At 65.6% G+C, this 55,535-nt stretch carries 54 protein-coding genes (2 of these 54 only partly in view); 20 read left to right on the top strand and 34 right to left on the bottom strand.

The window, feature by feature from the left end:
- Both FLL57_RS07030 and FLL57_RS07025 read left to right on the top strand, forming a co-directional pair.
- Positions 1 to 9 carry the 3' end of a hypothetical protein gene (locus FLL57_RS07030; protein ID WP_142882504.1) on the top strand. Its footprint begins 1,149 nt before the window's first position, so the window shows 9 of its 1,158 coding nt (coding positions 1,150–1,158); the start codon falls outside the window, past its left edge; its stop codon occupies positions 7 to 9.
- A 196-nt stretch (positions 10 to 205) separates the two neighbouring features.
- Positions 206 to 664, top strand: coding sequence for an SRPBCC family protein (locus FLL57_RS07025; RefSeq protein ID WP_142882503.1), 459 nt, complete (start codon positions 206 to 208; stop codon positions 662 to 664).
- 13 nt (positions 665 to 677) lie between these two features.
- Here FLL57_RS07025 and FLL57_RS07020 read toward each other — a convergent pair whose 3' ends face one another.
- The 3 genes from FLL57_RS07020 to FLL57_RS07010 all read right to left on the bottom strand — a co-directional run bounded on the left by FLL57_RS07020 (position 678) and on the right by FLL57_RS07010 (position 3,720).
- A complete protein-coding gene (locus tag FLL57_RS07020; RefSeq protein ID WP_047310144.1) occupies positions 678 to 1,010 on the bottom strand; it encodes a helix-turn-helix domain-containing protein in 333 nt (110 codons plus the stop codon).
- Positions 997 to 1,371, bottom strand: a complete 375-nt coding sequence (locus tag FLL57_RS07015; protein ID WP_433962611.1) for a type II toxin-antitoxin system RelE/ParE family toxin — start codon at positions 1,369 to 1,371, stop codon at positions 997 to 999. Before FLL57_RS07015 ends, FLL57_RS07020 begins: the two co-directional genes overlap by 14 nt.
- Positions 1,372 to 2,094: 723 nt before the next feature.
- Positions 2,095 to 3,720 carry a peptide chain release factor 3 gene (locus FLL57_RS07010; protein ID WP_013502924.1) on the bottom strand — a complete coding sequence of 542 codons (1,626 nt, stop codon included), beginning with the start codon at positions 3,718 to 3,720 and terminating at the stop codon, positions 2,095 to 2,097.
- Between the two features lie 230 nt (positions 3,721 to 3,950).
- Here FLL57_RS07010 and sugE point away from each other — a divergent pair, with 230 nt between their 5' ends.
- Positions 3,951 to 4,265, top strand: a complete 315-nt coding sequence (gene sugE / locus FLL57_RS07005) for a quaternary ammonium compound efflux SMR transporter SugE (protein ID WP_013502925.1) — start codon at positions 3,951 to 3,953, stop codon at positions 4,263 to 4,265.
- A 15-nt stretch (positions 4,266 to 4,280) separates the two neighbouring features.
- Here the strand turns inward: sugE and FLL57_RS07000 are convergent, their stop codons facing one another.
- Complete coding sequence (locus tag FLL57_RS07000; RefSeq protein ID WP_013502926.1) at positions 4,281 to 5,291, bottom strand: inorganic phosphate transporter; 1,011 nt, start codon at positions 5,289 to 5,291, stop codon at positions 4,281 to 4,283.
- A gap of 14 nt (positions 5,292 to 5,305) precedes the next feature.
- Positions 5,306 to 5,950 carry a DUF47 domain-containing protein gene (locus tag FLL57_RS06995; RefSeq protein ID WP_013502927.1) on the bottom strand — a complete coding sequence of 215 codons (645 nt, stop codon included), beginning with the start codon at positions 5,948 to 5,950 and terminating at the stop codon, positions 5,306 to 5,308.
- 565 nt (positions 5,951 to 6,515) lie between these two features.
- Here FLL57_RS06995 and FLL57_RS06990 point away from each other — a divergent pair.
- Positions 6,516 to 9,152: a DUF4407 domain-containing protein gene (locus FLL57_RS06990; RefSeq protein ID WP_142882501.1), complete on the top strand. Its 2,637-nt coding sequence runs from the start codon at positions 6,516 to 6,518 to the stop codon at positions 9,150 to 9,152.
- Positions 9,153 to 9,308: 156 nt separating this feature from the next.
- Here the strand turns inward: FLL57_RS06990 and FLL57_RS06985 are convergent, their stop codons facing one another.
- The 5 genes from FLL57_RS06985 to FLL57_RS06965 form a co-directional block, all read right to left on the bottom strand.
- Positions 9,309 to 10,280, bottom strand: coding sequence for a branched-chain amino acid ABC transporter permease (locus FLL57_RS06985; RefSeq protein WP_013502929.1), 972 nt, complete (start codon positions 10,278 to 10,280; stop codon positions 9,309 to 9,311).
- A gap of 1 nt (position 10,281) precedes the next feature.
- A complete protein-coding gene (locus FLL57_RS06980) occupies positions 10,282 to 11,157 on the bottom strand; it encodes a branched-chain amino acid ABC transporter permease (protein WP_013502930.1) in 876 nt (291 codons plus the stop codon).
- 39 nt (positions 11,158 to 11,196) lie between these two features.
- Entirely contained in the window at positions 11,197 to 11,943 is a 747-nt protein-coding gene (locus FLL57_RS06975) for an ABC transporter ATP-binding protein (protein WP_142882500.1), read from the bottom strand.
- Entirely contained in the window at positions 11,936 to 12,691 is a 756-nt protein-coding gene (locus FLL57_RS06970) for an ABC transporter ATP-binding protein (protein WP_041807369.1), read from the bottom strand. The genes FLL57_RS06975 and FLL57_RS06970 overlap by 8 nt, the downstream gene beginning before the upstream one ends.
- 220 nt (positions 12,692 to 12,911) lie before the next feature.
- Positions 12,912 to 13,259, bottom strand: a complete 348-nt coding sequence (locus tag FLL57_RS06965; RefSeq protein ID WP_142882499.1) for an ArsC family reductase — start codon at positions 13,257 to 13,259, stop codon at positions 12,912 to 12,914.
- Between the two features lie 217 nt (positions 13,260 to 13,476).
- Here FLL57_RS06965 and FLL57_RS06960 point away from each other — a divergent pair, with 217 nt between their 5' ends.
- The 3 genes from FLL57_RS06960 (at position 13,477) to FLL57_RS06950 (ending at position 17,353) form a co-directional block, all read left to right on the top strand.
- Entirely contained in the window at positions 13,477 to 14,955 is a 1,479-nt protein-coding gene (locus FLL57_RS06960) for a pyruvate kinase (protein ID WP_142882498.1), read from the top strand.
- A gap of 209 nt (positions 14,956 to 15,164) precedes the next feature.
- Positions 15,165 to 16,967 (top strand): NAD(P)/FAD-dependent oxidoreductase, encoded by a 1,803-nt coding sequence (locus FLL57_RS06955; RefSeq protein ID WP_142882497.1) that lies wholly within the window; start codon positions 15,165 to 15,167, stop codon positions 16,965 to 16,967.
- A 107-nt stretch (positions 16,968 to 17,074) separates the two neighbouring features.
- On the top strand, positions 17,075 to 17,353 hold the full coding sequence (locus FLL57_RS06950) for an AbrB/MazE/SpoVT family DNA-binding domain-containing protein (protein WP_142882496.1): 279 nt from the start codon (positions 17,075 to 17,077) through the stop codon (positions 17,351 to 17,353).
- 42 nt (positions 17,354 to 17,395) lie between these two features.
- Here the strand turns inward: FLL57_RS06950 and FLL57_RS06945 are convergent, their stop codons facing one another.
- Positions 17,396 to 17,956, bottom strand: a complete 561-nt coding sequence (locus tag FLL57_RS06945) for a flavin reductase family protein (RefSeq protein ID WP_013502938.1) — start codon at positions 17,954 to 17,956, stop codon at positions 17,396 to 17,398.
- Positions 17,957 to 18,019: 63 nt separating this feature from the next.
- A complete protein-coding gene (locus FLL57_RS23505) occupies positions 18,020 to 18,307 on the bottom strand; it encodes a hypothetical protein (RefSeq protein WP_235677229.1) in 288 nt (95 codons plus the stop codon).
- 4 nt (positions 18,308 to 18,311) lie between these two features.
- Here FLL57_RS23505 and FLL57_RS23500 point away from each other — a divergent pair, with 4 nt between their 5' ends.
- The 3 genes from FLL57_RS23500 (at position 18,312) to FLL57_RS06930 (ending at position 20,427) form a co-directional block, all read left to right on the top strand.
- The gene (locus FLL57_RS23500) at positions 18,312 to 18,761 is read left to right on the top strand and encodes a hypothetical protein (RefSeq protein WP_235677228.1); all 450 of its coding nucleotides are present in this window, start codon (positions 18,312 to 18,314) and stop codon (positions 18,759 to 18,761) included.
- 147 nt (positions 18,762 to 18,908) lie between these two features.
- Positions 18,909 to 19,700: a phytanoyl-CoA dioxygenase family protein gene (locus FLL57_RS06935; RefSeq protein WP_142882494.1), complete on the top strand. Its 792-nt coding sequence runs from the start codon at positions 18,909 to 18,911 to the stop codon at positions 19,698 to 19,700.
- Between the two features lie 175 nt (positions 19,701 to 19,875).
- Positions 19,876 to 20,427 (top strand): AAA family ATPase, encoded by a 552-nt coding sequence (locus FLL57_RS06930; protein WP_142882493.1) that lies wholly within the window; start codon positions 19,876 to 19,878, stop codon positions 20,425 to 20,427.
- A gap of 82 nt (positions 20,428 to 20,509) precedes the next feature.
- On the opposite strand, the gene FLL57_RS06925 is transcribed toward FLL57_RS06930, so the two are convergent.
- Positions 20,510 to 20,914: a hypothetical protein gene (locus FLL57_RS06925; protein WP_013502942.1), complete on the bottom strand. Its 405-nt coding sequence runs from the start codon at positions 20,912 to 20,914 to the stop codon at positions 20,510 to 20,512.
- Between the two features lie 31 nt (positions 20,915 to 20,945).
- Positions 20,946 to 21,284 (bottom strand): hypothetical protein, encoded by a 339-nt coding sequence (locus FLL57_RS06920; RefSeq protein ID WP_235677227.1) that lies wholly within the window; start codon positions 21,282 to 21,284, stop codon positions 20,946 to 20,948.
- Between the two features lie 39 nt (positions 21,285 to 21,323).
- Between FLL57_RS06920 and FLL57_RS06915 the strand changes: the two genes are divergently transcribed.
- Positions 21,324 to 22,379 carry an AraC family transcriptional regulator gene (locus FLL57_RS06915; protein ID WP_235677226.1) on the top strand — a complete coding sequence of 352 codons (1,056 nt, stop codon included), beginning with the start codon at positions 21,324 to 21,326 and terminating at the stop codon, positions 22,377 to 22,379.
- Between the two features lie 103 nt (positions 22,380 to 22,482).
- Positions 22,483 to 23,679 carry a sodium/glutamate symporter gene (gltS, locus tag FLL57_RS06910; RefSeq protein ID WP_142882491.1) on the top strand — a complete coding sequence of 399 codons (1,197 nt, stop codon included), beginning with the start codon at positions 22,483 to 22,485 and terminating at the stop codon, positions 23,677 to 23,679.
- A 302-nt stretch (positions 23,680 to 23,981) separates the two neighbouring features.
- Here gltS and FLL57_RS06900 read toward each other — a convergent pair whose 3' ends face one another.
- A complete protein-coding gene (locus FLL57_RS06900; RefSeq protein ID WP_013502946.1) occupies positions 23,982 to 24,593 on the bottom strand; it encodes a TetR family transcriptional regulator in 612 nt (203 codons plus the stop codon).
- A gap of 125 nt (positions 24,594 to 24,718) precedes the next feature.
- On the opposite strand from FLL57_RS06900, the gene FLL57_RS06895 reads away from it, so the two are divergent.
- On the top strand, positions 24,719 to 25,621 hold the full coding sequence (locus FLL57_RS06895; RefSeq protein WP_013502947.1) for a DUF3313 domain-containing protein: 903 nt from the start codon (positions 24,719 to 24,721) through the stop codon (positions 25,619 to 25,621).
- 92 nt (positions 25,622 to 25,713) lie between these two features.
- Here FLL57_RS06895 and guaA read toward each other — a convergent pair whose 3' ends face one another.
- The 5 genes from guaA to FLL57_RS06870 all read right to left on the bottom strand — a co-directional run bounded on the left by guaA (position 25,714) and on the right by FLL57_RS06870 (position 32,452).
- Positions 25,714 to 27,336 (bottom strand): glutamine-hydrolyzing GMP synthase, encoded by a 1,623-nt coding sequence (gene guaA / locus FLL57_RS06890; protein WP_142882490.1) that lies wholly within the window; start codon positions 27,334 to 27,336, stop codon positions 25,714 to 25,716.
- Between the two features lie 246 nt (positions 27,337 to 27,582).
- Complete coding sequence (locus FLL57_RS06885; RefSeq protein WP_142882489.1) at positions 27,583 to 28,881, bottom strand: RsmB/NOP family class I SAM-dependent RNA methyltransferase; 1,299 nt, start codon at positions 28,879 to 28,881, stop codon at positions 27,583 to 27,585.
- Positions 28,882 to 29,070: 189 nt separating this feature from the next.
- Positions 29,071 to 30,096 (bottom strand): NADP-dependent oxidoreductase, encoded by a 1,026-nt coding sequence (locus FLL57_RS06880; RefSeq protein WP_142882488.1) that lies wholly within the window; start codon positions 30,094 to 30,096, stop codon positions 29,071 to 29,073.
- Between the two features lie 247 nt (positions 30,097 to 30,343).
- Complete coding sequence (gene guaB / locus FLL57_RS06875) at positions 30,344 to 31,840, bottom strand: IMP dehydrogenase (RefSeq protein WP_142882487.1); 1,497 nt, start codon at positions 31,838 to 31,840, stop codon at positions 30,344 to 30,346.
- A gap of 363 nt (positions 31,841 to 32,203) precedes the next feature.
- On the bottom strand, positions 32,204 to 32,452 hold the full coding sequence (locus FLL57_RS06870) for a hypothetical protein (protein WP_013503008.1): 249 nt from the start codon (positions 32,450 to 32,452) through the stop codon (positions 32,204 to 32,206).
- Between the two features lie 190 nt (positions 32,453 to 32,642).
- Here FLL57_RS06870 and FLL57_RS06865 point away from each other — a divergent pair, with 190 nt between their 5' ends.
- Positions 32,643 to 34,115, top strand: coding sequence for an MFS transporter (locus FLL57_RS06865; RefSeq protein WP_142882486.1), 1,473 nt, complete (start codon positions 32,643 to 32,645; stop codon positions 34,113 to 34,115).
- 36 nt (positions 34,116 to 34,151) lie between these two features.
- On the opposite strand, the gene FLL57_RS23290 is transcribed toward FLL57_RS06865, so the two are convergent.
- Both FLL57_RS23290 and FLL57_RS06860 read right to left on the bottom strand, forming a co-directional pair.
- Positions 34,152 to 34,328 carry a hypothetical protein gene (locus FLL57_RS23290; RefSeq protein ID WP_185966195.1) on the bottom strand — a complete coding sequence of 59 codons (177 nt, stop codon included), beginning with the start codon at positions 34,326 to 34,328 and terminating at the stop codon, positions 34,152 to 34,154.
- Positions 34,329 to 34,488: 160 nt separating this feature from the next.
- A complete protein-coding gene (locus FLL57_RS06860; RefSeq protein WP_142882485.1) occupies positions 34,489 to 35,202 on the bottom strand; it encodes an RlmE family RNA methyltransferase in 714 nt (237 codons plus the stop codon).
- Positions 35,203 to 35,397: 195 nt separating this feature from the next.
- Here FLL57_RS06860 and FLL57_RS06855 point away from each other — a divergent pair, with 195 nt between their 5' ends.
- On the top strand, positions 35,398 to 35,973 hold the full coding sequence (locus tag FLL57_RS06855) for a hypothetical protein (RefSeq protein WP_142882484.1): 576 nt from the start codon (positions 35,398 to 35,400) through the stop codon (positions 35,971 to 35,973).
- Positions 35,974 to 36,002: 29 nt separating this feature from the next.
- On the opposite strand, the gene FLL57_RS06850 is transcribed toward FLL57_RS06855, so the two are convergent.
- Complete coding sequence (locus FLL57_RS06850; RefSeq protein WP_142882483.1) at positions 36,003 to 37,070, bottom strand: Ppx/GppA phosphatase family protein; 1,068 nt, start codon at positions 37,068 to 37,070, stop codon at positions 36,003 to 36,005.
- A 240-nt stretch (positions 37,071 to 37,310) separates the two neighbouring features.
- Here FLL57_RS06850 and FLL57_RS06845 point away from each other — a divergent pair, with 240 nt between their 5' ends.
- The gene (locus FLL57_RS06845) at positions 37,311 to 39,686 is read left to right on the top strand and encodes a xanthine dehydrogenase family protein molybdopterin-binding subunit (protein WP_142882482.1); all 2,376 of its coding nucleotides are present in this window, start codon (positions 37,311 to 37,313) and stop codon (positions 39,684 to 39,686) included.
- 172 nt (positions 39,687 to 39,858) lie between these two features.
- On the opposite strand, the gene FLL57_RS06840 is transcribed toward FLL57_RS06845, so the two are convergent.
- Together FLL57_RS06840 and FLL57_RS06835 are read right to left on the bottom strand one after the other, a co-directional pair.
- On the bottom strand, positions 39,859 to 41,073 hold the full coding sequence (locus tag FLL57_RS06840; RefSeq protein WP_142882481.1) for an ABC transporter substrate-binding protein: 1,215 nt from the start codon (positions 41,071 to 41,073) through the stop codon (positions 39,859 to 39,861).
- 195 nt (positions 41,074 to 41,268) lie between these two features.
- Entirely contained in the window at positions 41,269 to 42,069 is an 801-nt protein-coding gene (locus FLL57_RS06835; protein WP_142882480.1) for a hypothetical protein, read from the bottom strand.
- Between the two features lie 102 nt (positions 42,070 to 42,171).
- On the opposite strand from FLL57_RS06835, the gene FLL57_RS06830 reads away from it, so the two are divergent.
- On the top strand, positions 42,172 to 42,648 hold the full coding sequence (locus tag FLL57_RS06830; protein WP_142882479.1) for a YaiI/YqxD family protein: 477 nt from the start codon (positions 42,172 to 42,174) through the stop codon (positions 42,646 to 42,648).
- Between the two features lie 10 nt (positions 42,649 to 42,658).
- Positions 42,659 to 44,476 (top strand): ABC-F family ATP-binding cassette domain-containing protein, encoded by a 1,818-nt coding sequence (locus FLL57_RS06825; RefSeq protein WP_142882478.1) that lies wholly within the window; start codon positions 42,659 to 42,661, stop codon positions 44,474 to 44,476.
- A 236-nt stretch (positions 44,477 to 44,712) separates the two neighbouring features.
- Here the strand turns inward: FLL57_RS06825 and FLL57_RS06820 are convergent, their stop codons facing one another.
- From FLL57_RS06820 to FLL57_RS06795, 6 genes are all read right to left on the bottom strand, one after another.
- Complete coding sequence (locus tag FLL57_RS06820) at positions 44,713 to 45,942, bottom strand: NAD(P)/FAD-dependent oxidoreductase (RefSeq protein WP_142882477.1); 1,230 nt, start codon at positions 45,940 to 45,942, stop codon at positions 44,713 to 44,715.
- 350 nt (positions 45,943 to 46,292) lie between these two features.
- The gene (locus FLL57_RS06815) at positions 46,293 to 47,210 is read right to left on the bottom strand and encodes an SDR family NAD(P)-dependent oxidoreductase (protein ID WP_013503021.1); all 918 of its coding nucleotides are present in this window, start codon (positions 47,208 to 47,210) and stop codon (positions 46,293 to 46,295) included.
- Between the two features lie 18 nt (positions 47,211 to 47,228).
- Entirely contained in the window at positions 47,229 to 47,696 is a 468-nt protein-coding gene (locus FLL57_RS06810; protein WP_114358114.1) for a MaoC family dehydratase, read from the bottom strand.
- Positions 47,697 to 47,787: 91 nt separating this feature from the next.
- The gene (locus FLL57_RS06805; protein ID WP_142882476.1) at positions 47,788 to 48,762 is read right to left on the bottom strand and encodes an NADPH:quinone oxidoreductase family protein; all 975 of its coding nucleotides are present in this window, start codon (positions 48,760 to 48,762) and stop codon (positions 47,788 to 47,790) included.
- On the bottom strand, positions 48,762 to 49,382 hold the full coding sequence (locus FLL57_RS06800; RefSeq protein WP_142882475.1) for a 2-hydroxychromene-2-carboxylate isomerase: 621 nt from the start codon (positions 49,380 to 49,382) through the stop codon (positions 48,762 to 48,764). The genes FLL57_RS06805 and FLL57_RS06800 overlap by 1 nt, the downstream gene beginning before the upstream one ends.
- Positions 49,383 to 49,564: 182 nt before the next feature.
- The gene (locus FLL57_RS06795; RefSeq protein ID WP_142882474.1) at positions 49,565 to 50,284 is read right to left on the bottom strand and encodes a glutathione S-transferase N-terminal domain-containing protein; all 720 of its coding nucleotides are present in this window, start codon (positions 50,282 to 50,284) and stop codon (positions 49,565 to 49,567) included.
- A 134-nt stretch (positions 50,285 to 50,418) separates the two neighbouring features.
- Between FLL57_RS06795 and FLL57_RS06790 the strand changes: the two genes are divergently transcribed.
- On the top strand, positions 50,419 to 51,441 hold the full coding sequence (locus FLL57_RS06790) for a methionine synthase (protein ID WP_013503026.1): 1,023 nt from the start codon (positions 50,419 to 50,421) through the stop codon (positions 51,439 to 51,441).
- A 207-nt stretch (positions 51,442 to 51,648) separates the two neighbouring features.
- Here FLL57_RS06790 and FLL57_RS06785 read toward each other — a convergent pair whose 3' ends face one another.
- The 3 genes from FLL57_RS06785 to FLL57_RS06775 form a co-directional block, all read right to left on the bottom strand.
- The gene (locus FLL57_RS06785; RefSeq protein ID WP_142882473.1) at positions 51,649 to 52,323 is read right to left on the bottom strand and encodes a hypothetical protein; all 675 of its coding nucleotides are present in this window, start codon (positions 52,321 to 52,323) and stop codon (positions 51,649 to 51,651) included.
- 295 nt (positions 52,324 to 52,618) lie between these two features.
- Positions 52,619 to 53,140, bottom strand: a complete 522-nt coding sequence (gene gpt, locus FLL57_RS06780) for a xanthine phosphoribosyltransferase (protein WP_047309691.1) — start codon at positions 53,138 to 53,140, stop codon at positions 52,619 to 52,621.
- Between the two features lie 154 nt (positions 53,141 to 53,294).
- A complete protein-coding gene (locus FLL57_RS06775; protein WP_142882472.1) occupies positions 53,295 to 54,032 on the bottom strand; it encodes a competence/damage-inducible protein A in 738 nt (245 codons plus the stop codon).
- 218 nt (positions 54,033 to 54,250) lie between these two features.
- Here FLL57_RS06775 and FLL57_RS06770 point away from each other — a divergent pair, with 218 nt between their 5' ends.
- Positions 54,251 to 55,535, top strand: the 5' portion of a protein-coding gene (locus FLL57_RS06770; protein WP_013503030.1) for a circularly permuted type 2 ATP-grasp protein. Its footprint extends 134 nt past the window's final position; only the first 1,285 of its 1,419 coding nucleotides appear in the window; it begins with the start codon at positions 54,251 to 54,253; the stop codon falls past the right edge of the window.

The following is a 55,535-nucleotide window of genomic DNA, read 5'->3' as shown; positions in this document are numbered from 1 at the left end:
TTCAGGTGAAAAGATCAGCCAAATCGCTTTCCGGCTTCGGGTCACTACCTGAAATCGACTTAAGTACACTCTCCGGACCTGAAAGTCGCGCTTCGCTGCTCGTATCGGCCTGTGATCGGCTGCGCGGCTTCGCCAATCGCCGATGCACGTGCCGATCGCGCAGCCCGAACCGCAGCCGCCGCGCAACCCTCGATGAGGAATCCGGATGTCCACCACCGCCGCGACCGCCACCTCGCCGTTCGAAATCCGCCATGCAGTGGTGATCGCCGCGCCGCCCGAAACCGTGTTCGACTACGTCACCAACCCCAAGTCGTGGCCGGAATGGCTGCCCTCATCCCACGCGCTGGAATGCGACGACCGCCCGATGCGGTTCGGCGACACCTTCCACGAACACTGGTCGACACGCACCGGCCCGGTCGATCTCGCCTGGCTGGTGATCGCCTGCGACCGCCCGACGCTGTGGATCGGCATGACCACCACCAGCTTCATGGGACCGATCGTGGTGCACTACACGTTCGAAGTCGTGGCCGGAGGCACCCGCTTCACCCGCATCCTGCGCAATCCGGCGCGGCCGAAGCCGCCGACGCCGAAGATGGTGGAGCGGATGAGCGCGGAGGCGGAGTTGGGGTTGGGGAATATCAAGAGGAATGTGGAGAGTAGATAGTTGGGCCGCGCCTCTAAGCCTGCACCACGACCGACAAACGCCCCGCCCCGCCCGCCGCTTTCCGGCGCGGAGCGGGCTTCACAGTGACCTGCACGTCCTGCCCAAGCAGAGTCAGAAATTCCATCAGTCGTCCGACCGAGATCGACGTCGGCCGACAGCGCATCAGCGCCGAGACTTGCGGCTGCGTGGTGCCGAGAAGCTTCGCCGCCGCCCCCTGCGTCATGCAGCGTTCGGAGAGAAGTTTGTAGATCTGCACCGTCAGCTTGGCCTTAACCAATTCCTGTTCGGAGTCGGCAAAGCCGAGATCGGCGAATACGTTGCCGCTGCTGATTTCATGAGTTTTCATGGTCGGCCTTCCTGTGCAATTCTTCAGCGACCTTCAATCGCGATCGGACCAGCTCGATATCTTGATGCGGTGTCGCGATGCCCTGTTTCGACTTCTTCTGGAAAACGTGTAGTACGTAGACCGCCGTCGCGAAGCGCACCGTATAGACCGCGCGGTACGTCCCGCTGCGATCGTCTTCAATCAACTCCAACACGCCGGCGCCGCCGAACCCCTTCAGCACCTTGGCGATGGGCGGCGCTACGCCCATCTGCGCCGCGAACAGCGCCGTGCCGAAGCTCCGGCGAATGCTCTTCGGAAGAGTCTGCATGTCGCGGCGGCTGGATGCGATCCAGACCAAGCGCTTCGGAAGATCGTCGGACACAGCCGGCCTATATAAATAACTATATAAATGGATTTCAAGCCTGACAGCGCAGGAAACGCGCATTCAGATCGGTTGACAAGCCCGCCACCTCGGCTTATATTCCTATCCATCTCGTTCGCGAGGGGCGCTTCTCGAGGGCGCTTGCGAGGCGGAGCGGGATACGGCGTCCTGCGCGTCGTGGCTCGCACCCACGCGTCCGGGAGGCTGAGGGTCACCGTCCGCCGCTACTACGAGCGGCCGCCGCTTCAGAGGCTGGACGGGTGCGGTAGAGGCCGGGGAAAGCCCGCAAGCTCGCCGTATCCCGGAAGAGCGGTCCTTCAGCCAAAAACCGCCGGGGTGGCGCGCCGCAAGGCGACGCGCGGTTCGCGATCTTCGCCGCTCGCGCGGGCGAAGGCCGGATCGCGACACTACCAACGCCGCGTCTTGCGGCGCGCCACCGCCCCTCACTTCGGGGCGGCTCTTCGGGCAAAGCTCGGGCGCATTGCGCCGCGAGGACGTGGATTTGTGGCTGTTTGACATGTGAAGCGGACGTCGCAGCTCAAGCGGAATATTGCTGTGACGCACAGCGCTCGCCCCGCATTCCGCTGTCATCGTCCGGCTTGTCCGGACGATCCAGTAGCCCAGGGCGCTCGATGCAGAGTCCGATGCTCATCTCGGTCGCGCTGCGATACTGGATCCCCGCCTGCGCGGGGATGACGATCGGGGGGAGGAACGCGATCCGCCTCACCCCGTCTTCTTCACGTCCTTGATTTCCGAGAACACGATGCCCTCGGCGCGGTCGCGGGTGTAGCCGAGATAGAATTCGTTCTTGGCGAGGTACACCGGATCGCCGTCGACGTCGTCGGCGATCGACGAGCCGTTGTTGGCGATGAAGGTCTCGAGCTTCTTGCGGTCGTCGGAGGAGATCCAGCGTGCGAGCTGGAATTCGGAGACTTCGAAATCGACCGGGAGCTGATACTCGGCGGCGAGCCGGGCTTTCAGCACGTCGAGCTGCAGCGGGCCGACGACGCCGACCAGCGCCGGGGCGCCGTCGCGCGGGCGGAACACCTGCACCACGCCCTCTTCCGACATCTGCTGCAGCGCCTCTTTCAGCTTCTTGGCCTTCATCGCATCGGTCAGCCGGACGCGGCGGACGATTTCCGGCGCGAAGGAAGGCACGCCGACGAAGGTGACGTCCTCGCCCTCGGTCAGGGTGTCGCCGATCCGCAAGCTACCGTGGTTGGGAATGCCGACGACGTCGCCGGCGAAGGCTTCGTCCGCCACGGAGCGATCCTGGGCGAAGAAGAATTGCGGGCTCGACAGCGGCATCGCCTTGCCGGTGCGCACCAGCTTGGCCTTCATGCCGCGGGTCAGCTTGCCGGAGCACAGCCGGGCGAACGCGATGCGGTCGCGGTGGTTCGGATCCATGTTGGCCTGGATCTTGAACACGAAGGCGCTCATCTTCGGCTCGTCGGCGGCGATCTTGCGGGCATTGCTCTCCTGCGCGCGCGGCGGCGGCGCGTAGCGGCCGAGCCCCTGCAGCAAATCGCCGACGCCGAAATTGCGCAGCGCCGAGCCGAAATACACCGGCGTCAGATGGCCTTCGCGAAACGCCTCGAGATCGAACGGCTTGCAGGCTTCGGTGGCGAGCTCCAGCTCTTCCTTGACCGCGGCGACGTCGAGATTGGGATGGCGCTTGCCGAGTTCTTCGATCGTGATCTGCTCGGCCGCGCCGGTCTTGGCGCCGCCGCCTTCGAGCAGGCGCACGCCGCCGTCGAGCACGTCGTAGGTGCCGAGGAAGTCGCGGCCGCGCCCGACCGGCCAGGTCATCGGGGTGGTGTCGAGCGCCAGCGTCTTCTCGATTTCGTCGAGCAGATCGAAGATGTCGCGGGTCTCGCGGTCCATCTTGTTGATGAAGGTGATGATCGGAATGTCGCGCAGCCGGCAGACCTCGAACAGCTTCCGGGTGCGCGCCTCGATGCCCTTGGCGGCGTCGATCACCATCACGGCGGAATCGACCGCGGTCAGCGTCCGGTAGGTGTCTTCCGAGAAGTCCTCGTGGCCCGGAGTGTCGAGCAGGTTGAACACCAACCCGTCGAACTCGAAGGTCATCACCGAGGTGACCACCGAGATGCCGCGGTCGCGCTCGATCTTCATCCAGTCCGAGCGGGTGTTGCGGCGCTCGCCCTTGGCCTTGACCTGGCCGGCAAGATTGATCGCGCCGCCGAACAGCAGCAGCTTTTCGGTCAGCGTGGTCTTGCCGGCGTCGGGATGCGAAATGATCGCAAAGGTGCGCCGCCGCGCCACTTCATGGGCGAGCGAAGACGGGGTCGAGGACGGCGCTTCGGCCGGAACAGCGGTGTCGGACATTCATCAGCCTGTGGCAGGGAAAGCCGGCGCGATCAAGGGCTTCCGGCGGGTCGTGGCGCCCGCAGTTGCGCGGCGCAGCGGCGTCCCTCATATAGGGGTTCGAGGACGACCTCAAAATCACCTTTTCGGCCGGGACGACCCGGCCTCCTCGAAGACCGCGCATCGGGCCGGCGCGCCATCCCGCTGGATGGCCTCCTCAAAATTGACCGGACGTGCGCAAGGAGGCCGCCATGGCCTGGTTCTATCTGTTCGTCGCCGGCCTGATGGAGATCGGCTGGGCGCTCGGCCTGAAATACACCGAAGGCTTCACCCGGCTGGTGCCGACGGCGCTCACCGTGTCGGCGATGGTCGCCAGCGTCGCGCTGCTCGGGCTTGCTCTCAAGACGCTGCCGATCGGCACCGCTTACGCGATCTGGAGCGGCATCGGCGCGGTCGGCACCGCCGCGCTCGGCATCATGCTGTTCGGCGATCCGGCCACCGTTGCCCGCCTGTCCTGCATCGGCCTGATCGTCGCCGGCATCGTCGGGCTCAAGCTGGTCGGCTGACGGAGGGCCGGCCCGTCAGAACGTCGGCAGCAGTTTGGTCGCCCAATATGCCGCCGCCGCCACGATCGCCGAGGCCGGGATGGTGATGACCCAGGCATAGACGATCGAACTCGCCACGTTCCAGCGCACCGCCGACATCCGCCGAGCCGCGCCGACGCCGACGATCGCGCCGGTGATGGTGTGGGTGGTCGACACCGGCACGCCGAGGAAGGTCGCGGTGAACAGCGTCGCGGCGCCGCCGGTTTCAGCGCAGAAGCCCTGCATCGGCGTCAGCTTGGTGATGCGCAGGCCCATGGTGCGGACGATCCGCCAGCCGCCCATCAGGGTGCCGAGCGCCATCGCCGCCTGGCACGACAGCACCACCCAGAACGGCACCGAGAACTCGCTGCCGAGATAGCCTTGCGAGTAGAGCAGCACAGCGATGATGCCCATGGTCTTCTGGGCGTCGTTACCGCCGTGGCCGAGCGAGTACAGCGACGCGGAGGCGAATTGCAGGATACGGAAGGCACGGTCGACGGCAAATGGCGTCGAGCGCACCGACGCCCACGACACGATCGCGACCAGCACCAAGGCCAGCAGGAATCCGACCAGCGGCGACAGCACGATCGCCAGCAGCGCCTTGGTCAGCCCGCTCCACACCGCGGCCGACAGTCCGGCCTTGGCGAGGCCGGCGCCGAGCAGGCCGCCGATCAGCGCGTGCGACGAGCTGGACGGGATGCCGAGCCCCCAGGTCACCAGGTTCCAGACGATCGCCCCGGTCAGCGCCGCGAAGATCACCGCGGCGTCGATCACATCGGGTTCGATGATACCGGTTCCGATGGTGTTGGCGACGTGCAGGCCGAACACCATGAAGGCGATGAAATTGAAGAACGCCGCCCAGAACACCGCGTAATGCGGCCGCAGCACCCGGGTCGAGACGATGGTGGCGATCGAGTTGGCGGCGTCGTGCAGGCCGTTCAAGAAATCGAACAGCAGCGCGACGGCGATCAACCCGACCAGGATGGGCAGCCCGAGCGATGCGTCCACGTGCGGCCCCTGCCCTAGACCTGCTCGATGACGATGGAATTGATCTCGTTGGCGACGTCGTCGAAACGGTCGGCGACCTTCTCCAGATGGTCGTAGATCTCGGCGCCGACGATGTAATCCATGGTGTTGGCGTTGCGGTGCTTGAGGAACAGCTCCTTCAGCCCGATGTCGTGGAGATCGTCGACCCGGCCTTCCAGCTTGGTGATCTCCTCGGTCATCGCCGTCAGCATCTGCAGGTTCGGCCCGATCGATTGCATCAGCGGCACCGCGCGACCGACCAGATTGGCGCTTTCGACCAATAGCGCCCCGATCTCGCGCATCGGCGGCTCGAATTCCCGAACCTCGAACAGCATCACCGCCTTGGCGGTCTGCTGCATCTGGTCGATGGCGTCGTCCATCGAGGTGATCAGGTTCTTGATGTCGACCCGGTCGAACGGGGTGATGAAGGTCCGGCGCACCGCGGTCAGCACCTCGCGGGTGATGCTGTCGGCCTCCGATTCGAAATGGCTGACGCGCTGGCAGTGCACCAGGGTTTCGTCGCCGCCGCGCAGCATGTCCTGCAGCGCCTGAGCCCCCTGCACCACGGTATTGGTATGCTGGGCGAACAGGTCGAAGAACCTCTCTTCCTTGGGCAGAAAGGCTCGAAAGTATCGTAGCATCGGGAGCTATCCGGTTGACGTGACACGAATTCCAAAGGCCCACCCGTCCGAAACGGGGCGCCCCGACGCGTCACACGGCCGTCATAAATCACTTCAGGGGCGGACAGGCAACCGTCCATTCCGCACGGTCCCGGCAACCGCCGCGCCGCAATGCCCCGAACAACGGGCCGGCCGGGAGGCGACGCCGTCCCGGCCTCGTCTCGTCCACAGAATTCGCAACGCCTTCGGCCTGCCGGACCATGCCGGCGTCGCCTCCACACCCCGGCCGCTCGCGAATCACTTCAACCCGATGAAGCGAAATCGAGCCGTGCGTCGTCGATACAGAGTGGTAATCGAGGAATGGACACCCCCATTGGAACCCGCGGTCACGACAAAATAATGAGGACTGCACCGGCCCTCCATCGGGCCCAGGAGATCAGCAACTTCGCAATCGATCACCTGCACTTAGCAGCGATTTCTGAGACCGCATCGGAGCCTGCTGACGCGGTGCCCGAAGCTCGACTCGTATTGAATTTGTTTACGCTCTGTTAGACTCGGCCGACCTGTCACCACCAAACCGCGGCGCATGTCACCGCAGAACTGGGCGGCCATGATTCAACGCGTTCTTGGCATCATCGCTGGCGTCGATCGCAAGACCCTTCAGAGCTGTCCGGCCTCCGACAAATTGTGGGCCGCCCATCTCGGCGCGTCGCTCTGCCTGTCCTTCATCGTCGTGCTCGGTGTGTCGTTTCACGCCACCGGCTACATGATCGACAATATCTGGACCCGGCTGCTGGTCTCGACGGTGATCGCGCTGACGGTGCTGATGTTCGACCGCGCGCTGTGCCAGTCGGACTGGTTCTATCAGGGCACGCTGTGGAACAACGCGCCGATCCAGTCGCGCGCCGAAGCCAAGCAGACCGCCTGGCGCTTCGTCCGAGTCGGCATCCGGCTGGCGCTGTCGTTCGGTCTGGCCTGGGTGATCGCGATGTTTCTGGAGCTGGCGATCTTCTCCTCCACCATCAACGAGAAGATCGAGGCTGACCGGGTCGCCGCAAACCAGCCGATCTACGACAAGATCGCCAATTTTGAAGCCGGTCTGAACGCCGAGGCGAAACGCCGGCTCGCCGACATCGAGCAGCTCGAGGCACTCCACCGCGACGCCCTCACCGAGCAGCCGAAGCCGGAGCCGAGTACCCAGGCCCGCACCGAGGATATCGAGAAGCAGATCAAGTCGGTCACCGACCGCGAGGCCGGGATCCGCGCCGACATCGCCGAGATCGACAAGACGATCCAGCGCTACACCGCCGACATGAATGCCGAAGAGTTCGGATTGAAAGCCGCTCCGAACAATTCCGGGCGGCCCGGCGTGGGCCCCCGCTACGAATTCGCCAAGAAACAGCGTCAGGCGTTCCTCGCCCAGCGCGCCGAGCGCGAGGCCGAAATTCCTCAGCTCCACGCCCGCCGCGATGACCTGCGCGCAGTGCAGGCCAAGATCACTGCCGACGCGCTCGCCGCGCGCGAGCAGGAGCGCGCCGCGATCAAGGCGCGGGCCGATGCGCTGCAACAACGGATCGATGTCGCCCGTGCCGACCTCAAGCAGTTCGAGACCGACAAGGCGGCGAGCGTCGCCGACTTCCGCAAGAAGGTGATGGCGGACTCCTACTTCCAGGATAAGAAAGACAAATTCGATCCGCTGACCCGCATCGCCGCGTATCAGGAGCTGAAGAACGATCCGCGTGACGGCGCCACCATGACGCTGTTCTCGTGGATGACACGGTTCTTCATCATCTTCTTGGAAATCGTGCCGGTGGTTGCCAAGATCTTCTTCTCGCCGCCCAGCGTCTACGCCGCCAAGATTCAGGCGGAGGTCGAACGTGCCCGGCAGCGGATCGAGAACAACGAAGATCTCGAGGACGAAGCACCGAAGCCAGATCCGGCGCCCGCGATGGCCGCCATCACCCTGCCCGCCATGACGCTGGAGCCGGTTTCGATCGCGCAACCCCAGCCTCGGCCCGCTGCGGCCGAACCACCGGCGCCGCAACCAGCCGCCCCCGAGCCGGTCCGCGCGGCGGAACCGCAGCGGCCGGCGGAGCGACCACGGGATTTCGAGGCCCACGGCCCGGCGCCGCGCGAATACGCATCCCGTCAAGACTATGCCGAGCACGACGACCTGCGGCACCGTGACGGTCGCCGGTCCTATGAATGGCGCCACTATGCTGGCCGCGACGACTACGATCACGGCTACGACGATTTCGAGCATCGCGACGTCGATCGCCGCGAGTTCGCCCGGCGCCACGACTACGATCGCTACGACGAACGGCCACGGCGCGCAGCCGCCCGGCGCGCGCCGCCTCAATTCGTCGCCCGCGATTACGCGGTGCGCGACTATGGCGGCCGTGACTTCGGCGAGCCGGAGTACGAGACCAGCGAGATCGACGTCCGCAACCTGATCATGCCGCGGCGCGGCGCGGCGAGACGCGAGGCTTTCGCGGCCGAGACTGCGCCGCGCGTTCGAGTCCCGACTGACAGCCCGGCTCAGGAGCGGGCATCGCGTCTGGAGCCCGCCGCAGAACGCAGCCTACGCTGGCCCGACAGCATTCCGGTCGATGACCTCAACACCCGCGAGCTGGTCCGTCAGGTTCTGGCCGACGCCGGATCCGCCGCGCGCGTCGAACCGCTGCGCGTCGAACCGGCGCCGGCAGAGACGCCGGGCGTCGAAGCGCTGCGCCCGGTCGAGGCCCCCCGCCCCGACCCGATTCACAGTGAACCGGCCGCCCTCGAGCCCGCGACGCCCAAGCCCGCAACGACCGAGCCTGCAGCAGCAGAGCCTATCGTCGTCGCAATGGCTGAACCCACGACTCCGATGCCAGACCCAGAGCCGGCCAACACGGTCGCCGAAGCGGCACCCGTGCCGCAGGCGCTGGAGCCGGACGTCCTGCCGAACGTGCTGGTGCACGCGCGCCCCGCTCCGGTGGAGCAGCCGCCCCCCTCGCCCCAGGCATCAGCCCCCAGCGATGCCGGGACGGCCAGCGCCGACCCTACCGAGGCCAGCGGCCCGCTGCCGAAATACAGCGCGGACGTCGAGAAGCTGATGACCGACGCGGTCGAACATTCCCGGCCTCGGAAGAAGGCGGCCCATCCGCGGCGAGATCACCACGCGGAGAGCGAAGCCGAATTGCCGCTGGAGCACACGGCGCGGCCCGAGCCGCCGCCGAAATAAGGAGCGCCGGCGGGATCAGACCGTCAAAGCAGAAAACCGCCGAGTGGCCCAGCCACCCGGCGGTTTTTCATTTGGACAGGTCGCCGTTCGGGGAAGCGAAGTGCAGCTCGCCGCGGCCCTCGCCTTTTCTGGACGCCGCGGCCCGCGCCCTCGCCGCTACAGCGACCGTTTGAACAGATGCCCGATCTCGCCGACGATGCCGCGGCGGAACGTCAGCACGCAGGCGACGAAGATCACGCCCTGGATCACCGTGACCCACTGGCCGAAGCCGGCGAGATATTGCTGCATCGCGATGATCACGAAGGCGCCGACAACCGGGCCGAAGATGGTGCCGAGCCCGCCGACCAGAGTCATCAACACGATCTCGCCGGACATCGTCCAGTGCACGTCGGTCAACGATGCGTTCTGCGCCACGAACACCTTCAGCGAACCGGCGAAGCCCGCCAGCGTGCCCGAGAGGATGAAGGCCAGCAGTTTGTACTGGTCGGTCTTGTAGCCGAGCGAGATCGCGCGCGGTTCGTTCTCGCGGATCGCTTTCAGCACCTCGCCGAACGGCGAGTTGATCGCCCGGTAGATGATCAGGAAGCCGAGCAGGAAACCGGCCAGCACCACGAAATACAGCGTGGTGGCGTTCGACAGATCGATGAAGCCGAACAGCTTGCCTTGCGGGATGCCCTGAATGCCGTCCTCGCCGTGGGTGAACGGCGCTTGCAGATAGATGAAATAGAGGAGCTGCGACAGTGCCAGGGTGATCATCGCAAAATAGATGCCCTGGCGACGGATCGCGATCAGGCCGGTGACAACCGCGAGACAGAATGACGCCCCGGTCCCAACCACGATCGCCAGTTCCGGCGGCAGCCCCCACACCTTGAGTGCGTGGCCGCTGACATAGCCAGCGGTGCCGAGGAACATCGCGTGGCCGAACGACAGCAGCCCGCCATAGCCGATCAGCAGATTGAAGGCACATGCGAGCAGCGCGAAGCACAACCCCTGCATCACGAAGAACGGATACACCCCGGTGAACGGCACCACGGCGAGCACCACCGTCATGATGCCGAATGCGATCATCTCGTCGCGCACCGGGCGGCGGGTCGTCGTCGGGACGGAATTCTGCGTAATCGAGGTCATGTCAGGTTGCCCGTCCCGTGAGGCCCGAGGGTTTCACCAGCAGCACCAGCACCATCAGCACGAACACAACGGTGTTGGAGGCCTCGGGGTAGAAATATTTGGTCAGGCCCTCGATCACGCCGAGGGCAAAGCCGGTGATGATCGAGCCCATGATCGAGCCCATGCCGCCGATCACCACCACGGCGAACACCACGATGATCAGGTCGGCGCCCATCAGCGGCCGGACCTGGTTGATCGGTGCCGACAGCACGCCGGCGAGTGCCGCCAGCCCGACGCCGAGGCCGTAGGTCAGCGTGATCATCCGCGGCACATTGATGCCGAACGCTCGCACCAGGGTCGGGTTCTCGGTGGCGGCGCGCAAGTACGCGCCGAGCCGGGTGCGCTCGATCATGAACCAGGTGAGCAGGCACACCACAAGCGAGAACACCACCACCCAGCCGCGATACACCGGCAGATACATGAAGCCGAGATTGATCGCGCCGCGAAGCTGTTCGGGGATCGCATAAGGCAGCCCGGAAGAACCGAAATAGTTCTGGAACACGCCCTGGATGATCAGCGCGACGCCGAAGGTGAGCAACAGGCCGTAGAGGTGATCGAGGCCCGACAGCCATTGCAGCAGCGTGCGTTCCATCACCATGCCGAACAGACCGACGATGATCGGCGACAGAATCAGCGCCCACCAATAGTTCAGGCCGAGCAGATTCAGCAGGAAATAGGCGCAGAACGCACCCATCATATACAACGCGCCGTGCGCGAAGTTGATGATGTTGAGCATGCCGAAGATCACGGCGAGGCCGAGGCTGAGCAGCGCATAGAACGAGCCGTTGATCAGGCCGACCAGAAGCTGCGCCAACAGAGCGGGGACGTTGATATCCATCTTGCTCTCAGTCTTTCGTGGATTCCAATGGCCCCGGCGTCAGACGCCGAGATAGGTGTGAAGCTTGTCCATGTTGGCTTCGAGCTCGGAATTGGCGAAGCCGTCGATGATCTTGCCGTGCTCGACCACGTAGTAGCGATCCGCCACCGTGGCTGCGAAGCGGAAGTTCTGCTCCACCAACAGTATGGTGAAGCCCTGCTTCTTCAGCCGCGCGATGGTGGCGCCGATCTGCTGGATGATCACCGGCGCCAGACCTTCGGTCGGCTCGTCCAGCATCAGGAACCGCGCCCCGGTGCGCAGGATGCGAGCGATCGCCAGCATCTGCTGCTCGCCGCCCGACAGCTTGGTGCCCTGACTCTTCAGCCGCTCGCGCAGGTTCGGGAACAGTTCGAAAATCTGATCGAGCGACAGCCCTCCGGGGCGGACCTGCGGCGGCAGCATCAGGTTCTCGCGGACGTCGAGGCTGGCGAAGATTCCGCGCTCCTCGGGGCAGAACGCGATGCCGCGGCGGGCGATCTTGTCGGACGAGGCCCGGCTGATGTCGGTGCCGTCGAAGGTAATGGTTCCACTACGCTTGCCGACGATCCCCATCACCGCCTTCAGCGTGGTGGTCTTGCCGGCGCCGTTGCGCCCGAGCAGCGTCACCACCTCGCCTTCGCGGACGTCGAAATTCATGCCGTGCAGGATGTGGGATTCGCCGTACCACGCCTGCAGATCGCGCACGCTCAAAAGCGCCGCTCCCGCAGCCGACGAAGCCGGCCGCTGCAATGTCGTCGCCTCAACCATGGCCCGCTCCGAGATAGGCTTCCTTGACCCGCTGGTCCTGCGTCAGCTCGGTATAGTGCCCTTCCGCCAGCACCTGGCCGCGGGTCAGCACGGTGATGACGTCCGAAAGGTTGGCGACCACGCTCAAATTGTGCTCGACCATCAGGATCGTGTACTTGGCCGAGATCCGCTTGATCAGTGCCGCGATCTTGTCGATGTCCTCGTGGCCCATGCCGGCCATCGGCTCGTCAAGCAGCATCATCTCCGGATCGAGCGCCAGCGTGGTGGCGATCTCCAGCGCCCGCTTGCGGCCGTAGGGCATTTCGACCGCCGGGGTCGCAGCGAACTCGGACAGTCCGACGTCGTCGAGCAGCTCGCGCGCGCGCTCGTTGTACTTGTCGAGCACGCTCTTGGAGCGCCAGAAATCGAACGACGAGCCGTGCTGGCGTTGCAGCGCGACACGGACGTTCTCCAGCGCGGTCAGATGCGGGAACACCGCCGAGATCTGGAACGAGCGGACCAGCCCCAGCCGCGCCACGTCGGCCGGCGCCAGCGCGGTAATGTCCTGCCCGTTGTACAGAATCTGTCCCGCGGACGGCCGCAGGAACTTGGTAAGCAGATTGAAACACGTCGTCTTGCCGGCCCCGTTGGGGCCGATCAACGCATGGATGTGCCCACGGCGGACCCGCAGATTGACGTCCCGCACGGCAAAGAAGCCGGCGAATTCCTTGGTCAACCCGTTGGTTTCGAGAATGATGTCATCGGCCAAGCAGCTTCCCCCCATCGAACGCATGCGGTGCCGGCGCAGACGTCCGATGTCTTCTTTTTTGGAGCCGGTGCTCGGAGCGCCGTTGGCGCCCGGCCCGTCTTTCTGGCCCGACTATGCCGCTATTCGCGAGCCTTGTGCAAGATGCAAAGCTGGGCAGCGTTTGCGGGCGGTCGGACCTGGGGGAAACTCCGGCCGGCACTCGGCCGACCGGTGATCAGTATCATTCGAATTCCTCCGCGTAAGCCTCCGGGCGGAAGCCTACCAGCAGCTTGCGGCCGTGCTCCAGCACCGGACGCTTGATCATCGAGGGCTGCGCCAGCATCAGCGCGATCGCCTTGGCTTCGGTCAGCCCCTCTTTGTCCGCCTCGGGCAGCTTGCGGAAGGTGGTGCCGGCACGATTGAGCAGCGTCTCCCAGCCGGCCTGCTGCGCCCAGCGCGCCAGATGCTCCTGGTCGATGCCCGCCGTCTTGTAATCGTGGAACGCGTAACTGACGCCGTGGCCATCCAGCCAGGCCCGCGCCTTCTTCATCGTGTCGCAGTTCTTGATGCCATAGAGGGTGGTGGGCACGCGCAGGCTCCGCAAGATTGAAAGCAATCGACTCGCATTCAGGCTACGCACCCCCCAGCCGTCAAGCGCGATGGCCGCGCTGTGCGTGAACCCGCGAAAGAAGCTGAGAAGAAAGTCTGAGACTGCGGAACGGTGCCTGTCACATCGGCTTCATCCAGCGATCCTAGAGCGGGTGGAATGCGGTTCTCTATGCCGCCCAAACGTGTGAGTGCCTGCGATGTCGACTGAAATCCTCCGCCTCAAGCACAAGCTCGACACGCTGATCACGGAGATCGACGAGGGCAGCCGCGAGCGGCTGGCCGGCTGGGCGGATCAGATCCATCGCCCCGGCTTCGGCCCCAGCGCCGCCAACCTCGCCCATTATCTGGCGCTGCGTCACCACGATCTGCGCCCGCTGCAGCACGCCCTGATGTCGCTGGGATTGTCCTCGCTCGGCCGGCTGGAAAGTCGGGTGATGCCGACGCTGCTCGCTGTTCGCGCCACCCTGGCGACGCTGGCGGGCGAGCCGGAGATGCTGCGGCCGTCGACAAAGCAGTTCTTCGCCGGCGAGCACGATCTCGCCAGCCGCAGCGCCGAGATGTTCGGGCCGCTGTCCGGCGCCCGCCGTTCCGCCCTGCTGGTCACCTGCCCGAGCGAGGCGGCCGACGATCCCACTTTCATGCTGCGGCTCGCCGAGCGCGGGGTCGAGGCGGTGCGGATCAACTGCGCCCATGACGACGCGGCAGCCTGGCAGCGGATGATCAATCACCTCCACGTCGCCGAGGAAGCCTCCGGCCGCCGGATGAAGGTGCTGATGGACATTGCCGGGCCGAAGATCCGCACCGGCGCCACGCGCGCTCCGGAGGGGCGCGAACGCATCGTCACCGGCGATCTTTTGGCGATCGTGGCGCAAGGCCAGTTCGACCGCATCGACCTCGACGAAGAGCACTTCGCGGTGGAATGCACCCTGCCCGATCCGCTGACGCGCGCCGCCGTCGGCGCCCGGGTGTTCGTGGATGACGGCAAGCTGTGCGTCCGGATCGAGCGCAAGACCGCGTGGGGCCTGATCGGGCGCGTCACCGCCACCGCCGACAACGGCCTGCGGCTGAAGCCGGAGAAAGGCCTCAATTTCCCGGATACACCGCTCGACATCCCGGCGCTGACCGCCAAGGACCGCGCCGACCTCGATTTCGTCGCTGCCCACGCCGACGGCGTCGAGTTCTCGTTCGTGCAGTCGGTCGGCGACGTCAAGATGCTGCAGGCCGCGCTCGCCGAACGCCGGCCCGACGATTGGCACAAGCTGTCGCTGGTGCTGAAGATCGAGACGCCGGACGCGGTCGCCCACCTGCCGGACATTCTGGTCCAGGCCGCCGGCCGGCAGCCGACCGCGATCATGATCGCGCGCGGCGACCTTGCGGTCGAGATCGGCTTCGCACGGCTGGCCGAAATGCAGGAAGAGATCCTGTGGATCGGCGAAGCCGCCCACGTCCCGGTGATCTGGGCCACCCAGGTGCTCGAACATCTGGTGAAGAAGGGCACGCCGTCGCGTGGCGAAATGACCGACGCCGCGATGGCGGCGCGCGCCGAATGCGTGATGCTGAACAAGGGGCCGTACCTGTTCAAGGCGATCACCGAGCTCGATACGTTGCTCGGCCGAATGGCCGATCATCAGCACAAGAAGACGCCGCAGCTACGCCGGCTGCGGAGCTGGGGCTGAGCGCCCCGCACTGGGACGCGCAAGCCGGCTGTATCTTTCGATCCTTCTGTAGTCCGATTTTGCAGCGCCCATGATGCGCCTGCGAACGCATGATCACGATTGCTGGACCGCACCGGCTTCGCCCTCGCCTCCCGGGCGGCCGATGTTAGGATCGTCGAACTAACAAGAGCGCCTATCGCGCCGCAACAAATCACGATGGGAGGACCAGCATGCTCGACACCGCACCGAACGGCAAAATCACCACGCTCCTCGGACAACTCGACGACGCGCTGAGCGCCGGCGACATCGACCGCGCGGTCGATCTGTTTCAGACCGATTGCTACTGGCGCGATCTCGTCGCCTTCACCTGGAACATCAAGACCATGGAAGGCAAGGACCAGGTCCGCGACATGCTGAATGCGCGGCTGGCCGATACCAAGCCGTCGCAGTGGCGGATCGCCGACGGCGAGGACGCCGCCGAGACCGACGGCATCGTCGAGTGCTTCATCCAGTTCGACACCGCGCTCGCCCGCGGCGTCGGCCATCTCCGCCTCAAGGACGGCCGGATCTGGACGCTGCTCACCACCATGGCCGAACTGAAGGGCTTCGAAGAGCCGCAAGGCTTTCAGCGCCCGATGGGCGTCAAGCACGGCGCCGATCCCAGCCGCAAGACCTGGAAGGAAGAGCGCGACGCCGAGGCCGCCGAGCTCGGCATCAGCCGCCAGCCGTATTGCGTGATCATCGGCGGCGGCCAGGGCGGCATCGCGCTCGGCGCGCGGCTGCGCCAGCTCGGCGTGCCGACCATCATCATCGAGAAGAACGAGCGCCCGGGCGATAGCTGGCGCAAGCGCTACAAGTCGCTCTGCCTGCACGATCCGGTGTGGTACGACCACCTGCCCTATCTGCCGTTCCCACCGAACTGGCCGGTGTTCGCGCCGAAAGACAAGATCGGCGACTGGCTGGAGATGTACACCAGGGTGATGGAGCTGAATTACTGGGGCTCCACCGTCTGCAAGCGCGCCACCTACGATGACGCCGCCAAGCAATGGACCGTGGTGGTCGAGCGCCACGGTGAAGAGATCACGCTGACGCCGAAGCAGCTGGTGCTCGCCACCGGCATGTCGGCCAAGCCGAACATGCCGCAATTCGAAGGCATGGACGTGTTCAAGGGCGATCAGCACCACTCGTCGCAGCATCCCGGGCCGGATGCATGGAAGGGCAAGAAAGCGGTGGTGATCGGCTCCAACAACTCGGCGCACGATATCTGCGCGGCGCTATGGGAAGCCGGCGCCGACGTCACCATGGTGCAGCGTTCATCGACCCATATCGTCAAGTCGAACTCGTTGATGGAGCTCGGGCTCGCCGGGCTTTACTCCGAGCAGGCGGTGCAGAACGGCATCACCACCGCCAAGGCCGACCTGATCTTCGCCTCGCTGCCCTACAAGATCCTGCACGAATTCCAGATCCCGATTTACAACGCGATCCGGGAGCGGGACGCCGAATTCTACAAGCGCCTGGAAGCGGCCGGCTTCATGCTCGACTACGGCGATGACGATTCCGGCCTGTTCATGAAGTATCTGCGCCGCGGCTCGGGCTACTACATCGACGTCGGCGCATCCGAGCTGGTCGCCGACGGCCGGATCAAGTTGAAGAGCGGCGTCGACGTAGAGCGCCTGACCGAACACTCCGTGATCCTCAGCGACGGCACCGAGCTGCCGGCCGATCTCGTCGTCTATGCCACCGGCTACGGCTCGATGAACGGCTGGGCCGCCGACCTGATCTCGAAAGAGGTCGCCGACAAGGTCGGCAAAGTCTGGGGCCTCGGCTCCAACACCCGCAAAGACCCCGGCCCGTGGGAAGGCGAGCAGCGCAACATGTGGAAGCCGACCCAACAGGAAGGCTTGTGGTTCCACGGCGGCAATCTGCACCAGTCGCGCCATTACTCGCAGTTCCTGGCGCTGCAGCTCAAAGCCCGAATGGAAGGCCTCCCGACCCCGGTCTACGGCCTGCAACAGGTCCATCACCTGAGCTGAGTGACCACCGCACCCTGGGGAGCGGCTACAGCCACCCTCCGCATCGCTCTGGCTTGTCGACCGGCGCAGCTCGCCCTATCTTACGTTCGTCTTACAGGGCACGACCAATGGCAGCACCGGCCGACAAGCTGACGACGACAGTCTCCACCAAGGGGCAGGTCATCCTGCCCAAGGCGATCCGGGAGCGCCGGCAGTGGCCGGCCGGCACCCGACTGACCGTTGAAGAAACGCCTGACGGCGTGCTGCTGCGCCCTGCTCCGCTGTTCGCTTCGACCCGGCCGGACCAGGTTTACGCCTCGCTGCGCTTCGACGGGCCACCGAAGTCGCTGGACGACATGGCCGCCGCGGTTGCCGCGGAAGCACGGCGTCGTCATGCGCGCGATTGATACCAATCTGATCGTCCGGTATCTGACTGGCGCCGCCCGCACTCACAGCATCCCCGGCCGGAACAGCGATTTGCGGCTGATGGTCTTGCCGGCGACCATGAATACGCCGTCGCCGGTGTAATGCAGCGTTTGCGGATGTTTCGGCCGGGCGGCGACGTGGGCTTTGACGACTTCGAAGATGAAGAAGTTGTACTTGTCGACCAGGGCGTCGTCGTGCAGCCGGCATTCGAACGCGGCGTGGCATTCGCCGATCAGCGGCGCGGCGACCGCCGTCGCCTTCTCCGCCGTCAGCCCGAACTGCGCGAATTTGTCGATCTCGGCACCCGAGGTGTTGCCGATGCCGACGACGATATCGGTCAGTGAGGTGGTCGGCAGACTGACCACGCATTCGCCGGAGCTGCGGATCATCTCGAACGAGTGGTTGCCGCTGGAGATCATCAGGCCGATCAGCGACGGGGTGAATTCCAGCACGACATGCCAGCCGAGCGTCATGATGTTGCGCTCGCCCTTCCACTGCGACGATACCAGCACGATCGGCCCGGGCTCAAGATAGCGGCGCACGCCGGAGACCGGGAAGTCGGATTTGAATGGATGCCGGATCATCTCCGCCTCCTGTGATTCCGGTCGTTACGCATCCTTGCAGCAAATCAGGATTGCGGCCGCGGCTCACACCGTCATATTCACGCCGCGGACTTCACCCTGATAGCGTTCCATCGTGCGAAGCGCGGCTTGAAGCCGGTCGAACAATTCGGGGTCGTTCGTCTTCTGGGCTCGCGCCATGCCATTCCGCACCGCCTGCATGAAATCGACCTGCTGTTTGTCGTCGAGCCCCGTGGGGGCGCCGTCTTCCCGGAAGCTCACGGTCATGCTGACGAAGGTCGAACTCTCGTCGAAACTCATCTCGCCGCTGGCGATCTTGCTGTTGATCCAGTCGAACAGATCCTTGCGGGTCATCTGAGTGAAGTCGGTCTTCCGTACACCGCCGCTGCCCGATGCCGACGACGTCGTGCCGCCGGCAGATGCCGGTGCAGCCGACGCGCTCTTGGCGCTGCTGCTCCACGGGGTGATGCTCTGGGCCGCAGCAGACGACCCGATGCCGGAAATGCTCATGGCGCACCTTCGATCCCATCGCTCGACTGGTCTCTTCGACGCAATCGCTCAGCCGGACTCGAAGCAACCGCCGTGCCATCCGGAACCGCATGGTTTCTCGTTGTTTCCGAACGAACCGACGATGACGCGCGCATCGCGCTCCGCGGAATGCAGGAAACTGTTGCCGGGTGCCGGTCGATCTTTGCCGCACCGGAGGACCGCGATCGCGACCACGCCGACCAAATACAAACGTACAGATCGCCGCGCTTTGTGGTCTCGGACATGCATCGAGCTGTCTGCCCGTGTGTCTTGCCTGTGAGGCCACGTATCGCTAAATTATCGAGGCAATGATGTTCAAATCCACATTCTTTCCGCTGATCTGACGGCGCTCGTCGTCGCGGCACTTCTATGCCGTCTGGATCATCAACGGCCGTTCCCGAGTGGAGGTCGTGCGGAGATTTATTGAATGTCGGGCCTACATCATTCCGATCTAAGCAACGCTCAGATCGAGCACTTCATCGACCACGGATATCTCAAGCTCGCAGGTGCTTTCGATAACGAACTCGCTCGTCTGGGGCGGGATCAACTGTGGAACGCCATGGGCCTTTCGCCAGGTGCACCGGAGACTTGGAAACAGCCGGTCGTTCGTCTTGGCTTCATGACTGGCAGAGCTTTTGTCGATGCCGCGAACACGCCGATCCTGCACCGCGCATATGACGCTCTGGTGGGTCCTGGACGCTGGCTGAGGCCTAGTGGGCTTGGGACGTTTCCCATCCGATTCCCCTCTGCGATCGATCCTGGCGACACGGGGTGGCACATCGACGTCAGCTTCGGGACCGATCATCCCGACTTCCTGCAATGGCGCGCCAACGTCAAGAGCAGCGGACGTGCTCTGCTGATGCTGTTCCTCTTCTCGGACATCGGAGAGAATGATGCGCCGACCCGCATCCGCTGTGGCTCACATCTGCCGATAGCCAGGCAGTTGTTGCCGCATGGCGACCGAGGCCTCACCCTCGGTGAACTCACAGCCGACAACTTTGCTTCGACCGAGAATTGCGATGTGGTGCTCGCCACCGGCGAGGCAGGAACGGTCTATTTTTGCCATCCCTTCCTCGTGCATTCGGCACAACCGCATCGTGGGTCTCAGCCGCGCTTCTTGGCTCAACCCCCGCTGCTACCAAAGGGTGAGTTCGACCCGTCACTTCCAGCTTCGCCCGTCCAGATCGCAATTCGCAAGGCGATCGGGATGATGGGGTAAGCTGAACGGGCCCGGGACATGACGACGTACCGGGCCCGCACGCGCGACGTCCAGGGCACGGACCGTACCCCTTCGGGAGCCGTAGCAACCCGATCAGCGATCTTCGATGCGCTCCTCACGCCGCGGACTTCGCTTCCATCGCGCAGCGTCAATCCGCAACACAGGAGTGTCAGGTTTGAACGGTGGACTTGTGGTGATCTCCGGCTGCTCCGGCGGCGGGAAATCCAGCCTGCTCGCCGAGCTAAGGGCGAGAGGACATCGCGTGGTCGAAGAGCCCGGCCGCCGCATCATCGCCGAGGAGACGGCTGTCGGTGGCAGCGGGCTGCCGTGGATCGATCTCGCCGCGTTCCTGCGCCGCGCCATCGCGATGGCAATCGCCGACCATGCGGCGGCGGCGAAGAACACCGGCTGGACCTTCTTCGACCGCGGCCTGATCGATGCGGCAGCGGCGCTGCAGGCCATGGCCGGCGACGACGTGCTGCGCCCGCTGGCCGCGGCGCATCGCTATCACCGCCGCATTTTCATGGCGCCGCCCTGGCCCGAGATCTACGTCGCCGACGACGGCCGCCGCCACGGCTTCGAGGCCGCCGTTGCCGAATACGACCGCCTATCCGCAGCCTATCCGGCGCTGGGCTACGACGTCGTACCGCTCCCCAAGCTCCCCACCGCAGCCCGCGCCGATTTCGTGCTGCGCGCTGGCGGAGAGCAAGGGCCAGGACATCACTGAGAGGCGATGACGCGATCCGGCCGCCGATTTCGGCACCGCGCGTGATCTAGCTCCGAACGAACAGCGCACCGCCGCGCATTCGTCAGGCAGCGTTCGGCCCGGCGCGATCCGACAGCAGTTTTCGCCCGATCGCCATCGCCTCGTCGCGCGACGCGGCGAGCAGCATCGGGTAGCCCCAGAACTTCTGGAACGTGATGCCGAACGCCTTGAACGCGAGGCGTTTGGCGGCGCTCGGCTCGACGATGATCATGGCCAGCACGAGCTTTCGCAGCTCGGCCTTGTGCTTCTTCATCCACAGCGACGTCCGCTTTCGTTCCGCCTGCGAATGCTCATGGTCTTCGCTCGGGGCGGAATCGGTCAGCACCACGAACGGCTCGCCGCGCTTCAGATTCTCTTCAAACGATGCGAAGTCCTCGTCATGATCGTGACCGGGGCCGTCTGTGTAGCTCATCCAGACGAAAGGGAAATTCGAGTTGTCCATCGGCATGGCTGGAGTCCTTATCGGTCTGTCGTGCTGATCAGGCGGCCCGAAGCCGGAGCCACGACAGCGCGGTCGCGACTGCGCCGGGAAGCGTGACGGCCAACAGCACCAAGACAACGAGATGGCCGCCATCGCGGATGCCGTCGAACACGCCCGCGAGCGTCGTCAGCACCACAAGAATCCCGCCGAGGATCAGCGACGCCCGATGGGCTGCGCGACGCTCGATCAGCGCCAGCAGAGCCGGGATCACCCAAGCGCCATAGAAAGCCGCGATCGTCCACACTTGCGCGGCGGTGAAGTTCAGCGGCGGCGTTGCCTCCTGCGCACCGGCATGCGCCAGGTAGGTGAAGATCTGAATCATGCCGTAGATCGTCACGCCGACCGCCGTGATCAGCCAAACGAGCGGAAGCCGGAGTTGTCTGCTGTCGTCCATCCCAGGTCCATCCATCTACGATCGGTCGGCGGCGGCGAGCCGCGTCAACCGGAGCCTGGCCTCGACGATAGAGCGACGCGCAATTGGCGTCATTGCGCAACCACGACATTGCATGTTTTAAACCGGCCAAATTCACTGTCGCAGCGAGCCCCCGTGGATCGGACTCTCCGAGGAGATTGGTCGTCGTATGTCGATGAGGTCCCGCGCGACCTTGTCGCGGCGAATGGCGTCGGCAGCCTCGAGAGCATCGAGCAATCCAAGCGGCATCGTCACGACAAGGCGCAGCTGCTGTATTGCGCCAGAGGCGTCGTCAACTGCGAGGTTGAAGACGGCGTCTGGATCGTGCCGCCGCAATGCGCCATCTGGATTCCCGGCGGTCTGCCGCATGCGGCCTTCGGCTCCGGCGAGGTGGAGTGCATCTGCCTTTTCGTCGCGCCGGATGCAGCCGCGGGCCTGCCGGTCACATGTTGCACGATCGCGATTGCGGATCTGCTGAGACATCTGCTGATCAGGGCCAGCGAGCTGCCGGAGCGCTACGACGTCGATGGACCGGACGGCCGCATCGTTGCGGTGTTTCTCGATGAGCTCGCCAAAGCTCCTGCCGAGCAGCTCTGCCTTCCGATCCCCTCAGATCCCCGGCTCAAGCAGCTCGCCGAGTTGTTAGTGTCATCGCCGGCGGATCACGCGACCGTTGCGGAATGGGCCGGCCGGGTCGCGCTCAGCGAGCGCAGTCTCAGCCGCATGTTGATGGACGAGATCGGCATGAGTTTCGGCCACTGGCGCCGCCAGCTCCACGTCATCCTCGCGCTGCGGCGGCTGAGCGCCGGCGAGACGGTCCAGACCGTCGCTGTCGACCTCGGCTACGAGAGCGCCAGCAGTTTCGTCACGATGTTTCGCAAGATGGTCGGCAAGCCGCCGATCCGCTATCTCGTGGAACGGCAGACAAGCGTTCCTCTTTCGAGGTCCGACTCGCCGCCCAAACCACGCTTTCGCCGGCATACGCACATCGCGGTGTCCCGCGCCCGCCCCTCCCGATGACTGCCAACCGCGCGCGTTGAGCGAGCAGCCTGATCAAAACCCTGTCCGCAGTGATGGCAAAACTGCTGTCACTGGCTCGTCCCCATTGGAATTCGAAAAGCCTATGGAAATCGATGCCTTCTATACGTTCACGATCGCCGTCATCCTGCTTCTGACCGGCAAGATCGCGACACTGAACGCGCCGCTGCTGCGCAAATATTCCATTCCCGAGCCGGTCATCGGCGGGTTCCTGTGCACAGCGGTGGTCGCCCTCAGCTACACGCTTCTCGATCGGCAGATCACCTTTGATCTCGCGATGCGCGACTTTCTGCTGCTGTTGTTTTTTGCCGGCATCGGACTGAAAGCCGAGGTCAAGATGCTTCTGGCCGGCGGCCGACCGCTGGTCATCCTGCTGTCGCTCGCTGTCGTCCTCATGCTGATCCAGAACTTCGCCGGCATGGGCATGGCTTCGCTGTTCGGACTCGAAGCCAAGGCCGGACTGATGGTGGGCTCGATCTCGCTGACCGGCGGCATCGGCACGACGCTCGCATGGGCACCGACATTCACCGAGCAGCTCGGCATCAGCAACGCGATGGAATTGGGTGTCGCGGCCAACACCGTCGGCTTGATAGCAGCTTGCATTATCGGCGGCCCGGTGGCCGCCTTCCTGATGAAGCGTCACAGTGTCGCCGCCACCGACGACCCTGAACTCTCCATCGGCGTTTCCAATGACGGCCGTCAGCCCAAGCTCGACTACTTCTGCATCCTTTGGGCTGTGCTGGCCTTGAACCTCGCCATCATCCTCGGGCTCGGCATTCATGATGCGCTGACACGCACAGGCCTGAACCTGCCCGCCTTCGTGAGCTGCCTGATGGCCGGAATCCTGATCCGCAACCTCATGCCCATCGCCGTGAGCTCGCGCGTCCAAAAACTTTGGCCCGGCGTGGACGACGGGCTGGCGCTCGTCTCAGACCTCGCCCTCGGCCTGTTCCTGACCATGGCGCTAATGGGACTTCAGCTCTGGCAGCTCAATGGCGTCTTCACCTTCGTCGCCTCGGCCCTTGTCGTGCAGATCATCCTGGCGGTCATCTTCACGATATCGATCGTGTTCCGGTTGATGGGGAAGGACTACGAGGCTGTGGTGATCTCGGCGGGCTTCGGTGGAATCGCGCTGGGCTCGACAGCCACCGCAATTGCCAACATGACAGCGGTCACCCAGCAATACGGCGCCGCCCACCGCGCCTTCATCGTCGTGCCTCTGGTGTGCGGCTTCTTCATCGATATCGTCAACGCCCTGATCATTTCCGTCTTTGTCGGTTGAGAGAGCGCGATATCACGGTTCGGGTATCCTTCGTGGATCTTTTCCGGCGACGATCCGAGCGGCTTCGAGCAGACCATGGTGAGCTTCAGGCCGAAAGAACTGCCTACAAAATGCGCCTCATGGCCGAACGCGACGTCAGCGACGGCACGATCCCGGAGGCCGGAGATGTCTAGCGGCTCACCAAGCTGCTGGGCAGGCCGCTGCACACGTATCGGAACTTCGCGGCGGCGATGCTGCGGACGGGGTGAGCGGGCGGAGATAGCCGACACTGCTTGCTCCGGTCCGGGTATCCCGACCAGAGCTTAGATTTCTGCCTTCAAATTCCTGAAGGCGTCCTCGATGTACTTGGCGAGCGGACGCTTGCCACCGTGTTCGAGCCATCGATCGACGCCAAGCCGCAGGGCGCCGATCGAGACCATGGCGACCAACCGCAAGCCGTCGCGGCGATCCTTCTTTGGCCAGATCTCGAACAGCGCGTCGGCAACACCTTGCTCGAATGTCTGATACCGGCTCTGAGCGCGAGTACCCAAGAACTCGCTGCCTGACACCAGCCCCGCGGTCGCAATCGTTTTGCGATCGCCAAACTTGGACGCGAGCTTGAGCAACGCGTTGCAAACCACATCGATGGGCTCGCCAGCCGATGAGCTCTGGAGCACAGCCGCCCTCAGTTCGTCCGTGCGTCGGCCAAGATATGCGGTGAGAATGTCGTCCTTGCTCGCGAAATAGTAGAAGAAGGTTCTGCGGGAGATGCCGGCGGCCTCGGCGATCTCATCCAGCGTCGTCGCATCAAAGCCCTTGTTGAGAAACAGCTCGAGCGCGGCGTCGGAGATGCGCTGCAAGGTCTCGCGCCGCTTTCGCTCGCGAAGGCCTTCCGGCTTCTCGGAAACGTCCTGTTTTGTCTGCAGCTCTTTCATGAGCGCCTTTTCCCATCAATTGCGCTCGAAGTAAAATTACACCTGAGTGCAATGTCTTCACAAAAGGGCCGCACTTTTAAATTACACCCGAGTGCAATTATTCACGCATCTCGGAAACCATCCTTATGCCCCCTCCCGCGCCGTCCCTTCGCCGTTCGGCCGACTTCACCTGTTGCACGGCGGTGGTTCTGTCGGGATTGATGTCGGGATGCGCCACCGCCCCCCTGAACCGTGCCGGATCGCTCCACGGCTATGCCGATCTCAAGCCGTCGGACGGGCTCGTGACCCGCTCACTCCTGAAGGTGAGCCGGGAAGACGTACTTGCAGCAAAGACGGTGCGGATTGTTCCGACGGCGTTTCCGGACCCCGACGGTCGCGGGCCGCTCACGGCGACACAGCGCAGACTCGTCACGAATGCCGCCGACAGGACACTCTGTTATGGTTTGAGTGAGCGTTTTCGGGTCGTGAGCGCAGCGGAGCCGGCCGATCTCACCGTGCGAGCCGTCATCACCCACGTCACACCAACCAACACCGTGGCAGTCGGCCTCTCCAAAGGCGCGTTCGTGGCCAAAACAGTGCTTCTTCCCGGCGTCCCCTTCCCCATTCCGCGCATCCCGATCGGCCTCGGCAGCCTGTCGCTCGAGGCCGAAGCGACCGACGACCGCGGCAACCAAAAGGCTGCGATGGTCTGGGGCCGCGGCGCCACAGCGCTCGATCCGGGTCGGGTGGCCGAGGAAGGCGACGCCTATGGTCTCGCGGCATCGTTCGGTGACGATTTCAGCAAGATGCTCGTGATCGGGAAGACGCCGTTCGGTGGCCTCCCTTCAGCTCCGTCGGCCAACGCGCTGATGGCTGCCCTCGGCGCTGCACCCAAATATCCAGCCTGCGAAGCTTTCGGAAGGTTGCCCGGCGTCGTCGGCCTGCTCGGAGACGGCATCGGCCTGCCGCCCGGCTGGACAGACCAGGGAGGCAAACAAAATCCTCCCCCGCCGACACTCGCTAACCGCGACGCAGCAGCAACCCAATAACGATTTGTTGCCGCCATCGTGCTCAGCACCGTGAGAAATTAGAGGTGATCCGACCCATCAACACCGAATACTCATCCTATGGGTCGACAAAATCATTCCCACTCAATCGTCCCCGGCGGCTTGCTCGTGACGTCGTACACCACGCGATTGACGCCCTTCACTTCGTTGATGATCCGCGTCGCGGTGGCGCCGAGGAAGGACATTTCAAACTGATAGAAGTCGGCGGTCATGCCGTCGGTCGACGTCACGGCGCGCAGGCCGACGACGTACTCATAGGTGCGGCCGTCGCCCATCACGCCGACGGTGCGGACCGGGAGCAGCACGGCGAACGCCTGCCAGATGTCGTCGTAGAGGCCCGCCTTGCGGATCTGGTCGATATACACCGCATCCGCGTTGCGCAGGATCTCCAGCTTCTCTTCGGTGATCTCGCCGGGGCAGCGGATGGCGAGGCCGGGGCCCGGGAACGGGTGGCGGCCGACGAACACGTCGGGCAACCCGAGCTCGCGCCCCAATGCGCGGACTTCGTCCTTGAACAGCTCGCGGAGCGGCTCGACCAGCTTCATGTTCATGCGTGCGGGCAGGCCGCCGACGTTGTGGTGCGACTTGATCGTCACCGACGGGCCGCCGGTGAACGACACGCTCTCGATCACGTCCGGGTACAGCGTGCCCTGCGCCAGGAAGTCGGCGCCGCCGACGCGTCTGGCCTCGGCCTCGAACACGTCGATGAACAGCTTGCCGATGGTCTTGCGCTTCTGCTCCGGATCGGTGACGCCCTTCAGCGCGCCGAGGAAGGTCTCCGACGCATCCACGTGCACCAGCGGGATGTTGTAGTGGTGGCGGAACAGGTCGACGACGGTCTTTCCTTCGTCCTTGCGCAGCAGGCCATGGTCGACGAACACGCAGGTGAGCTGATCGCCGATCGCCTCATGGATCAGCACCGCCGCCACCGCGCTATCGACGCCGCCGGACAGGCCGCAGATCACCTTGCCGCTGCCGACCTGGGTGCGGATTTTCTCGATCGCTTCCTCGCGGAAGGCGCGCATCGTCCAGTCGCCGGTGAGGCCTGCGACCTTGCGGACGAAGTTGCGCAGCAGTTTCGCGCCGTCGGGCGTGTGCACCACTTCGGGGTGGAACTGCATCGCGTAGAATTTACGGGTGTCGTCGGCGATCACCGAGATCGGCGAACCCGGCGCCTGTGCCACCGCGCGGAAACCTGCCGGCAGCTTGGTGACGCGGTCGCCATGGCTCATCCAGACGTCGTATTTGCCGCCCTTTTGCCAGACGCCGTCGAACAGCGCGCAGTCATCGGTGATCTCGATCTGGGCGCGGCCGAATTCGCGGTGGTGGCCGCCCTCGACGGTGCCGCCGAGCTGCTTGGCCAGGGTCTGTTCGCCGTAGCAGATGCCGAGCACCGGCACGCCGGCTTCCAGGATCGCCATCGGGGCACTGGGGGCGTTGTCGTCCAGCACCGAGGCCGGGCCGCCGGACAGGATCACGGCTTTCGGCTTCATCTCGGCGAAGGCGGCCTCCGCCTTCTGGAACGGCACGATCTCGGAATACACGCCCTCCTCGCGGACGCGGCGGGCGATCAGCTGGGTGACCTGCGAGCCGAAGTCGACGATCAGGATCTTCTCGTGGATCGCAGCGACGTGCGGCGAGGTGTCGGCGCCAGAGGGGACGACGGACGAAGCGGAGGATGTGCTGGGGGCTGTCATGGGCAGCAGATACGCGACCGCAGCCCGGCTCGCAACGGGGAAAACAGGATGAGCGGCAGCGTCCCCTGACCTCTCCCCATGCACAGCGCGACCTCTCCCCGCGGGCGGGGAGCGGTCGGCCCGGCGGAGCGCAGCGAAGCCGGGTCGGGTGAGGGGGCGCCTCCACAAGGCCGAGTTTCAGTGCTCGCGGCGCCCTCACCCCAGCCCTCTCCCGCGCGCGGGAGAGGGAGCGCGCCGTGCTTGGGGCTAGCCCTTGCGCAAAACGCTGACGAAAAACCCGTCGGTGCCGGTGCGGCGCGGGGTCATCAGCAGGCCTTCGGGGGCGGTCCAGGCGGCGGCGAGGAACAGCTCGGCCTTGTCCCACAGAGCGGCGGCGACTTCGGCCGGCGGGACCACGGCGAACTCGGGATGGGCGGCGGTGAAAGCCTGGATCTGGCCGGTATTTTCGGGCGCCAGCACCGAGCAGGTGACGTAGGCGATGCGCCCGCCGGGCTTCACCAGCCGCGCGGCGCGGCCCAGCACCTCGGCCTGGTCCTTGAGCCGGATCTCCAGCGCGCCGGGGCGCATTCGCCATTTGGCGTCGGGGTTGCGGCGCCAGGTGCCGGTGCCGGTGCACGGCGCGTCGACCAGCACCAGATCGGCGCTGCCGTTGATGTCGGCCAGCGGGTCGGCGTCGCCCTTCGGCGCCCGCACCTCGGCATTGTGGACGCCGGCGCGCGACAGCCGCTCGTGGATCGGGGCAAGCTGGCGCTTGTCGCCGTCGGTGGCCATCAGCCGGCCCTTGCCCTGCATCATCGCCGCCAGCGCCAGGGTCTTGCCGCCGGCCCCGGCGCAGAGGTCGATCACCTGCTCGCCGGGTTTGGCGGCGGAAAACAGCGCGGCAAGCTGCGAGCCCTCGTCCTGGACCTCGACCGCGCCCTTGATGAAATCCGGCTCGGCCTGCACGCCGGGATTGCGGGCGTCGGCCGGCAGATCGATCCGCAGCCCCCATGGCGACCACGGCGACGCCTTGGCGCGCAGATGCGCGAGCGAGGTCAGCACCTTGTCGCGCGAGGCCTTCAGGGAGTTGACGCGCAGGTCGAGCGGCGCCCGGCTGGCCATCGCCGCCGCCTCGGCGACGCGGGCCTCGCCGAACATCTCGGCAAGCGCGCCGTCGAGCCATTCCGGATAGTCGCCGGCGATATGCGGCGGCGCGCCCTGCAGGGTGCGCGTCGACAGCGCGGCGTGTTCGGCGTCGCTGAGAGGCTCCGGCGCGAACCGGCTGCCGTCGCACAGCGCCGCGATCGCCTCCGCCGTCATACCGCGCTCCAGCTTCAGCATGCCCAGCACCCGCGCCCGGGCGGTATCGGAATCCATGATGAACGCGCTCGACGCCCGCCGGCGCAACACGTCCCACACCAAGCCGGCGATCGCCGAGCGATCCCCCGAGCCCGCGTAGCGATGCGCGGTGCCCCATTCCTTCAGCGCCTTGGCAGCGGGAATACGCTGGCTGTCGATGGCGGAAATCAAGTCGATGGCTGCGGACAGCCGTGCGGCGGGGGTCATGCGGAGCTTTCAATCAGGGTCAGGGCGCGCAACGCGCCGAGCGGCGTCACAACAAGACGACACGCTCCAGGGCGGTATCGGTCCGACGCTTTCAGGCTCCCGCTATAGCTGCCGCCCCCGCCGATGACAATCGAACCACCGCAACGCAGAGTCCCGGCGCTGCCGGGGCTCCGCTGCACTGTCTTAGAATCAGGCTCGTTCCGGCCCGACACGGACGAGCTGCTTGCCGAAATTGGCGCCCTTCAGCAGGCCCATGAACGCCTCGGGCGCATTCTCCAGGCCGTCGGTGACGAACTCCTTGTACTTGACCTGACCGTCGCGCACCCAGCCCGACATCTCGCGTAGAAATTCCTGACGCCGGCCGGCAAAATCGCTGACGATGAAGCCGCGGATGGTGAGCCGCTTGGTCAGCACATGGCGCATCAAGGCGGTCGCCCATTTCGGCGTCGGCGGCGTCTCGAACGCGTTGTACTGGGCAATCAGCCCGCACACCGGCATCCGGGCAAAGCTGTTGAACAGCGGAAACACCGCCTCGAACACTTCGCCGCCGACATTCTCGAAGTACACGTCGATGCCGTTGGGGCACGCCGCCTTCAGCTTCGCGGCGAGATCGGGATCGCGGTGATCGAGACAGTCGTCGAAGCCGAGCTCCTGCTTGACGTAGTCGCACTTGTCCTTGCCGCCGGCGATGCCGATCGCGCGTGCCCCCTTGACCTTGGCGATCTGGCCCACGGCAGAACCGACCGCGCCCGAGGCCGCGGCGACCACGACAGTCTCGCCTTCCTTCGGCTGGCCGATGTCGAGCAGGCCGGTGTAGGCGGTCATCCCCGGCATGCCGAGCACGCCGACCGCGGTCGAAATCGGCCCGAGCGCCGGATCGATCTTGCGCAGCGGCTTGGCATCGGCGACCGCATGCGTCGTCCAGCCCGAATGCGCCAGCACGATGTCGCCCTTGGCAAAACCCGGGCTGTTGCTGTCGATCACTTCGCAGACGGTGCCGCCTTCCATCACGCCGCCGACCGGAACCGGCTGCGCGTAGGACGGCCCGTCGCTCATCCGGCCGCGCATATAAGGATCGAGCGACAGCCAGATCGTGCGCAGCAGCACCTGGCCCTCGCCGGGCGCCGGAACGTCGAACTCCTCGATGCGGAAATTCTGCGACGTCGGCTCGCCGACCGGACGCGACGCGAGCACGATACGCTGACCCTTGGACATTTCGTTTCCTTTTTTGATGTTCGTTGGTCGTCAGGCCGCGACTGTAGGCGACCCCACAGCATTCGCCAACTGCGGCAGGCTGCGCAGACAGCCTGCCGCTCGTCATTCCGGGGCGCGCGAAGCGCGAACCCGGAATCTCGCAGTTCGGGGCACCGCAGAGACTGCAACAATCTCAAGATTCCGGGTTCGCGCGTTTCACGCGCGCCCCGGAATGACTGTGGAGAGGTTGTTACTTAAGTCAGTCGCCTCACACACCGCCCGGATAGTTCGGGCTTTCGCGGGTGATGGTGACGTCGTGGACGTGGCTTTCGCGCAGGCCGGCGCCGGTGATGCGGACGAACTGCGCCTTGGTGTGGAATTCGCCGAGGTCCTTGGCGCCGACATAGCCCATCGCCGCGCGCAGGCCGCCGGCGAGCTGGTGCACGACGTTGCCGACCGGGCCCTTGTACGGCACCTGGCCCTCGATGCCTTCCGGCACCAGTTTCAGCGTGTCCTTGATGTCCTGCTGGAAGTAACGATCGGCCGAGCCGCGCGCCATCGCGCCGACCGAGCCCATGCCGCGATACGCCTTGTAGGAGCGGCCCTGCCACAGGAACACTTCGCCCGGGGTCTCGTCGGTGCCGGCGAGCAAGGAACCGACCATCGCGATGTCGGCGCCGGCGGCGAGCGCCTTGGCGAGATCGCCCGAATACTTGATGCCGCCGTCGGCGATCACCGGCACGTCGGCCTTCTTGCAGGCCTCGACCGCATCCATGATGGCGGTGAGCTGCGGCACACCGACGCCGGCGACGATCCGCGTGGTGCAGATCGAGCCCGGACCGATGCCGACCTTGACGGCGTCGGCGCCGGAATCGATCAGCGCCTGGGCACCGTCGCGGGTGGCGATGTTGCCGGCGATCACCTGTACTTCGTTGGAGATCCGCTTGATCCGCGTCACTGTTTCGAGCACGCGCGCCGAATGGCCGTGCGCGGTGTCGACCACCACGACGTCGACGCCGGCTTCGATCAGCCGCTCGGTGCGCTCGAATCCGCCCTCGCCGACCGTGGTCGCCGCGGCGACGCGGAGCCGGCCCTGCGCGTCCTTGCTGGCGAGCGGATGCGCGACCGCCTTCTCCATGTCCTTGACGGTGATCAGGCCGACGCAGCGATACTGCTCGTCGACCACCAGCAGCTTCTCGATGCGGTGCTGATGCAGCAATTTCTTGGCTTCGTCCTGGCTGACGCCCTCGCGCACGGTGACGAGGTTCTCATGCGTCATGAGTTCCGACACTTTCTGCGCCGGATCTGTGGCGAAGCGAACGTCGCGGTTGGTGAGAATGCCGACCAGCTTACCGGGGCCGTGGCCGTGGCCGCCGGTGACCACCGGAATGCCGGAGAAGCCGTACTGATTCATCAGTGCCAGCGCGTCGGCCAGCTTGGCGTCGGGGCTGATGGTCAGCGGGTTGACCACCATGCCGGACTCGAACTTCTTGACCTGGCGGACCTGCGCGGCCTGGCCCTCGGGATCGAAATTGCGGTGGATCACGCCGAGGCCGCCGGCCTGCGCCATCGCGATCGCCATCCGGGCTTCGGTGACGGTGTCCATTGCCGAGGCGATGATCGGGATGTTGAGCGGGATCGCGCGGGTGATGCGCGAGCGGATGTCGACCTCAGACGGCAGCACGTCCGACAGGCCCGGCTTCAGCAGCACGTCGTCGAAGGTGAGAGCTTCGATAAATTGCGGGGATGCGCTCACTGACGCCATGGCCAACTCCGTTCAGCGGCGCCGAAGGCCGCGCTCGATTTTGCGGGGACGGGAGGCACGTTCGGCGCCGCTGGGTGCGGCACCGTCGAATCGAGCCCGTCGGTAGGGTTGGCGGTGGTCGATAGCATGGGGATATGACGAATCAAAGAGGCAAGCACGACAGCCCCGCTCCGCTCCCCAGGCATTCCTCACTCGGCCGCCAATGAGCCGGAAATCATCGTGTTTTCAGAGATTTCGCTGACGGCATCGCCGGCATCATCAACGATAGCCGTCTCGCAGATCACCAGAACGACGAGGATTCCCGAGACGATTTCCGGGCGAGATCCCGATCTATTGCGCGAGCGAACCCTCGCGAACCGTCCCTCAGCGCCGATAGCCCGGCGGCGGTCCGTGTTCACGGATCGCCTCGACAACCTCGCGGTGCATGCGTTTTTCGCGCTCCATCCGCACCGCGATCAGCGCGTGCAGCGACGGGATCACGAGCAGCGGCTGAAAGATCAGCCCGAGCACGATGCACACCACAAGCAGCACGAGGTTGAACACCGCCGACAGCGGCTGGCCGTTGAACAGCAGGCCGAGCGGCGGCAGGAATGCGGCGAGCAGATAGATCATCGGCCAATCTCCGTCGCGGAACCAATCGAGGCGCCGCTCAGCATCACCGGCAGCACACTCGAAAGCGATTTCCGCCTTGAGGAAAGCGTGCCGGTCACGGAGGATTTAGGTAACCGCGCAAGCTCCGCAATAGCGGGGGCCGCGGCACGATGCTACAGCCCGAGCGCCCTCTTGTTGTCCGAAATCTCGCATGAACAAAGAACGAGTCATCCCGCTGATCGTGGCTGCGGCGCTGTTCATGGAGAACATGGACGCCACCGTGATCGCGACGTCGCTGCCGGCGATCGCCGCCGATATCGGCACCTCGCCGCTGACGCTGAAGCTGGCGATCACCTCGTATCTGCTGTCGCTGGCGGTGTTCATTCCGGCTTCCGGCTGGACCGCCGACCGGTTCGGCGCCCGCACCGTGTTCTCGATCGCGATCGCGGTGTTCATGGTCGGCTCGATCGGTTGCGCGCTGTCGGGCTCGATCACCGATTTCGTCGTCGCCCGAATTATCCAGGGCATAGGCGGCGCAATGATGACTCCGGTCGGCCGACTGGTGCTATTGCGCTCGATCGACAAGAGCGCGCTGGTCGGGGCGATGGCCTGGGTGACGGTCCCGGCGCTGATCGGCCCGGTGATCGGCCCGCCGCTCGGCGGCTTCATCACCACGTATTTCTCCTGGCACTGGATCTTCCTGATCAACATCCCGATCGGGCTGATCGGGATCGCCATGGCCCTGCGCTACATCGACCCGATCCGCATCGACCGGCTGGAGAAATTCGACCTGTGGGGGCTGGTGCTGGCCGGGATCGGCGTCGCAGGTATCGCCTTCGGGCTGTCGGTCGCCGGCCTCAATCTGCTGCCGTGGTGGATCGTGATCGGTCTGATCGGCGTCGGCGCGATCGCGATGACGCTGTACGTGTTTCACGCGCGCCGCGTCGCCTCGCCGGTATTGGACTTTTCGCTGCTGCGCCTGACGACGCTTCGGGCCTCGATCGTCGGCGGCTTTCTGTTCAGGCTCGGCATCGGCGCGCTGCCGTTCCTACTGCCGTTGTTGATGCAGATCGGGTTCGGCCTGTCGCCGTTTCACTCCGGTCTCGTCACCTTCGCCTCCGCGGTCGGTGCGATCGGCATGAAGACGCTGGCGGCGCGGATCATCCGCACCTTCGGCTTCCGCAACATCATGACGGTGAACGCCGTGGTCAGTTCGGTGTTTCTCGCCGCCTGCGCGCTGTTCACCCCGGGCACGCCGCTGCTGCTGATCATGATCATCCTGGTAGTCGGCGGCTTCTTCCGCTCGCTGCAATTCACCGCCATCAACACCGTGGCCTATGCGGAGGTCGAGCAGGCGCAGATGAGCCGGGCGACCACGCTGGTCAGCGTCGGCCAGCAGCTCTCGATCTCCGCCGGCGTCGCGATCGGCGCGTTCTCGGTGGAAACCACGATGGCGCTGCGCCAGGTCACCGAACTGAGCGCGGCCGACTTCAGTCCGGCCTTCGTCGTGGTGGCCGTGCTGGCGGCGCTGTCGGCGTATTTCTTCTGGCAGATGCCGGACGACGCCGGCCACGAGATCTCGGGCCGCAAGGCGATCGCGATCGCCAGCAAGAAGGGTGTCGCCTCGGCAGCCACCAAGGCTGCGTCGGAGGAGACCCAGGACGCGCGCGATCAGCGGCTGTGATCGAACCGGAACCGCCCTCTTCCGCCTGCCGCGACCTCAGCCGAACTGTTCATCCTGTTCCGGTCCGTTGCCGTGACGGATCGCCAGGCGGAGCACGTCGTTGCAGATCGGGCAGCGATAATGCGGCACATCGAACGTCGCATTGGCGTGCTCGATCTCGATCAGCTCCCGATCGACGCCGCAGGCCCTGCACATCGGCGTAGGAATCTCCATTGGTCCCCCGATTCGCCCGATGGATGTCGACAAGCCTATGGGAATGACGGGGAAGCGCTCTGTAGAAAGCTACCTTTACCAACAATTAACCAGATGAATTCGCCGATCTAAACCGCGACTAAGTTGCAGTCTCGCAAGACGAGACGCCAAACAGACGGCGTCACGCCGGTTCGCCGTCCGCCGCGACATCACGCGCCGCCCCGCCGCGAAATCCGGTCGCCAGCAAATAGCGCTCGGACGAGTCCTTGCGGCTTGCCGCCGGCTTGACGTGCTTGACCGCCGCATAGTCGCGCTTCAGCTCGGCCATCAGCGCCGCATCGGCGCCGCTCTGGAACACCTTGGCGAGAAACGCCCCGCCCGGCTTCAACACTTCGGCCGCGAACATCGCCGCGGTCTCGACCAGGCCGACGATGCGGAGCTGGTCGGTCTTGCGATGGCCGGTGGTGTTGGCGGCCATGTCGCTCATCACCAGATCGGCGCCACCGCCGAGCATGTCGCGCAGCCGGTCCGGCGCCGAGGGATCGAGAAAATCGAGCTGCGCGAAGGTGACGCCGGGCACCTCGCCCATTTCCAGCAGATCGATCGCCACCACCTTGCCGCGTCCCTCGGCGGCGCCGACTTTCTTGGCCGCAACCTGACTCCAGCCGCCGGGCGCGGCGCCGAGGTCGACCACCGCCATGCCGGGCTTGAGCAGCCGGAACTTGTCGTCGATCTCGGTCAGCTTGTAGGCCGCGCGCGAGCGGTAGCCGTCGCGCTTGGCCTGCGCCACGTAAGGATCGTTGAGCTGGCGCTCCAGCCACAGCTTGGACGACAGCTTCATCCGCCCGCCGCTCTTGACGGTGACGCGCATTCGTCCGGTGGTGTCCTTGGCCATGATTCGCTTGCGATCGAGGGATAAGGCCGCTGCTTAGCAGACGGGCGCGGAAAAACCAGTACGGAACCGGCGCCCGACGGCCCCCGGAATCGGCCTGCGACGATGCCGCGCTGGTTTGGGGCCTTGCCGGCTGATCAAGATCAAGACATCGACCGCTGCATAGAATACCTCCCGGTGGTCCAACAGGGTGGGATCATGTCGTTTGTCGCGTTCACTTCCGCCGTTTTGGCGCTGCTGCTCGCTCCGGGCCCGACCAACACCCTGATCGGCCTCGCCGGCGCAAAGGGCGGGCTCGGACGCGTCGCGCGGCTGCTGCCGGCGGAACTGCTCGGCTATCTGACGGCGATCCTGCCGATCGCCTATCTCGGTGCCGACCTGATGGCGGCGCTGCCGGCCGCAGCTCTGATCGTGAAGGTCGCCGCGGCTGCGTGGGTGATGCTGCTGGCGGTGCGGCTGTGGCACCTGAATCCGTCCGGCGCGACCGGGGCGGTTTCGGCGCGCCGGGTCTATCTGACAACGTTACTAAACCCGAAGGCGCTGATCTTCGGCCTGGTGCTGTTGCCGGCTCCGCACGAGGTCGACTTCGCCGCCCATCTGATGATGTTCTGTCTGATGGTCGGCGCGGTGGCGCTTCTGTGGGGCTTTGCCGGCACCATGACGCAGATCGGCGCCGGCGGCGATCATCGTTTTCGGCTGACGCAGCGGATCGCCTCGCTCTGGCTGGCGCTGGTGTCGCTGTCGCTGATCGCCGACGCGCTGACCACCGCCTGAGCCGCCGCTACTCGGCCGCGGTCGTGCGATCACACCGGACCGAGCACGCCGTCTTCGCGCATCATTTCGACCAGCATGCCCTCGCGCAAACCGCGATCGGCGACACGCAGCCGCGGCAGCGGAAACGCCGCGCGGACCGCATCGAGGATGGCGCAGCCGGCGAGCACCAGATCGGCGCGTTCGTTACCGATGCACTGGTTATGGGCACGGTCGTGATAACTCATGCTGCGCAGCTTATCGACCGTGGCGCTGAGTTCGGCGTCACTCATCCAGATGCCGTCGACCCGCCGCCGGTCGTAGCGGATCAGGTCGAGATACAGCCCGGCCAGCGTCGTCACCGTGCCGGAGGTGCCGAGCAGGTGCATCCGGCCGAGATCGCCGCCGTGCTGCGCGGCGAACGGCGCGACGTGCTTGGCGACCTCGGCGACCATCGACGTGTAGGTCTCCGGCGTCACCACCTTACCGCCGAACGCCTCGGCCAGCGTCACCACGCCGAGCGGCACCGACATCCACGCCTGAATTCGCGGCGGCACGTCCGGCCGCTCCGGATCACGTGCAATCCGCACCAACTCGCTGGAACCGCCGCCGATATCGAACAGGATCGCGCCGCGTCCGTTCGGATCGAGCAGCGGCGAGCAGCCGGTCGCGGCGAGCCGCGCCTCGGTCTCGCGATCGATGATCTCCAGACGGATGCCGGTGGCCTGCGCCACCCTGTCACAAAACTCGTCGGCATTGCTGGCGGCGCGGCAGGCCTCGGTGGCGATCAGGCGCTGCCGCTTGGCCTTGCGGGCGTCGATCTTGTCGCGGCACACCGCCAGAGCCGAGATTGCGCGTCCGATCGCCGCCTCGCTGATCCGGCCGGTGGTGGCGACGCCCTCGCCGAGCCGGATGATCCGCGAGAACGAGTCGACCACGCGAAAGCCGTCGCCCGCCGGCCGCGCGATCAGCAGCCGGCAGTTATTGGTGCCGAGATCGAGCGCGGCGTAAACGCCGTCGCCGTGCGGCGCGCTGATGTGCTCCTCCTCGGCGATCGCAACGATCGCGTGCGGTTCCTCCCCCGGCAGCGAGCCCGGGCGAAGCCGCGTTTCATCGTCCATCAAACTCGTCTTTCCGCGGCCGTGCACGGCCGGCGTCGAAATCATCATTCACGGAAAGTTTAGCAGCGCACCGCCCCGGCGCAACCCACCTGCGGGCGAAGCATGCGGTTTCGTGCGTTGTGGCGTGCCGGCGGCTGCGTTATCCGTTTGGACTATCAGCACTGACATTCCCCGCGCAAAAACGCCGCCTCACGCGGCTTTTTCACGTCCCGCACGCCTCTCAAGCCGGAACTCAGCCTCATGCAGGACCGCCCCGCCAACGCGTCGCTCGACACGTCTCTCGCGCTGCACAAATTCGGCGTCGGCCAGCCGGTCCGGCGCAAAGAGGACGAAACACTGCTGCGCGGCAAGGGCCGCTACACCGACGACTGCAACCTGCCGGGCCAGTTCTACGCCGTGATGGTGCGCAGCCCGCACCCGCACGGCATCATCCGCGGCATCGGCACCGAGGCCGCCAAGGCGCTGCCGGGTGTCTGCGCGATCTACACCGGCGCCGACCTCACTGCGGCCGGCTACGCGCCGTTCAGCTCCGGCCTGCCGCTGAAGAGCCGCGACGGCACCCCGCTGAAGCAGACCCATCACGGCGCGCTGGCCACCGACAAGGTGCGCTTCGTCGGCGATCCGGTCGCGTGCGTGGTCGCCAAGACGCTGGCACAGGCGCGCGATGCCGCCGAAGCGGTCGAACTCGACATCGAGCCGCTGCCGGCCGTCACCGACGCGGACGCCGCGATGCAGCCCGGCGCGCCGCAGCTCTACGATCACATCGAGAACAACGTCGCGCTCGACTATCACTTCGGCGACACCGCAGCCGTGCACGCCGCCTTCGCCGCCGCCGCGCATGTCACCACGCTGGACATCGAGAACACCCGCGTCGCCGCGGTGCCGATGGAGCCGCGGGTCGGGCTCGCCTCCTACGATCAGCAGAACGGCCGCTACACCATCCAGGTGCCGACCCAGGGCGTTTCCGGCAACCGCAACACGCTCGCCAAATTGCTCGGCGTGCCGGCCGACAAGGTGCGGGTGCTGACCGGCCAGGTCGGCGGCTCGTTTGGAATGAAAAATATCTCCTATCCGGAGTACATCTGCATCCTGCACGCCGCCAAGGCGCTCGGCCGCCCGGTGAAATGGACCGACGAGCGCTCGACCAGCTTCCTGTCCGACAGCCAGGGCCGCGGCCAACAGATTCGCGCCGAACTGGCGCTGGATGCCGGCGGCCGTTTTCTCGCGATCCGGCTGTCCGGCACCGGCAATCTCGGCGCCCAGATCACCGGCGTCGCGCCGCTGCCGCTGTCGCTCAACACCGGCAAGAACATCGGCAGCGTGTACCGGACGCCGCTGCTCAGCGTCGATATCAAATGCGTCGTCACCAACGTCACGCTGATGGGCGCCTATCGCGGCGCCGGCCGGCCCGAAGCCAATTACTTCCTGGAGCGGCTGATCGATCGCGCCGCCGACGAGATGGGGATCGACCGCCTCACTTTGCGCAAGCGCAACTTCATCAAGCCGACGCAGATGCCGTTCACCGCCTGCTCCGGCGTCACCTACGACAGCGGCGATTTCGCCGGCGTGTTCACACAGGCGCTGGAACTGTCGGACTATGACGGCTTCGCCAGACGCAAGAAAGACGCGCGCAAGGCGGGCAAGCTCCGCGGCATCGCGGTCGGCTCGTATCTGGAAGTCACGGCCCCGCCGAACCCCGAACTCGGCAAGATCGTGTTCGAAGAAGGCGGCACGGTGCGACTGATCACCGGCACGCTCGACTACGGCCAGGGTCATGCGACGCCGTTCGCCCAGGTGCTCAGCGCGTTTCTCGGCGTGCCGTTCGAACGCATCCGGCTCGAACAGGGCGACAGCGATATCGTCCACACCGGCAACGGCACCGGCGGATCGCGCTCGATAACCGCCAGCGGCATGGCGATCGTCGAGGCGTCGCAGAAGGTGATCGCCAAGGGCAAGAGCGCCGCGGCGCATCTGCTGGAGACCGCCGAAGCCGACATCGAGTTCGAAGGTGGCCGCTTCACCGTCGCCGGCACCGACCGCAGCATCGGCATCATGGACCTGGCGCAGCGGCTGCGCGGCGCCGAGCTGCCGGACGGCGTGCCCGCCTCGCTCGACGTCGATCACACCACCGACGGCGTCCCCTCCGCCTTCCCCAACGGCTGCCACGTCGCCGAGGTCGAGATCGATCCGGACACCGGGGTCACCCGCGTGGTGCGCTACACCGCGGTCAACGATTTCGGCACCGTGGTCAATCCGATGATCGTCGCCGGTCAGCTCCATGGCGGCGTCGCCCAAGGCATCGGCCAGGCGCTGATGGAGAAGGTCTCGTACAACGCCGACGGCCAACCGATCACCGGCTCGCTGCAGGACTACGCGCTGCCACGCGCCGAGGACATCCCGCCGATGACGGTCGGCGATCACCCGGTGCCGGCCAAGACCAACCCGCTCGGCACCAAGGGCTGCGGCGAAGCCGGCTGCGCCGGCTCGCTCGCCACCATCGTCAACGCCGCGCTCGACGCGCTGAAGGATTACGGTGTGACGACCCTCGACATGCCGCTGACGCCCGAGAAGGTGTGGCGCGCGATCCATGACGCGAAGGCGAAGACGGCGGCGTAGTCCACCCCCGTCATCGCCCGGCTCGTCCGGGCGACCCAGTATCCCAGAGCGCTCGAGATTCTGGTGAGCAGCGCAAGCCGCATCCGCCCTGATTCACCATCCTCGCCCTGGGATACTGGATCCCCCGCATGCGCGAGGGATGACGGTGCTCTTCGTGGTCCCGGGCTTCGCCTTACTGCCCCTTCACCAGCGGGCAGCCGCCGTCCTTCAGCGGGCGGAAGGCCTGGTCGCCGGGGACTTCGGCGAGGACTTTGTAGTAGTCCCAAGGCGCTTTCGACTCCTCGGGCTTCTTGACCTCGAACAGGAACATCGAGTGCACCATGCGGCCGTCCTCGCGCAGGAAGCCGTTGTCGGTGAAGGCGTCGCGCACCGGCATCTCGCGCATCTTCGCCAGCACCGTCTTGGTGTCCTTGGTGCCGGCTGCTTTCACCGCCTTGAGGTAGTGCAGCGTGGCGCTGTAGGTCGCGGCCTGGTTCATGGTCGGCATCCGCTTCATCCGCTCGAAGTACTTCTTGCCGAACGCGCGGGTGCGGTCGTTGAGATCCCAGTAGTAAGCCTCGGTGATGATCAGGCCGTTGGCCATCTTCAGCCCCAGGCTGTGAATGTCGGAGATGAACATCACGATGCCGGCGAGCTTCTGGCCGCCGGTGACGATGCCGAATTCCGCAGCCTGCTTGATGGTGTTGATGGTGTCGCCGCCGCCATTGGCCATGCCGATGATCTTGGCCTTCGACGATTGCGCCTGCAGCAGGAACGACGAGAAATCGGCGTTGTTCAAGGGATGCCGCGCGCTGCCGAGGATCTTGCCGCCGGCCGCCTTCACCACCTCGCCGGTGTCGCGTTCGATCGAGTGTCCGAACAGATAGTCGGCGGTGATGAAGAACCAGGTGTCGCCGCCGTTCTTGACGATCGCCGAACCGACGGTGTGGGCGTTCGAATAGGTGTCGTAGGTCCAGTGCGCGGTGTAGGGCGAGCACGATTTGCCGGTGATGTCCGACGACGCCGCGTCGGTGACGATCATGATCTTCTCGAACTTCTTGCTCATCTCCATCGCGGCGAGCGCGGTGGCCGAGGTCGGCAGATCGACGATCATGTCGACGTTTTCGTTCTCGTACCATTTGCGCGCCAGCGACGCGGCGATGTCGGGCTTGTTCTGCACGTCCGCCGAGACGAACTCGATCGGCTTGCCGAACATCGTGCCGCCCATCTCCTCGATCGCCATCTTGGCGGCTTCGACGTTGCCCTGGCCGCCGATGTCGGAATACACCGACTGGAAATCGCCGAGCAGGCCGATCTTGAGCGGCGCCTGTTGCTGCGCGAACGCGGGCGCGCCCAGCAGCAGCGGCGCGGCGAGCAGCAGCGCTGCCGTCCGTTGAACGAGTGTCATGTTTCCTCCGGAATGATTTTTTGATTTGTTATCAGTTCGGCCGTATCGCCGGCTCCCGCGCATGAATTGATGTGCCCCCGCCCTCCTGGTTGCTGTGATCGTCGGCAAGCATTCTGGCTGCGCTCGCCCGCAAGGCGAGAGGGGCAGAACGTCGCATGACGTCGCTCGCCATCCGTCTTGCGGAATAAGTGCCTGCTATGCGGCCGCCTGCTGCCGCGGTGCGAAGATCGCGACGTGATGACAGTGCGCCACCGGCCGATCGCCGTTCGCGACGATCAGCGCGTCGAACTCGGCGAAGCGGTGGCCCTTCTTGTCGTAGTTCGCCACCACCCTGGCCCGCGCGGCGAGCACGTCGTCACCGCGCGCGGCGGCGAGCAACTGCATCTTCGAGCCAACGTGAATCCACGGCCCGAGCACGACATTGTCGACCAGCACGCGGTTCATGATCCGCTGCAGCGTGCCGGGATGGATCAGATCGGTTGCCTGATAGATCGGGTCGGTTTCGCGGATCTCGTCGAGATAGTCGCGCAGCTTCGCCCCGCCCCAGCTCACCGGCGCGGTGCCGAGCCATTGCCCGAGCGGAAACGACGACGTATCCACCGGCGGCCGGTTCGCCGCCGCTGCTGTCTCCGGATAGGCGGACAGATCGACTGCCGGCGCCCGCGCCGGCAGCGATGCCGTGCCGGTGGCGCACAGCTCGCCGCGGCTTTCGACGGCGAGCGTCACAGCCTCGCCCTGCTCCTCGCCCGTCACCGTGGCGGTCTCGCCGTCGTACACCGGCCTCACGAACCGCGCCTCGATCAGCCCACGCTCCAAAAAGTCGCGGCCCCAGCGCGCGACGGGCAGATGCATCATGTAGGCCATCACCTCGACCCCGGGCACCAGGCCGCCGGAAAAGCCGAAGCGGCGGGCCACGGTGTCGTCGTGCATCTTGTTTTCGGATTGTTTGGCGGTGTTGAAGGCGCTGACGCGCCAGGGCGCAAGCGGTGCGGCCATGGTGTCTCCCGGTTGCCCGATCTTGTTGGCGATCGTTGCCGGCGATGCTACGCCACTGCGCCGGCAACGCAAGGCCGACGCCGAAGGACCGCACACCGCCCGATGACCGACGCCCTCACCCGCATCTATGTCGACGCCGACGCCTGTCCGGTGAAGGACGAGGTGTACAAAGTGGCCGAGCGTCACCATGTTCCGGTGACGGTGGTGGCGGGCGGCTTCATCCGGGTGCCGCAGCATCCGCTGATTGAGCGCGTCGCCGCCGGTTCCGGGATGGACGCGGCCGACGACTGGATTGCGGAGCGGGTCAAACCGGGCGATATCGTGGTCACCGCCGACGTTCCGCTGGCGAGCCGCTGCGTCAAGGCCGGCGCCGAGGTGCTGGCACCGAACGGCAAGCCGTTCTCCGAACAGTCGATCGGCATGACGCTGGCGGTGCGCAATCTGATGACCGATCTGCGCTCGACCGGCGAGATCACCGGCGGCCCGCGCGCGTTCTCGCCGCGCGACCGCTCCACCTTTCTTTCGGCGCTCGACAGCGCGATCCGCCGGATCGCACGCCGCCGCGCCGCCCCGACCTGATGGACCGACCATGGCCCCGCCGCTGATTCAACTGAAAGACATCGCGCTGACCTTCGGCGGCGCCGCGCTGTTCGACGGCGTCGAACTCGCCGTCTCGGCCGGCGACCGGCTGTGCCTGATCGGCCGCAACGGCTCCGGCAAATCGACGCTTTTGAAGATCGTCGCCGGGCTGATCGAGCCCGATCGCGGCAGTCGCTTCGTGCAGCCCGGCGCCACCGTGCGCTATCTGCCGCAGGAGCCGGACTTCGCCGGCTTCGCCACCACGCTGGCTTACGTCGAGGCCGGCCTCGCGCCGGGCGACGAACACTATCAGGCCGCGTACTTGCTGGAACAACTCGGCCTGCACGGCGACGAGGACCCCGCCCATCTGTCCGGCGGCGAGGCCCGGCGCGCGGCGCTGGCGCGGATTCTGGCGCCCGATCCCGACATCCTGCTGCTCGACGAACCGACCAACCATCTCGACCTGACCACGATCGAATGGCTGGAAAACGACCTCGCCCAGCGCAGAAGCGCGATCGTGATGATCAGCCACGATCGCCGCTTCCTCAGCAATCTGTCGCGCGCCACCGCCTGGCTCGACCGCGGCGTGATCCGCCAGATCGACCGCGGCTTCTCGCAATTCGAAAGCTGGCGCGACGACGTGCTGGCCGAGGAAGAGCGGGATCAGCACAAGCTCGACCGCAAGATCGTGATGGAGGAGCACTGGCTGCGCTACGGCGTCTCCGGCCGCCGCAAGCGCAACGTCAAGCGGCTCGCCGGCCTGCACGAACTGCGCGCCCAGCGCCGCGACTATCGCGGGCCCACGGGTGCTGCGTCGCTCGCCGCGGCCGAAGCCGACAAATCCGGCAAGCTGGTGATCGAGGCCAAGGCGATCAGCAAGGCGTGGGGCGACCGCCCGATCGTCGACGGTTTCTCGATCCGGATCAATCGCGGCGACCGCATCGGCATCGTCGGCCCGAACGGCGCCGGCAAGACCACGCTGATCAGCCTGCTGACCGGCGCGATCGCGCCCGACAGCGGCAGCATCCGGCTCGGCACCAATCTCGAAATCGCCACGCTCGACCAGAGCCGCGACAGCCTCGACCCGAAAACGACGTTGTCCGACGCGCTGACCGGCGGCCGCGGCGACCAGGTGATGGTCGGCGGCAAACCGCGCCACGTCATCGGCTACATGAAGGACTTCCTGTTCACCCAGGAGCAGGCGCGCACGCCGCTGGAGGCGCTGTCGGGCGGTGAGCGCGGCCGGCTGATGCTGGCGCGCTCGCTGGCGAAACCGTCGAACCTGTTGGTGCTCGACGAGCCGACCAACGACCTCGACCTCGAAACCCTCGACGTGCTCGAGGAGATGCTCGGCGATTACGACGGCACCGTGATCCTGATCAGCCACGACCGCGACTTCCTCGACCGCGTCGTCACCTCGGTGATCGCGCCGGACGGCGACGGCAAATGGATCGAATATGCCGGCGGCTATTCCGACATGCTGGCGCAGCGCGGCGCCGATCTGACGCGGCAGCCGGCCAAGGCCGCGGCGCCCGAGCCGGCCGCTGCAAAGGCCGCGCCCTCGCCCGCCGCGGCGCCGGCGCCGAAGCGCAAGCTCAGCTTCAACGAAAAGCACGCGCTGGAAACGCTGCCCAAGACCATCGCCAAGCTGGAAGCCGAGATCGCGAACCTGCAGAAGCAACTCGACGATCCGCAGCTCTACGCCAAGGACCGCGCCAAATTCGACAAGATCTCCGCCGCGATGGCCAAGGCCCACGACGAGCATCAGGCGGCAGAGCACCGCTGGCTCGAACTGGAAATGCTGCGCGAAGAGATCGAAAGCGCGTAGCATCACCTCGTCGTTCCGGGGTGCGCGAAGCGCGAACCCGGAACCTCGATGTTGTCACCAAGAGAGATTCCGGGTTCGCCGCTGCGCGGCGCCCCGGAATGACGACAAACTCCCGTCATCGCGAGGAGTGAAGCGACGAAACATCCACCCCGAGCACTGAGTTGGATTGGTTCGCTTGGCTCGCAATGACGAGACGACCTGTTCGCCCGCGAACCACCGCGCCGCCGTTCGCGTTATCACCCCAGATATTTCGCCGCGCCCTGCCCAGCCGCCCACCCCGTCGCAAAGCAGGCGGTGAGCAGATAGCCGCCGGTCGGCGCTTCCCAGTCGAGCATTTCGCCGGCGGCGAACACGCCGGGCAGTTTGCGCAGCATGTAGTCCGCATCGATCTCGCCCCACGCGATGCCGCCGGCGGTCGAGATCGCCCTGGCGATCGGCGCGGTGCCGACCAGACGCACCGGCACGGCGTTGATCAGCGCGGCGAGGCGATCGGCGGACAGGGTCGCAAGCGCAACGCCCGATCCATGCGCGGCCTCCTGCAGCAGGCCGATGCCCGCCTGCGACAGCCCCGCGGCCTTGCGCAAATACGTCGACAGCGACTGCTTACCCTTCGGCTTCGCCAATCGCGCGGCGAGATCACCCGCTGGGAGATCAGGGCGCAGCGCGATCGACAACCTCGCTTCGCCCTCCGCCAGGACCGCATCACGCAGAGCCGCTGAAATCGCGTAGATCGCACCGCCTTCGATGCCGTCGCGCGTGATCACCGCCTCGCCGCGCACGGTGCGTGTGCCGAACGACAGCGCCACATTCTTCAGCGGCGCGCCCTGATACTTGTCCGCGAATAGCGCGGACCACTGCGCGACGAAGCCGCAATTCGCCGGCTGGAGCGGTGCGATCGTGATGCCCTCCGCGGCGAGCAGATCGCTCCAGCTCCCATCCGAGCCGAGCCGCGGCCAGCTCGCGCCGCCGAGCGCCAGTACCGTTGCCCCCGCCGCAAAGCGTCGCGGGCCTTCCGGCGTGTCGAACGACAGCCGTCCGTCGCCGTCCCAGCCGGTCCAGCGATGCCTCAGGCGAAGCTGCACGCCCAACGCATCGAGCCGACGTAGCCAGGCGCGCAGCAGCGGCGAGGCCTTCATCGCGACCGGAAACACCCGGCCGCTGGAGCCGACGAAGGTGGGCTGTCCGAGCTCGTCGGCCCAGGCACGCAGTTGCTGCGGCCCGAACGCCTCGATCGCCGGGGTCAGCCACGCCTGCGCCGCGCCGTAGCGCGTCAGGAAGTCCGGCATCGCTTCGCTGTGCGTCAGATTGAGGCCGCCGCGCCCGGCCAGCAGAAACTTCCGCGCCGGCGCGCCCATGCCGTCGAACACGGTGACGCGCGCGCCCGCCTGCGCCAATTGCTCGGCCGCCATCAGCCCGGCCGGGCCGGCGCCGATCACGGCGGCGTCGATGTCGATGATGTCAGCCACGACGGCTGGGTCCGGTGGAAATCATCCGGCGCTTATACACCAACCCGGACAGGCGCAGAGATTCCGGGTTCACGCCTTCGGCGTGCCCCGGAATGACTCGTGGAGAGGCTTCACCCCAACCACGTCGTTCCGGGGCGCTCGCGTCAGCGAGCGAACCCGGAACCTCGCTGCGACTGAGAGATTCCGGGTTCACGCCTTCGGCGTGCCCCGGAATGACTCGTGGAGACGCTTCGCCCCAAGCACGTCGTTCCGGGGCGCTCGCGCCAGCGAGCGAACCCGGAACCTCGACAAGTTCTGCGACTCTGAGATTCCGGTTCGCGCCTTCGGCGCGCCCCGGAATGACGACCGCCTTACATCTTGATGCCGAGCCTTGCGGCGGCCTGCGCGACGTATTTCTGCGTCTGCTGGAACGCGCCTTCGAGCGCCTGAGCCTTGGAGTCGTCGCTGATCTCGGCGAAGTGGGCGGCGATCGCGTCGGGGGTCCACTCCTCCTCGGGCAGGTTGATGCCTTCGGTCTCGATGATCTTGATCTGCGCGAACGAGCCGGCGCCGGCGCCGAGCGTGGTGCGGGTCGGCGCGTTGTCGCTGAGCAGGAACAGCACCGCGGGGGTGATCGCCTCCGGCTTCATCAGGGCCAGCGCCTGCGGCGGCAGCAGCTCTTCGGTCATGCGGGTCGCGGCGGTCGGCGACACGGTGTTGACACGGATGTCGGTCTTGCGGCCTTCCTGCGCCAGCACGTTCATCAAACCGACGATGCCGGCCTTCGCGGCACCGTAGTTGGCCTGGCCGAAATTGCCGAACATGCCCGACGACGAGGTGGTCAGCACGATGCGGCCGTAGTTGCGCTCCTTCATGCCGTCCCACACCGCCTTGCAGCAGTAGAACGTGCCGGCGAGATGCACGTCGATCACCTTCTGGAAGTCGCTGAGCTCCATCTTGCCGAACGACTTGTCGCGCAGGATGCCGGCGTTGGCGACCAGAAGATCGACGCTGCCCCACTCCTTGGTCGCCTTGGCGACCATCGCCTGGACCTGCTCGTAGTTCGACACGTCGGCGCCGTCGGCCATCGCGGTGCCGCCGGCCTTCCTGATCTCTTCGACCACGGTCTCGGCCGCGGTCATCGAGCCGCCGGTGCCGTCGCGCGCACCGCCGAAATCGTTCACCACCACCTTGGCGCCGAGCGCCGCGAGACCCAGCGCATGCGCGCGGCCGAGACCATTGCCCGCGCCGGTGACGATGGCGACGCGTCCGTCGAACCTGATAGCCATGTGTGTTGTTTCCCCGGATTATTGTTCGAAGTAGATCAGGCCGAGCCAGTCAGCCACGAGGGCCGAGCGCTTCTCGCCCTCGATTTCGACGTTGACGCTGGTACGCGACAACAATTCGCCCGGCTTGCGCATAGTGGCTTCAGCCAGCATGAAACGGCCGCGCACGCGCGAGCCCGCCTTCACCGGCGAAATGAAGCGCAGCCGGTCGAAGCCGTAATTGACGCCCATGGTGACGCCCTTGATGCGCGGCATCGCCTCGTAGGAGAACACGCTCAGCATCGACAGCGTCAGGAAGCCGTGGGCGATGGTGGTGCCGAACGGCGTCTCGCGCGCGGCGCGCACGGGATCGACGTGGATGAACTGCCAATCCTCGGTGCAGTCGGCGAACTGATCGATCCGCTTCTGATCGACCACGTGCCATTCCGACACCCCGATCTCGGTGCCGACCAGCTTCATATAGGCGTCGAGTTCCAGTTCAGTGGTCATTCCAACCTCGTTGTTTCGCGCTGCACATTCCACATCGCGAAACCCGCGCCAAGCGAAATCTTCGCTCGCCGCGGGCGCCGAAAATTCCGCGTTACGGGAGCAGCGCGACCCGGCCGATCGCCTTGCGGTCGATCAGCAGCCGCATGCCGCGCGCCCATTCGGTCAGCGGCACGCGATGCGAGATGTTCGGCCGCAGCACGCCCGTGGCGGCGAGTTCGAGCAGCTTGGCGGTGCGCTGCTCGCCGCGCGCCGGATCACGCCGCACCGCCTCGCCGGCGCGGACGCCGATCACGCTTGCGCCCTTCATCAGGATCAGGTTGGTGCGAGCGAGCCCGATGCCGCCGGTGAAGCCCACCACCAGCAGCCGCGCGCCCCAATTGATACAGCGCACGCTGTCTTCGAAGATCTGGCCGCCGACCGGATCGAACACCACGTCGGCGCCGCGGCCGTCGGTGATGCGCTTGACCGCATCCCGGAACGGCTCGGCACCATACAGGATGCCGTGGTCCGCGCCGCGCTGCCGCGCCACCGCGAGCTTCTCTTCGCTCGACGCCGCGGCGATCACGCATGCGCCGAGATATTTGCCGACCTCGACCGCCGCGAGCCCGACGCCGCCGCCGCCGCCGTGCACCAGCAGCACTTCGCCCGGCTGAAGCTGGCCGCGTTCGACCAGCCCGTGCCAGGCGGTGCCGTGGCCGGCCAGATAAGTCGCAGCTTCGGCGAAGTCGAAATTCGCCGGCGCCGGCGTGAGCTGTGAGGCCGCGGCCACCACCTCTTCGGCATAAGCGCCGAACCGCAGCTTGACGATGACGCGATCGCCGAGCTTCACGTTTGCAACATCAGCGCCGAGTTCGATGATCTCGCCGGCCGCTTCCATGCCGGGAATGAACGGCAGCTCCGGCTTGAGCTGATACTCGCCGGCGCACATCAGGATGTCGGGGAAGTTGATACCGGCGGCGCGGATCGCGACCCGCACCTCGCCCGGCTTCAACGCCTTGCGGTCGATCTCTTCAAGCCGCAGCGACTCGGGAGGGCCGAGTTCGCGGCACACCACAGCCTTCGGCATCAGGCGGCACCCGCCTTGCGCCGCGCCAGCGCTTCGCGCACCAGCGGCAGCCGGTCGTTGCCGAAATACATGTCGGTCTTGTCCACAAAGATCGTCGGCGAGCCGAAGCCGCCGCGCGCCATCACCTCGTCGGTGTTGTCCTTGAGCTGGTCCTTGATGCTCTGCTCGGCGATTCCGGCGAACAACGCCTTCGGGTCGAGGCCGCACCGGGTGCAGATCGCGCTCAGCACCTCGTCCTTGGAGATGTCCTGGTCGTCGCCCCAATAGGCTTCGAACACCGCGGTCGCGAACGGCACCATCGCGTCGGGCTTGTCGCGCAGCAGCCACAGACAGCCGCGCATCGCCTTGACGCTGTTCACCGGAAACACGCTGGGCGGCATCTTGATCGGAAGGCCCGCCGAGCGCGCCCAATCCGACAGGTCCTTGACCATGTAGCGCGCCTTCAGCGGCACCGGCGTCTTGCGCGATTCGTACACGCTCGGATTGACCGAGTTGAAGATGCCGCCGACCAGGATCGGCCGCCAGGAGATCTCCTCGCCCATCTCTTTCGCCAGCGGCTGGATGTTGTGGAAGGCGAGATAGGTCCAGGGACTGGAGCAATCGAAGAAGAATTCGAGCATCGGGATTTCCTCCGTTGTTGTTGATTATTGTTCGTCGTTCAAACTGATCTCGTCATTCCGGGGCGCTCGCATCAGCCCGCGAGCGACCCCAGAATCCAGTGGTTCAGAACATCTCGGGATTCCGGGTTCGCGCCTGCGGCGCGCCCCGGAATGACGGACGCGGAAGCTGTGAAGCTGGCCCCTCACTGCTGCTGCGCGCTCTGCGCCTGCGCGTCGGCGTGCGCTGGCTTGTCGACGCCGAACAGCAGCTTGCGGGCCTGCTCGTCCATCGGCTTCTTGTCCTCCTTGCCGAGGGCGAGACCGGCCTGCAGCTTGGGCCGAGTGCGCAGCGCCGCGTACCAGCGCTTCAGGTTCGGATAGTCGTCCAGCGAAAGCCCCTGCGCCTTGTGGGTCATGATCCAGGGAAAGCAGGCGATGTCGGCGATCGAGTAGTCGCCCGCAATGTGATCGCGGTCGGCCAGCCGGCGATCCAGCACGCCGTACAGCCGCTTCGCTTCGCGGCTGTAGCGGTCGATCGCGTAAGGGATCTTCTCCGGCGCATACAGCAGAAAATGGCCGTTCTGGCCGAGCATCGGCCCGAGCCCGGCCATCTGCCACATCAGCCACTGCATCACCTCGAAACGCGCCCGCGTCTCGGCCGGCATCAACTGGCCGGATTTTTCCGCCAGATAGATCAGGATCGCCCCGCTCTCGAACACCGACAGCGGCGCGCCGCCGCCCATCGGCGCATGATCGACGATCGCCGGCATCCGTCCGTTGGGGCTGAGCGCCAGAAATTCCGGCTGGTGCTGATCGCCTCGGCCGAGCTGCATCGGCACCACCTTGTAAGGCAGGCCGCACTCTTCGAGCATGATCGAGATCTTCCAGCCGTTCGGCGTCGGCGCGTAATACAGATCGATCATGGGGCGTCCTCTTGACGGGTTTGCGCCGATCCTAGCCCGGCTTCGGCCGGCTTGTCACCTCGGTCTCGCGCTGCTGTACGCCCCGCCGCGAACATGGCACAGAGGCTTCCAACCACGCCACAAGGGAGCGAACGATGCTGTTTCCGACCACGATCGCCGGCTCGTTGCCGAAGCCGGAATGGCTCGCCGAGCCCAACAAGCTGTGGGCACCGTGGAAGTCGAGCGGCGACGAGTTGGTCCGCGCCAAGCGCGACGCCACCATCCTGGCGCTGAAGCTGCAGGAGGATTACGGCGTCGACATCGTCACCGAAGGCGAGCAGGCGCGGCAGCACTTCGTGCACGGCTTCCTGGAAGCCGTCGAGGGCATCGATTTCGCCCACAAGGTCGAGATGGGCATCCGCAACGACCGCTACAAAGCGATGGTGCCACAGGTGGTGGCGCCGCTGCGGCTGAAAGGCCGCGTTCACGGCTTCGAAGGACAGATCGCGCGAGCGCATAGCACGCACAAGATCAAGTTCACCCTGCCCGGCCCGATGACGATCATCGACACCATTGCGGACCGCTACTACGGCGACCGAGTCAAGATGGCGTTCGCCTTCGCCGAGCTCTTGAACGAGGAAGCCAAGGCGCTCGCCGCCGACGGCATCGACATGATCCAGTTCGACGAGCCGGCATTCAATGTCTACATGAGCGAAGCCGCCGACTGGGGCGTCAAGGCGCTGGAACGCGCCGCCGAGGGCCTCACCTGCGCCACCGCCGTCCACATCTGCTACGGCTATGGCATCAAGGCCAACACCGATTGGAAGGAAACGCTCGGCGCCGAGTGGCGGCAATACGAGGACATCTTCCCGGCGATCGACAAGAGCGCAATCCAGCAGGTCGCGGTCGAGTGCCGCAATTCGAAAGTGCCGCTGGAACTGTTGTCGCTGCTCAAGGGCAAGATCGTGCAGGCCGGCGTCATCGACGTCGCCAGCGACGAGGTCGAAACGGCGGACGATGTCTGCGAAACCATCGAGGCGGTGATGCGCTACGTGCCGAAGAGCAACATCGTCGCCACCACCAATTGCGGCATGGCCCCGATGCGCCGCGACATTGCCGAAGCCAAGCTCGCCGCGCTCGGCAAGGGCGCCGAACTGGCGCGGGAGCGGTTCAAGTAAGCGGGGCAGTGCTAGTGCGGCAGCGGTTCAAGTAATCGGACGCGAGTGCCGTTTCACCGCCAGCCTCTCGTTCGTCACCAACCTCTCCCCGTCATTCCGGGGCGCCGCACAGCGGCGAACCCGGAATCGAGTAGTTACGAGCACAGCGCTTCACTCACGTCGAGATTCCGGGCTCGCTCGCTGCGCGAGCGCCCCGGAATGACGGGGTTAGGTTGTGCCTGCGGTCGGATGCAGTGCGGGTTGATACCCGGCTTCGAGAGCCCTTAGCGTCGATGGTGGCGTGAGCAGGACGAGACGATCCTGCAAGCCGTCGATCACCACCACTTCGGCCGGCTGATAACCCTCAAACGACCACCGCAGAAACCCGCCCCGGGTGGAAAGATAAGCAGTGCCCGCAAACGCAAGATCGCGGCCGCCGGCATCGTCGCGCTTTGCGTCCGCGACCATCGCTCCATCCGGCAACTCACCGATCGGACACGGCAGCGGATGCAGCCGCTTGGCGCGGCGGTCGAGCCGTTCGCGATGCAATGTGGCGTCGATCTGTCTGGCGCTGACTTGCTCGAGCCCGTTGCCGCGCGCCCAGGCGGCGGCGAAGGCATTCGCGTCGGTGCGGCGGCAGTAGTAGCAAGGCCGATGCCCGGCCGCGAGCGCGGTGGCCTCGTCGAGAAAGAACAGCTCGGTCCAGCTCCGCGTCGCCATCACGTCGCGGCGGCGGCCGCGGAAGTCGCAAGTACATGTGATCCACGCCGGGCTCGACCACCGCCGCTTCAGCAGCGTCCTGGTCGCCGGGTCGTGAATGATGCCGCGATTGCCGGTGAACAGCCCGCGGCTCGCCACCGCGACAATGTCACCGAACGGCGTCACGCGGTTCTGCAGCGGCATCTTGATTGAAAATGATTATAACTGCGATAGCTGCTGGTCATTTGCATAATTCGTGTAACGGTGCTCTCATTCACTGGCTCGATTATTTCTTTGAACAGGAGAGATAAATGGATTGCAAATACGTGATCGTATTCAAAAGTAAGAATGATGGCATCCGATATCCAAGCGCGACCTTCCATGATTCATATGAAGCAGCAGTGCGAGCGCTTAGACGAAAAGATCAAACGGGCGAACCCGTTGCAATTACAGTCATCGCCTGGGACGAAACGCTTCCGCTCCCCTTTGACTAGCGCCCCTACGCCGCCCCATCCTTCAGCGGCGGCTGGAAGCTGAGGCCGGTGTCCCAGGGGAAGAAGATCCAGGTGTCCTGCGACACTTCGGTGATGAAGGTATCGACCAACGGCCGCCCCTTCGGCTTGGCATAGACGGCGGCGAAATGCGCGTCGGGCAGCAGCGACCGCACCATCCGGCCGGTCTTGCCGGTGTCGACCAGGTCGTCGATGATCAGCAGGCCCTTGCCGGTGCCGCCGCCGAGCGCTGCGGTCTGATCCGACACCCCCTTGAGCACCTGCAGTTCGCCCTGCTTGTCGTGCTCGTAGCTGGCGATGCACACCGTGTCGATCACCCGCAGGCCGAGTTCGCGCGCCACGATCGCCGCCGGCACCAGACCGCCACGGGTGATGGCGATTACCGCATGAAACGGTCCGAGCTCGTTGAGCCGCCAGCTCAGCGCCCGGCAATCGCGGTGAAACTGATCCCATGACACCGGGAACGGACGCCCTGCCCGCTTCTGCTCGGTCGGTTCGCTCTGCGTCATCCATTCACTCCGACTATTCCGTCATGCGAGCACCCGGAACGGCGCTTTGCGCCGTCGGGGCACAGGCTCCGCGAAGCGATCCAGAGCACGGGGCACCCGCCTCTGGATGGCTTCCTCAACGCTCCTCGCAATCACGGGAACGACTTGTCTTGGTTCACTTCGCGGCCTGCAGCTCCGCCAGCATCTGCTTCACGGCGGTCATCGCCTGCTGCAGCTTTTCCGGATCGCGCGAACGCACCACCAGATTGGTGTTCGGCTTGCGCTCCTCGTCGAGGAACGGATAGCTGCCGATCATGGTGTCCGGATGCGCGGCGGCAATCTCACGCAGCGGGCCGCCGATGTCGCCCTCGCGGGCGTTGGCCTTCACCGTTTCCGACAGCATCCTGACGCCGGACTTCAGCCGCGGTGCGACGATATCCATCATCGCCTGCATGATTGATGGCACGCCAGCCATCACGATGACATTTCCGATCTTGAAGCCCGGCGCAATGATCGTCGCGCTCTGGATCAGCTCGGCACCATCCGGGATCCGTGCCATCCGCAGCCGCGCCTCGTTGAGTTCAGCTTCTGAAAATCGCTCGCGGAATCGGGCCACCACCTCGGGGTGACAGTCGATCCCGACCCCGAAAGCCTTGGCGACGCAGTCGGCAGTGATGTCGTCATGGGTCGGACCGATCCCGCCGGTGGTGAAGACGTAGGTGTAGCGGCACCGCAGCGCATCCAGCGCCTCAATGATCGCGTCCTCGTCGTCGGCGACCACCCGCACCTCGCGCAAATCGATCGCAATGTTGGTCAGGTATTCGGCGATGAAACCGATGTTCTTGTCCTTGGTCCGGCCGGACAGAATCTCGTCGCCAATCACCAGGATACCCGCCGTAACGATCTCGCTCATGAATGCTTCCGTTTCCCCGCTGCTACGTGCCGGCGACGGCGCTGCCTCGGGGGCGTTTGCCGCTGATTTGAGCAGCACACCGCCCGATTTGCGGGCAACATTGTGAACCCGCGGTCAAAAACCGTCCACTCCTTCCATATCGTGCTGGCCCGCCCCTTGCTACTGCTGTGTTCCATGCTGCACTCTCACGCAGCATCCTTGGGAATCAGACTGGTTTCATGGCAGTTGCGTTCGATGAAATGAACGGCCTCGGCGGCGATGTTCGCGCGGCCTATCAGGAATTGTCCCGCTGGCTCGGCGAAACGCCGCCCGAAGCCCTCACCAATCGGCGCCAGGAAGCCGAGCTGCTGTTTCGCCGCATCGGCATCACCTTCGCGGTGTATGGCGACGCCGAAGCGCAGGAGCGGCTGATCCCGTTCGACGTCATCCCGCGCATTCTGTCGGCACAGGAATGGGCGCGGATGGAACTGGGGCTGAAGCAGCGGGTGCGCGCGCTCAACATGTTCCTGCGCGACATCTATCACGGCCGCGACATCCTGCGCGCCGGCCTGATTCCGGACGACCTGATCTTCCAGAATCCGGTGTTCCGCCCGGAGATGAACGGCCAGGCGGTGCCGCACGACGTCTATGTCCACATCGCCGGGATCGACATCGTCCGGGTCGACGACGAGCACTTCTACGTGCTGGAGGACAATGCGCGCACCCCGTCGGGCGTCTCCTACATGCTGGAAAACCGCGAGATCATGATGCGGCTGTTTCCGGATCTGTTCGCCCGGCATCGCATCGCGCCGGTCGAGCGGTATCCGGACGAGCTGTTGACCGCGCTGCGCTCGGTCGCGCCGGCACATTCGTCGTCGGAACCGACGGTGGCGCTGATGACGCCCGGCGTGTTCAATTCGGCCTATTACGAGCACTCGTTCCTGGCCGACAAGCTCGGCATCGAGCTGGTCGAGGGGCGCGACCTCGTCGTCAAGAACGACGAGGTGTTCATGCGCACCACCGAAGGGCTGAAGCGGGTCGACGTGATCTATCGCCGGGTCGACGACGACTTCATCGATCCGTTGACGTTCCGGCCGGATTCGGTGCTCGGCGTGCCGGGGCTGATGTCGGCCTATCGGGCCGGCAACGTCACGCTGGCCAATGCGGTCGGCACCGGTATCGCCGACGACAAGGCAGTGTACAGCTACATGCCTGACATCGTGAAGTTTTATCTGGGCGAAGAGCCGATCCTGAAGAACGTTCCAACCTGGCGGTGCCGCGAGCCGAGCGACCTGGCCTACGTGCTCGACCATCTGTCAGAGCTGGTGGTCAAGGAAGTCCACGGTTCCGGCGGCTACGGCATGCTGATCGGCCCCACCGCCACCAAGGCGACGATCGAGGCGTTCCGCGAGAAGCTGAAGCGCGAGCCGGACGGCTTCATCGCCCAACCGACGCTCGCGCTCTCCACCTGCCCCACCTGCACCGAATCCGGCCTGGCCCCCCGCCACGTCGACCTTCGCCCAT

The organism is Rhodopseudomonas palustris (genome assembly GCF_007005445.1).
Classification (GTDB): domain Bacteria; phylum Pseudomonadota; class Alphaproteobacteria; order Rhizobiales; family Xanthobacteraceae; genus Rhodopseudomonas; species Rhodopseudomonas palustris_G.
This window is presented reverse-complemented; position numbering and strand designations above follow the sequence as displayed.

What these genes read in the sequence shown, in the direction of transcription:
- FLL57_RS07025 (WP_142882503.1), top strand. Translation starts at nt 206, where the DNA reads ATGTCCACCACCGCCGCGACCGCCACCTCGCCGTTCGAAATCCGCCAT.
- FLL57_RS07020 (WP_047310144.1), bottom strand. Translation starts at nt 1,010, where the DNA reads ATGAAAACTCATGAAATCAGCAGCGGCAACGTATTCGCCGATCTCGGC.
- FLL57_RS07010 (WP_013502924.1), bottom strand. Translation starts at nt 3,720, where the DNA reads ATGTCCGACACCGCTGTTCCGGCCGAAGCGCCGTCCTCGACCCCGTCT.
- sugE (WP_013502925.1), top strand. Translation starts at nt 3,951, where the DNA reads ATGGCCTGGTTCTATCTGTTCGTCGCCGGCCTGATGGAGATCGGCTGG.
- FLL57_RS06995 (WP_013502927.1), bottom strand. Translation starts at nt 5,950, where the DNA reads ATGCTACGATACTTTCGAGCCTTTCTGCCCAAGGAAGAGAGGTTCTTC.
- FLL57_RS06990 (WP_142882501.1), top strand. Translation starts at nt 6,516, where the DNA reads ATGTCACCGCAGAACTGGGCGGCCATGATTCAACGCGTTCTTGGCATC.
- FLL57_RS06985 (WP_013502929.1), bottom strand. Translation starts at nt 10,280, where the DNA reads ATGACCTCGATTACGCAGAATTCCGTCCCGACGACGACCCGCCGCCCG.
- FLL57_RS06980 (WP_013502930.1), bottom strand. Translation starts at nt 11,157, where the DNA reads ATGGATATCAACGTCCCCGCTCTGTTGGCGCAGCTTCTGGTCGGCCTG.
- FLL57_RS06975 (WP_142882500.1), bottom strand. Translation starts at nt 11,943, where the DNA reads ATGGTTGAGGCGACGACATTGCAGCGGCCGGCTTCGTCGGCTGCGGGA.
- FLL57_RS06960 (WP_142882498.1), top strand. Translation starts at nt 13,477, where the DNA reads ATGTCGACTGAAATCCTCCGCCTCAAGCACAAGCTCGACACGCTGATC.
- FLL57_RS06955 (WP_142882497.1), top strand. Translation starts at nt 15,165, where the DNA reads ATGCTCGACACCGCACCGAACGGCAAAATCACCACGCTCCTCGGACAA.
- FLL57_RS06950 (WP_142882496.1), top strand. Translation starts at nt 17,075, where the DNA reads ATGGCAGCACCGGCCGACAAGCTGACGACGACAGTCTCCACCAAGGGG.
- FLL57_RS06945 (WP_013502938.1), bottom strand. Translation starts at nt 17,956, where the DNA reads ATGATCCGGCATCCATTCAAATCCGACTTCCCGGTCTCCGGCGTGCGC.
- FLL57_RS23505 (WP_235677229.1), bottom strand. Translation starts at nt 18,307, where the DNA reads ATGACCCGCAAGGATCTGTTCGACTGGATCAACAGCAAGATCGCCAGC.
- FLL57_RS06935 (WP_142882494.1), top strand. Translation starts at nt 18,909, where the DNA reads ATGTCGGGCCTACATCATTCCGATCTAAGCAACGCTCAGATCGAGCAC.
- FLL57_RS06925 (WP_013502942.1), bottom strand. Translation starts at nt 20,914, where the DNA reads ATGCCGATGGACAACTCGAATTTCCCTTTCGTCTGGATGAGCTACACA.
- gltS (WP_142882491.1), top strand. Translation starts at nt 22,483, where the DNA reads ATGGAAATCGATGCCTTCTATACGTTCACGATCGCCGTCATCCTGCTT.
- FLL57_RS06900 (WP_013502946.1), bottom strand. Translation starts at nt 24,593, where the DNA reads ATGAAAGAGCTGCAGACAAAACAGGACGTTTCCGAGAAGCCGGAAGGC.
- FLL57_RS06895 (WP_013502947.1), top strand. Translation starts at nt 24,719, where the DNA reads ATGCCCCCTCCCGCGCCGTCCCTTCGCCGTTCGGCCGACTTCACCTGT.
- guaA (WP_142882490.1), bottom strand. Translation starts at nt 27,336, where the DNA reads ATGACAGCCCCCAGCACATCCTCCGCTTCGTCCGTCGTCCCCTCTGGC.
- FLL57_RS06885 (WP_142882489.1), bottom strand. Translation starts at nt 28,881, where the DNA reads ATGACCCCCGCCGCACGGCTGTCCGCAGCCATCGACTTGATTTCCGCC.
- FLL57_RS06880 (WP_142882488.1), bottom strand. Translation starts at nt 30,096, where the DNA reads ATGTCCAAGGGTCAGCGTATCGTGCTCGCGTCGCGTCCGGTCGGCGAG.
- guaB (WP_142882487.1), bottom strand. Translation starts at nt 31,840, where the DNA reads ATGGCGTCAGTGAGCGCATCCCCGCAATTTATCGAAGCTCTCACCTTC.
- FLL57_RS06870 (WP_013503008.1), bottom strand. Translation starts at nt 32,452, where the DNA reads ATGATCTATCTGCTCGCCGCATTCCTGCCGCCGCTCGGCCTGCTGTTC.
- FLL57_RS06865 (WP_142882486.1), top strand. Translation starts at nt 32,643, where the DNA reads ATGAACAAAGAACGAGTCATCCCGCTGATCGTGGCTGCGGCGCTGTTC.
- FLL57_RS23290 (WP_185966195.1), bottom strand. Translation starts at nt 34,328, where the DNA reads ATGGAGATTCCTACGCCGATGTGCAGGGCCTGCGGCGTCGATCGGGAG.
- FLL57_RS06860 (WP_142882485.1), bottom strand. Translation starts at nt 35,202, where the DNA reads ATGGCCAAGGACACCACCGGACGAATGCGCGTCACCGTCAAGAGCGGC.
- FLL57_RS06855 (WP_142882484.1), top strand. Translation starts at nt 35,398, where the DNA reads ATGTCGTTTGTCGCGTTCACTTCCGCCGTTTTGGCGCTGCTGCTCGCT.
- FLL57_RS06850 (WP_142882483.1), bottom strand. Translation starts at nt 37,070, where the DNA reads ATGGACGATGAAACGCGGCTTCGCCCGGGCTCGCTGCCGGGGGAGGAA.
- FLL57_RS06845 (WP_142882482.1), top strand. Translation starts at nt 37,311, where the DNA reads ATGCAGGACCGCCCCGCCAACGCGTCGCTCGACACGTCTCTCGCGCTG.
- FLL57_RS06840 (WP_142882481.1), bottom strand. Translation starts at nt 41,073, where the DNA reads ATGACACTCGTTCAACGGACGGCAGCGCTGCTGCTCGCCGCGCCGCTG.
- FLL57_RS06835 (WP_142882480.1), bottom strand. Translation starts at nt 42,069, where the DNA reads ATGGCCGCACCGCTTGCGCCCTGGCGCGTCAGCGCCTTCAACACCGCC.
- FLL57_RS06830 (WP_142882479.1), top strand. Translation starts at nt 42,172, where the DNA reads ATGACCGACGCCCTCACCCGCATCTATGTCGACGCCGACGCCTGTCCG.
- FLL57_RS06825 (WP_142882478.1), top strand. Translation starts at nt 42,659, where the DNA reads ATGGCCCCGCCGCTGATTCAACTGAAAGACATCGCGCTGACCTTCGGC.
- FLL57_RS06815 (WP_013503021.1), bottom strand. Translation starts at nt 47,210, where the DNA reads ATGGCTATCAGGTTCGACGGACGCGTCGCCATCGTCACCGGCGCGGGC.
- FLL57_RS06810 (WP_114358114.1), bottom strand. Translation starts at nt 47,696, where the DNA reads ATGACCACTGAACTGGAACTCGACGCCTATATGAAGCTGGTCGGCACC.
- FLL57_RS06805 (WP_142882476.1), bottom strand. Translation starts at nt 48,762, where the DNA reads ATGCCGAAGGCTGTGGTGTGCCGCGAACTCGGCCCTCCCGAGTCGCTG.
- FLL57_RS06800 (WP_142882475.1), bottom strand. Translation starts at nt 49,382, where the DNA reads ATGCTCGAATTCTTCTTCGATTGCTCCAGTCCCTGGACCTATCTCGCC.
- FLL57_RS06795 (WP_142882474.1), bottom strand. Translation starts at nt 50,284, where the DNA reads ATGATCGATCTGTATTACGCGCCGACGCCGAACGGCTGGAAGATCTCG.
- FLL57_RS06790 (WP_013503026.1), top strand. Translation starts at nt 50,419, where the DNA reads ATGCTGTTTCCGACCACGATCGCCGGCTCGTTGCCGAAGCCGGAATGG.
- FLL57_RS06785 (WP_142882473.1), bottom strand. Translation starts at nt 52,323, where the DNA reads ATGCCGCTGCAGAACCGCGTGACGCCGTTCGGTGACATTGTCGCGGTG.
- gpt (WP_047309691.1), bottom strand. Translation starts at nt 53,140, where the DNA reads ATGACGCAGAGCGAACCGACCGAGCAGAAGCGGGCAGGGCGTCCGTTC.
- FLL57_RS06775 (WP_142882472.1), bottom strand. Translation starts at nt 54,032, where the DNA reads ATGAGCGAGATCGTTACGGCGGGTATCCTGGTGATTGGCGACGAGATT.